Annotated in this window: 50 protein-coding genes and 1 tRNA gene (1 of these 51 only partly in view); 22 read left to right on the forward strand and 29 right to left on the reverse strand. The window is 62.1% G+C overall.

All coding sequences use genetic code 11. From position 1 onward, the window contains the following. The coding region (locus HMPREF9695_RS25255) for a VCBS domain-containing protein (RefSeq protein ID WP_051054974.1) at positions 1-3,764 on the reverse strand (3,764 nt) is incomplete at its 3' end. Positions 3,765-4,434: 670 nt separating this feature from the next. Here HMPREF9695_RS25255 and HMPREF9695_RS09270 point away from each other — a divergent pair. Then, positions 4,435-5,292: a transglutaminase-like cysteine peptidase gene (locus HMPREF9695_RS09270; protein WP_006020586.1), complete on the forward strand. Its 858-nt coding sequence runs from the start codon at positions 4,435-4,437 to the stop codon at positions 5,290-5,292. Between the two features lie 65 nt (positions 5,293-5,357). Here HMPREF9695_RS09270 and HMPREF9695_RS09275 read toward each other — a convergent pair whose 3' ends face one another. Continuing rightward, positions 5,358-5,555, reverse strand: a complete 198-nt coding sequence (locus tag HMPREF9695_RS09275) for a hypothetical protein (protein WP_006020587.1) — start codon at positions 5,553-5,555, stop codon at positions 5,358-5,360. 48 nt (positions 5,556-5,603) lie between these two features. Between HMPREF9695_RS09275 and HMPREF9695_RS26335 the strand changes: the two genes are divergently transcribed. Both HMPREF9695_RS26335 and HMPREF9695_RS09280 read left to right on the forward strand, forming a co-directional pair. Next, entirely contained in the window at positions 5,604-5,798 is a 195-nt protein-coding gene (locus tag HMPREF9695_RS26335) for a hypothetical protein (protein WP_157223921.1), read from the forward strand. A 126-nt stretch (positions 5,799-5,924) separates the two neighbouring features. After that, positions 5,925-6,140 (forward strand): hypothetical protein, encoded by a 216-nt coding sequence (locus tag HMPREF9695_RS09280; RefSeq protein WP_024578158.1) that lies wholly within the window; start codon positions 5,925-5,927, stop codon positions 6,138-6,140. A 70-nt stretch (positions 6,141-6,210) separates the two neighbouring features. Here the strand turns inward: HMPREF9695_RS09280 and HMPREF9695_RS09285 are convergent, their stop codons facing one another. After that, a complete protein-coding gene (locus HMPREF9695_RS09285) occupies positions 6,211-6,915 on the reverse strand; it encodes a ribonuclease activity regulator RraA (protein WP_006020588.1) in 705 nt (234 codons plus the stop codon). A gap of 177 nt (positions 6,916-7,092) precedes the next feature. Here HMPREF9695_RS09285 and pxpB point away from each other — a divergent pair, with 177 nt between their 5' ends. From pxpB to HMPREF9695_RS09300, 3 genes are read left to right on the forward strand one after another with little or no spacing between them, the layout of a single operon-like run. Next, positions 7,093-7,815, forward strand: coding sequence for a 5-oxoprolinase subunit PxpB (gene pxpB, locus HMPREF9695_RS09290; protein WP_041711578.1), 723 nt, complete (start codon positions 7,093-7,095; stop codon positions 7,813-7,815). Then, positions 7,812-8,825 carry a 5-oxoprolinase subunit C family protein gene (locus tag HMPREF9695_RS09295; RefSeq protein ID WP_006020590.1) on the forward strand — a complete coding sequence of 338 codons (1,014 nt, stop codon included), beginning with the start codon at positions 7,812-7,814 and terminating at the stop codon, positions 8,823-8,825. Before pxpB ends, HMPREF9695_RS09295 begins: the two co-directional genes overlap by 4 nt. Positions 8,826-8,844: 19 nt before the next feature. After that, positions 8,845-9,612, forward strand: a complete 768-nt coding sequence (locus HMPREF9695_RS09300; RefSeq protein WP_006020591.1) for a LamB/YcsF family protein — start codon at positions 8,845-8,847, stop codon at positions 9,610-9,612. Here HMPREF9695_RS09300 and HMPREF9695_RS09305 read toward each other — a convergent pair. From HMPREF9695_RS09305 to HMPREF9695_RS09345, 10 genes are all read right to left on the reverse strand, one after another. Continuing rightward, complete coding sequence (locus HMPREF9695_RS09305; protein WP_006020592.1) at positions 9,596-12,301, reverse strand: nitrate reductase; 2,706 nt, start codon at positions 12,299-12,301, stop codon at positions 9,596-9,598. The two genes, HMPREF9695_RS09300 and HMPREF9695_RS09305, sit on opposite strands and share 17 nt — an antisense overlap. Before the next feature lie 31 nt (positions 12,302-12,332). Then, a complete protein-coding gene (locus tag HMPREF9695_RS26645) occupies positions 12,333-12,473 on the reverse strand; it encodes a hypothetical protein (protein ID WP_006020593.1) in 141 nt (46 codons plus the stop codon). A gap of 183 nt (positions 12,474-12,656) precedes the next feature. Further along, positions 12,657-14,270, reverse strand: coding sequence for a sulfite reductase subunit alpha (locus tag HMPREF9695_RS09310; protein ID WP_006020594.1), 1,614 nt, complete (start codon positions 14,268-14,270; stop codon positions 12,657-12,659). Then, entirely contained in the window at positions 14,270-16,024 is a 1,755-nt protein-coding gene (locus tag HMPREF9695_RS09315; protein WP_006020595.1) for a NirA family protein, read from the reverse strand. The genes HMPREF9695_RS09310 and HMPREF9695_RS09315 overlap by 1 nt, the downstream gene beginning before the upstream one ends. A 3-nt stretch (positions 16,025-16,027) precedes the next feature. Further along, positions 16,028-17,242 carry an NAD(P)/FAD-dependent oxidoreductase gene (locus tag HMPREF9695_RS09320; RefSeq protein WP_006020596.1) on the reverse strand — a complete coding sequence of 405 codons (1,215 nt, stop codon included), beginning with the start codon at positions 17,240-17,242 and terminating at the stop codon, positions 16,028-16,030. Positions 17,243-17,268: 26 nt separating this feature from the next. Further along, entirely contained in the window at positions 17,269-18,060 is a 792-nt protein-coding gene (locus HMPREF9695_RS09325) for an ABC transporter ATP-binding protein (RefSeq protein ID WP_006020597.1), read from the reverse strand. Positions 18,061-18,074: 14 nt separating this feature from the next. After that, positions 18,075-18,983 (reverse strand): nitrate ABC transporter permease, encoded by a 909-nt coding sequence (ntrB, locus tag HMPREF9695_RS09330; protein ID WP_006020598.1) that lies wholly within the window; start codon positions 18,981-18,983, stop codon positions 18,075-18,077. 60 nt (positions 18,984-19,043) lie between these two features. Continuing rightward, complete coding sequence (locus tag HMPREF9695_RS09335) at positions 19,044-20,363, reverse strand: CmpA/NrtA family ABC transporter substrate-binding protein (protein WP_006020599.1); 1,320 nt, start codon at positions 20,361-20,363, stop codon at positions 19,044-19,046. A gap of 362 nt (positions 20,364-20,725) precedes the next feature. Next, positions 20,726-21,898, reverse strand: a complete 1,173-nt coding sequence (locus tag HMPREF9695_RS09340) for a CmpA/NrtA family ABC transporter substrate-binding protein (protein ID WP_006020600.1) — start codon at positions 21,896-21,898, stop codon at positions 20,726-20,728. Further along, positions 21,895-22,485, reverse strand: coding sequence for an ANTAR domain-containing response regulator (locus HMPREF9695_RS09345; protein WP_006020601.1), 591 nt, complete (start codon positions 22,483-22,485; stop codon positions 21,895-21,897). The genes HMPREF9695_RS09340 and HMPREF9695_RS09345 overlap by 4 nt, the downstream gene beginning before the upstream one ends. A gap of 114 nt (positions 22,486-22,599) precedes the next feature. On the opposite strand from HMPREF9695_RS09345, the gene rimO reads away from it, so the two are divergent. Continuing rightward, entirely contained in the window at positions 22,600-23,925 is a 1,326-nt protein-coding gene (gene rimO / locus HMPREF9695_RS09350; RefSeq protein ID WP_006020602.1) for a 30S ribosomal protein S12 methylthiotransferase RimO, read from the forward strand. A gap of 101 nt (positions 23,926-24,026) precedes the next feature. On the opposite strand, the gene HMPREF9695_RS09355 is transcribed toward rimO, so the two are convergent. The 3 genes from HMPREF9695_RS09355 to pcsA all read right to left on the reverse strand — a co-directional run bounded on the left by HMPREF9695_RS09355 (position 24,027) and on the right by pcsA (position 26,559). Beyond that, positions 24,027-25,001: a quinone oxidoreductase family protein gene (locus tag HMPREF9695_RS09355; protein WP_006020603.1), complete on the reverse strand. Its 975-nt coding sequence runs from the start codon at positions 24,999-25,001 to the stop codon at positions 24,027-24,029. Positions 25,002-25,090: 89 nt separating this feature from the next. Further along, complete coding sequence (locus HMPREF9695_RS09360) at positions 25,091-25,828, reverse strand: TerC family protein (protein WP_006020604.1); 738 nt, start codon at positions 25,826-25,828, stop codon at positions 25,091-25,093. After that, positions 25,825-26,559: a phosphatidylcholine synthase gene (gene pcsA / locus HMPREF9695_RS09365; RefSeq protein ID WP_006020605.1), complete on the reverse strand. Its 735-nt coding sequence runs from the start codon at positions 26,557-26,559 to the stop codon at positions 25,825-25,827. The genes HMPREF9695_RS09360 and pcsA overlap by 4 nt, the downstream gene beginning before the upstream one ends. Before the next feature lie 156 nt (positions 26,560-26,715). Here pcsA and HMPREF9695_RS09370 point away from each other — a divergent pair, with 156 nt between their 5' ends. Next, positions 26,716-27,912, forward strand: coding sequence for a UbiH/UbiF family hydroxylase (locus tag HMPREF9695_RS09370; RefSeq protein ID WP_006020606.1), 1,197 nt, complete (start codon positions 26,716-26,718; stop codon positions 27,910-27,912). A gap of 19 nt (positions 27,913-27,931) precedes the next feature. Here HMPREF9695_RS09370 and HMPREF9695_RS09375 read toward each other — a convergent pair whose 3' ends face one another. Next, entirely contained in the window at positions 27,932-28,153 is a 222-nt protein-coding gene (locus tag HMPREF9695_RS09375) for a hypothetical protein (RefSeq protein WP_006020607.1), read from the reverse strand. Positions 28,154-28,268: 115 nt separating this feature from the next. Continuing rightward, positions 28,269-28,946 (reverse strand): nitroreductase, encoded by a 678-nt coding sequence (locus HMPREF9695_RS09380; protein ID WP_006020608.1) that lies wholly within the window; start codon positions 28,944-28,946, stop codon positions 28,269-28,271. 201 nt (positions 28,947-29,147) lie between these two features. Between HMPREF9695_RS09380 and HMPREF9695_RS26780 the strand changes: the two genes are divergently transcribed. Further along, complete coding sequence (locus HMPREF9695_RS26780) at positions 29,148-29,399, forward strand: hypothetical protein (RefSeq protein ID WP_208856381.1); 252 nt, start codon at positions 29,148-29,150, stop codon at positions 29,397-29,399. Between the two features lie 99 nt (positions 29,400-29,498). Further along, the gene (locus HMPREF9695_RS25715; RefSeq protein ID WP_006020610.1) at positions 29,499-29,672 is read left to right on the forward strand and encodes a DUF1328 domain-containing protein; all 174 of its coding nucleotides are present in this window, start codon (positions 29,499-29,501) and stop codon (positions 29,670-29,672) included. Between the two features lie 3 nt (positions 29,673-29,675). Here HMPREF9695_RS25715 and HMPREF9695_RS09395 read toward each other — a convergent pair whose 3' ends face one another. Next, positions 29,676-30,626, reverse strand: a complete 951-nt coding sequence (locus tag HMPREF9695_RS09395) for an AEC family transporter (RefSeq protein WP_006020611.1) — start codon at positions 30,624-30,626, stop codon at positions 29,676-29,678. A gap of 124 nt (positions 30,627-30,750) precedes the next feature. On the opposite strand from HMPREF9695_RS09395, the gene hspQ reads away from it, so the two are divergent. Then, positions 30,751-31,083, forward strand: a complete 333-nt coding sequence (gene hspQ, locus HMPREF9695_RS09400) for a heat shock protein HspQ (protein ID WP_006020612.1) — start codon at positions 30,751-30,753, stop codon at positions 31,081-31,083. A gap of 14 nt (positions 31,084-31,097) precedes the next feature. On the opposite strand, the gene HMPREF9695_RS09405 is transcribed toward hspQ, so the two are convergent. After that, entirely contained in the window at positions 31,098-31,298 is a 201-nt protein-coding gene (locus tag HMPREF9695_RS09405) for a hypothetical protein (RefSeq protein ID WP_006020613.1), read from the reverse strand. A gap of 128 nt (positions 31,299-31,426) precedes the next feature. After that, the gene (locus HMPREF9695_RS09410) at positions 31,427-32,227 is read right to left on the reverse strand and encodes an invasion associated locus B family protein (RefSeq protein WP_006020614.1); all 801 of its coding nucleotides are present in this window, start codon (positions 32,225-32,227) and stop codon (positions 31,427-31,429) included. A 403-nt stretch (positions 32,228-32,630) separates the two neighbouring features. Here HMPREF9695_RS09410 and HMPREF9695_RS09415 point away from each other — a divergent pair, with 403 nt between their 5' ends. The 4 genes from HMPREF9695_RS09415 (at position 32,631) to HMPREF9695_RS09430 (ending at position 37,738) form a co-directional block, all read left to right on the forward strand. Then, positions 32,631-34,346, forward strand: coding sequence for an extracellular solute-binding protein (locus tag HMPREF9695_RS09415; RefSeq protein ID WP_006020615.1), 1,716 nt, complete (start codon positions 32,631-32,633; stop codon positions 34,344-34,346). Positions 34,347-34,382: 36 nt separating this feature from the next. After that, positions 34,383-35,906, forward strand: a complete 1,524-nt coding sequence (locus HMPREF9695_RS09420) for an AMP-binding protein (RefSeq protein ID WP_006020616.1) — start codon at positions 34,383-34,385, stop codon at positions 35,904-35,906. A 118-nt stretch (positions 35,907-36,024) separates the two neighbouring features. Next, complete coding sequence (locus HMPREF9695_RS09425) at positions 36,025-37,269, forward strand: hypothetical protein (RefSeq protein WP_006020617.1); 1,245 nt, start codon at positions 36,025-36,027, stop codon at positions 37,267-37,269. Between the two features lie 79 nt (positions 37,270-37,348). After that, the gene (locus HMPREF9695_RS09430) at positions 37,349-37,738 is read left to right on the forward strand and encodes a PRC-barrel domain-containing protein (RefSeq protein WP_006020618.1); all 390 of its coding nucleotides are present in this window, start codon (positions 37,349-37,351) and stop codon (positions 37,736-37,738) included. A 143-nt stretch (positions 37,739-37,881) separates the two neighbouring features. Here HMPREF9695_RS09430 and mfd read toward each other — a convergent pair whose 3' ends face one another. Then, positions 37,882-41,397, reverse strand: coding sequence for a transcription-repair coupling factor (mfd, locus tag HMPREF9695_RS09435; RefSeq protein WP_006020619.1), 3,516 nt, complete (start codon positions 41,395-41,397; stop codon positions 37,882-37,884). Beyond that, positions 41,394-41,684, reverse strand: a complete 291-nt coding sequence (locus HMPREF9695_RS09440) for an FAD assembly factor SdhE (protein ID WP_006020620.1) — start codon at positions 41,682-41,684, stop codon at positions 41,394-41,396. Before HMPREF9695_RS09440 ends, mfd begins: the two co-directional genes overlap by 4 nt. A 273-nt stretch (positions 41,685-41,957) precedes the next feature. On the opposite strand from HMPREF9695_RS09440, the gene recG reads away from it, so the two are divergent. Further along, positions 41,958-44,066, forward strand: a complete 2,109-nt coding sequence (gene recG / locus HMPREF9695_RS09445) for an ATP-dependent DNA helicase RecG (protein ID WP_006020621.1) — start codon at positions 41,958-41,960, stop codon at positions 44,064-44,066. On the opposite strand, the gene HMPREF9695_RS09450 is transcribed toward recG, so the two are convergent. From HMPREF9695_RS09450 to glmU, 3 genes are all read right to left on the reverse strand, one after another. Continuing rightward, positions 44,063-44,818 carry a DUF502 domain-containing protein gene (locus HMPREF9695_RS09450; RefSeq protein WP_430648571.1) on the reverse strand — a complete coding sequence of 252 codons (756 nt, stop codon included), beginning with the start codon at positions 44,816-44,818 and terminating at the stop codon, positions 44,063-44,065. The genes recG and HMPREF9695_RS09450 overlap by 4 nt on opposite strands. 194 nt (positions 44,819-45,012) lie before the next feature. Continuing rightward, positions 45,013-46,839 carry a glutamine--fructose-6-phosphate transaminase (isomerizing) gene (glmS, locus tag HMPREF9695_RS09455; protein WP_041711584.1) on the reverse strand — a complete coding sequence of 609 codons (1,827 nt, stop codon included), beginning with the start codon at positions 46,837-46,839 and terminating at the stop codon, positions 45,013-45,015. 131 nt (positions 46,840-46,970) lie between these two features. Beyond that, complete coding sequence (glmU, locus tag HMPREF9695_RS09460) at positions 46,971-48,332, reverse strand: bifunctional UDP-N-acetylglucosamine diphosphorylase/glucosamine-1-phosphate N-acetyltransferase GlmU (RefSeq protein ID WP_041711586.1); 1,362 nt, start codon at positions 48,330-48,332, stop codon at positions 46,971-46,973. Between the two features lie 161 nt (positions 48,333-48,493). Between glmU and HMPREF9695_RS09465 the strand changes: the two genes are divergently transcribed. Both HMPREF9695_RS09465 and HMPREF9695_RS09470 read left to right on the forward strand, forming a co-directional pair. Next, the gene (locus tag HMPREF9695_RS09465) at positions 48,494-49,615 is read left to right on the forward strand and encodes a hypothetical protein (protein ID WP_006020625.1); all 1,122 of its coding nucleotides are present in this window, start codon (positions 48,494-48,496) and stop codon (positions 49,613-49,615) included. Between the two features lie 60 nt (positions 49,616-49,675). Then, positions 49,676-50,056, forward strand: a complete 381-nt coding sequence (locus HMPREF9695_RS09470) for a hypothetical protein (RefSeq protein WP_006020626.1) — start codon at positions 49,676-49,678, stop codon at positions 50,054-50,056. Here HMPREF9695_RS09470 and HMPREF9695_RS09475 read toward each other — a convergent pair. Further along, the gene (locus HMPREF9695_RS09475) at positions 50,016-51,551 is read right to left on the reverse strand and encodes a glycoside hydrolase family 17 protein (RefSeq protein ID WP_208856382.1); all 1,536 of its coding nucleotides are present in this window, start codon (positions 51,549-51,551) and stop codon (positions 50,016-50,018) included. The genes HMPREF9695_RS09470 and HMPREF9695_RS09475 overlap by 41 nt on opposite strands. 343 nt (positions 51,552-51,894) lie before the next feature. Here HMPREF9695_RS09475 and HMPREF9695_RS09480 point away from each other — a divergent pair, with 343 nt between their 5' ends. Then, positions 51,895-52,452, forward strand: a complete 558-nt coding sequence (locus HMPREF9695_RS09480; protein ID WP_006020628.1) for a hypothetical protein — start codon at positions 51,895-51,897, stop codon at positions 52,450-52,452. A gap of 200 nt (positions 52,453-52,652) precedes the next feature. Next, positions 52,653-55,340 (forward strand): glycosyltransferase, encoded by a 2,688-nt coding sequence (locus tag HMPREF9695_RS09485; RefSeq protein ID WP_006020629.1) that lies wholly within the window; start codon positions 52,653-52,655, stop codon positions 55,338-55,340. A 359-nt stretch (positions 55,341-55,699) separates the two neighbouring features. Here HMPREF9695_RS09485 and HMPREF9695_RS09495 read toward each other — a convergent pair. Then, a tRNA-Lys gene (locus HMPREF9695_RS09495) sits at positions 55,700-55,775 on the reverse strand. 171 nt (positions 55,776-55,946) lie between these two features. Between HMPREF9695_RS09495 and HMPREF9695_RS09500 the strand changes: the two genes are divergently transcribed. Then, entirely contained in the window at positions 55,947-56,198 is a 252-nt protein-coding gene (locus tag HMPREF9695_RS09500) for a hypothetical protein (protein WP_006020632.1), read from the forward strand. A gap of 32 nt (positions 56,199-56,230) precedes the next feature. On the opposite strand, the gene HMPREF9695_RS26650 is transcribed toward HMPREF9695_RS09500, so the two are convergent. Beyond that, positions 56,231-56,404, reverse strand: a complete 174-nt coding sequence (locus HMPREF9695_RS26650) for a hypothetical protein (RefSeq protein WP_167540050.1) — start codon at positions 56,402-56,404, stop codon at positions 56,231-56,233. Positions 56,405-56,515: 111 nt separating this feature from the next. Here HMPREF9695_RS26650 and HMPREF9695_RS09505 point away from each other — a divergent pair, with 111 nt between their 5' ends. Beyond that, positions 56,516-57,388 carry the 5' portion of a glycine/sarcosine/betaine reductase selenoprotein B family protein gene (locus tag HMPREF9695_RS09505; RefSeq protein ID WP_006020634.1) on the forward strand. It continues 57 nt past the right edge of the window, so 873 of the gene's 930 nt are visible here — the first part of the coding sequence; its start codon is at positions 56,516-56,518; its stop codon lies off the right edge, out of view.

Here is a 57,388-nt window from a genome sequence, read left to right on the forward strand (position 1 = left end):
TCCGGGCCCGACGACACATTGAAGGTGAACACCGCTGTGACATGCTCGCCGCCGGCGAGATAATCGAACGCGGCCTTGTCGTAGCTGATCTTGCCGGTGACGGGATCAATCGTGAACAGGTCTGCCAGCGAGCCACCGGCAGGCGCTGGACCGTTTGAATTGGCGGCGTCGAAGGCCAGCGTATCGGCCACATAGCGAATGTGCACGTCGCTTGCATCGACATCCGTAATCGAAACGTGGTCCGCGACCGTGACCACGTCGACGTCTGGAGTGCCGGTGTTGCCCTCGGTGTCGGCGGCCGGATCGGTCACCGCTATCACCGGCGCGTCGTTGGCGCCATCAATCGTCACCGTGATGGACTTCTGAACCGTATCCGGGCCGGACGACACATTGAAGGTGAACGTCGCGGTGACGTGCTCGCCGCCTGCGAGGTAGTCGAACGCGGCCTTGTCGTAGCTGATCTTGCCCGTGACAGGATCAATCGTGAACAGATCGCTCAGAGACCCGCCAGCAGGCGCCGGGCCACTTGAGTTGGCGGCATCGAACGACAATGCCCCCGCGTACGGCGTCTTCACGTCACTCGCATCGACATCCGAGACCGAAACATGATCCGCAATCGTGACCACGGCGAGGTCCGGAGTGCCCGTGTTGCCCTCGGTGTCGGTTGCAGGATTGGTCACGGCTATCACCGGCGCGTCATTTGCGCCATCGATGGTGACCGTGATGGATTTCTGAACCGTATCCGGGCCGGACGACACATTAAAGGTGAAGACCGCTGTGACATGCTCGCCGCCGGCGAGATAATCGAACGCGGCCCTGTCGTAGCTGATCTTGCCGGTGACGGGATCGAGGGTGAACAGGTCTGCCAGTGAGCCGCCAGCCGGTGCAGGACCGCTGGAGTTGACAGCATCGAAGGTCAGCGCGCCTGCGTACGGTGTCTTCACGTCACTCGCGTCGACGTCCGAGACCGAGACGTGATCTGCGACCGTGACCACGGCGACGTCTGGTGTGCCGGTGTTGCCCTCGGTGTCGGTTGCAGGATTGGTGATGGATATCGTTGGAAGATCGTTAGTGCCGGTGATCGTAACCGTGACGGTCTTCGCAACAGATGTATCGTTGCTGTTGTTGCTATTATCTTTGACGGTGATCGTATAGGTCGCCGTTATGGTTTCGCCTTCCGCGAGGTACTGGATCAGATTGGTATCCAGCGCGAAATCCCAGTTGAAGTCGTGATCGCCTGCAGCCAAGGCCGACGAAGGAACCGTCAGTGCGGTTGCGAGCGCCAGGGCCAATGCAGGAGATACCCCGGCACTCCCCGCCGCATCGTTGTTGTAGGTGACGTGCGCCGTATGCGTATCCGTCAGATCGGCGTCGGTGAACGTGACCGAGCCGTGGTCTTTCAGAATACCACCGACAGGGTCGACGTCTTCCTTGACCGCTGCGCCGTTGTCGATGACGGAAATAACGGGCTGGTCGTTCGCCGCGCCGATCTGAACGGTGATCTGCTTTGTTGACGACAGGCCGTTGTTGTCCGTAACCGTGACATCGTAGATCAGCGTCAGGGTCTGCCCCTTCGCCAGAAAATCGAACAGATGGTCCGGCAGCTTGAATTCCCAGCCGACCGAACCCTGATTGTTGGTATCGGTGTTGCTCTCCGATACCGAGGCTGTCACCGCTCCATTGAGGGCATCGCGGGTTGCATGCGGAATGTCGTTGTAGTCGCCGCCCGACCACACCACCGATGAGGCGCCCGGATGAAGCGCCGCGCTTGCCGTATGGGTGTCGGAGAGATCCACATCGGCGAACGCCAGCGTTCCGGTCGCAATATCGACAACCGAATTCGGCGCGCCCGTTGTGTCCGGAACTTCGTCGGCCTGATGAATCGCGGCATCGGCCGTCAGCACCGGCGCATCGTTGGTGCCGGTGATCGTGATGGTGACGGTTTGTGTCACCGGGACGCCGTTGTCGTCCTTGATCGTGATCGTATAGATCTGCGTGATCGTCTGACCTTCGGCCAGCGATTGCAGCGTGGGATCGTTGTCGTCCAGCGAGAAGTGCCAGCCAACCGAGCCCTGATTGTTGGTGTCGGTGGTGCTCTCCGAGACCGGATCAATGGTGAATGTTCCGATCTTGGTCGTCGTCGGAGCATTTCCGGCGCCGCTGACAAAACCTGGCAGAGTTGAGGACGTCGATGTCAATTCGACGGTCGCGGTGTGTGCATCGGTCAGATCGACGTCCTTGAACGTGATCGTCCCGTTCGTCTCGATGTGGCTCGACGCGACCTGTACGTCTTCCTTGACCATGCCAGTGATGGTCGTCACAGCACCCACCACGATCGTCGGCGCGTCGTTGGCGCCCGTAATCGTGATCGGGATTTCGACCACACCGGTATCCGGCCCAGATGTCGCGGTCACTTGGATCTTGAAGGTAACGGTCTGGCCGTCGTCCAGGAAATTGAACTGCTCGCGGTCAAAGGAGACCGCGCCCGTCGTCTGATTGATGTGAATCAGCGGCTTCAGAAAGCCTTCGGTGAGATATGGAATCGTGCTGACCGCGCTCGTAATGATCGCGCTGCCGGCGACGAACGGAATGCCGATATCGTAGAACGGCGCATTGCCGATATCCGGATCGTCGATCTTGACGACGTCCTTGAAGCTGAAAATTTTGATCGTCGGGGAGAACGCCTGATCCGCGAAGACAGGGAGTGCCGAAAACTGCGCCTTGGTATTGTAGAAAGTCCTCGGAGGATTTGGCTGCCCGGTAACGGGATCGTAGCCGACACCCGGGATTGTAATGACCTTGGGCGGCCCGAGGTCCTGTAGCGGCTTGTAGAATGCGAAGGGATTTAAGTTGTCGCCGGGAGAGCCAAATCCGTTTTTCTGCGACTTCGGATTGGCGTTGTCCGGATTGTAGTTCGGGAAGTAAAGCTTGAAGACTTCCTGAATCAGTGTCTTCGCGGATTCCTGATCCGCGAGCGTCTTGAGCTGTTCAATCGCTGTCGGAGGCTGGCCAACGCCGCTGACCGACACGTAGGTCACCTGCCCGGCCTGCGATACCGTTCCGATCAACTGGCCGGTTGTCTTGTCGTAGAGATTGTATGAGCCGGTATGCCCGTCCGGCTCGACCAGCACCGAGAACTTGGTTGGTCCGTCGTTCGCGCCGATTTCCACCAGTACGGCAGTGCCGCGAATACCCATCGTGGCAACCGGCGTCTCGACGCGCATGTTGCCGTTCTTGGCGGTCTGTCCCGCAACGAATGTAATGGTGCCCTGAACCAGGCTGATCAGCGATGAATTCGACGATCCGTTCGGATCGAAGATCATTTCGTTGAGCACCATGCGCGCATTCGCGCTCATGCCGAACGCGCTGCCGTCGATGAACGTCATGCCGACCGACGAGTTAGATCCGGTCTGGACCACGTCGCCCTTTTGCACGGGATCGCCGATATTCAGCTCAACCGACACTCCGTTCCGGATCACGGATGCGCTTCCGGACATCTTCAGGACGTGTCCGATCACTTCTCCGGCCTGTGCCGGCGCGGTAGCCTGCGCGTAGTGGACGTGACCGGTCAGCGCATCCACGATGTGACCGGAAAGGGTTGCCCCGTCCTTGGTGGTAAGAACTGGCCTTGCTTCGCCCTTGAAGTAATTGCCGATCACAAATTTCTGGCCATTACCCGAAATGATCAGGTCGCTGCCGATCCGCATGTAGTCGCCGGAAAACAGCAGATGCGCGTCAGGTACGACGACTTGGTTGTCCGACATATGATGCTGGACGAAATTCGGCTTCGAATCGAAAGAGAAACGCTCCCCACCCAGTGAAACTGGGGAGTCGTGCATCAGCCCGGCATCAAATGGTCCGGAAAAATTCAAACCCCTGCCCGCCCGTCAAAAGTTATTATTAAGAAATTCAGAATTCGCAATTCATAGCATCAAAGACCGTGGGCCCATAGTGAATTGAACCACACAGCGTGGTTTTACATGCCCTCGTTAAGTACAATTGGACGGTGATGACTTGGTTATTCCGCTACTGCTTCCTAAGACTATGGGACAAAATCGATAATCCGTGCTGCTCCGCAAAATGATCGGCCGATTAACGGAAGCGAATTGAGCCTAAAAGCCGCCGAAAGGGCGCATTCGAAATCGATCAATAACCAATCTGTACAGTCTATTCATCCAACTAGACTTGATAATCCATCACCTGGTTTCACCGAATACTGAAATCTTAACATTTTATACATCAGCGCCTGCGCGTTAGCCCTATCTACAATTTTAGACAATGTGGTCAGCGCTAGTTCCGCATATTTGAATCCAAATGGCTGATTAGCCGCCGCTTTAAGCGGTCGAAAAGGGGACGCGCCTAATCCTTGTGGCCAGATGATCTGGTCACGAGCCTGCATACGTTGCGAGCCGATGTCCGGACAAGGGGCGTCAGATGTCGGCTTTCAGTGTTCTGCGCGCAGGCGCAGTGTCATTTATGTTCACGATCAATGTCTTGGGCGGAGTGGCTCATGGGGCAGCTCACTCGCCGAGCGATCCAGCCATCGGGGCAACCGAGGGCCCGCAAAGTCCGGCTTCCGAGCCGTTCGGGCTTGCGACCTCGATGCTGGCCGACGGCCCTCTTCGCGCCAAATGGCAGACCGTAGAGCGCGCCATTACGGCCGAATCCGAGATCATCGCCGCCTGCGCCAGCGATCCCGGACATTGCACGTCCCAGCCAGCCCAGCGTTTCCTGGAAATCGTGAAGACGGCCTCCGCCCGCGAGGGCCTTGCCCGATTCGGCGAAATCAACCGCGCTTTCAATCTTGCCATACGGCCGGTCAGCGACCGTGCGCAATACGGTGTCGAAGATTACTGGTCGTCACCGCTGGCCACGCTGGCGGCAGGCGCCGGCGACTGTGAAGATTATGCGATTGCCAAGCTCGTTGCGCTGCGCGCCGCCGGCGTTGCGCCAGCCGATCTTCGCCTCCTGATCATTCGCGAAACCGCGACCGGAGATGACCACGCCGTGGTCGCAGCCCGGTTCGAGGGCCATTGGCGGGTGCTCGATAACCGCACCTTCCTGATGCTCGAGGACAACGGGTTCGACAAGTACCGCCCCCTCTTCGCGATCGATGCGGAAGGCGCGAAACGCTTTGAACAGCCGATGTTCGCGAACACCGCGCAGATCACACAGGCCCGCCCTGCCGAGATCACTCCGCGTGAGGCCGGCGCCGGCGCCGGAACATCGGCGGCCACGTTGGGCATGGACAGTTCTGCGTTCGACGAGTTCTGTCAGACCCTCGCGATGTAACCCGACATCTGACAAGGTTCGGCCGGATTGGTTCACGGTCCGACGAACTGATCTGTATCCACCGCTTAGATCTTGGCGATGGTTTGAATGGTCGCGACGAATAACAAAGCCGCGATCGTAACGAGCACCCAGCCGGGGTTGTCGCACAGCACCGTTCCCTGGCGGCATACTTCATCGGCCAGGGACCAGCCGTGGTTCCGGGTGGCGCCGGCGAGCAGGAATATCCCGCCCGCGCCCGTGATTGCGAGAATAAGCTGACGCATGGGTCCACTCCTTTCCACTGCCGATGTTCGGCGCGAAGGAGTGAATCAATGCTTGTCCCGATTGCTGAAACCCGGGTGCTTCGTGCGAAAATCACCCCACATCCATGGGCCGTCGCCTTGTCCATGGCCGCCCCGATGGCAGCAAACCGCTCCTCAGCACGCTCGCCGCTGGCAGCGTCGGTGACGTCGCAATCGCGTCGACGAACGATCATTGCAAGCAACCGATTCAAACGTGAAATGTGAATTTGCGAATGTCTTAAAATGGACACGCGCGAGCGTCTTAATTTGATTGTTATCCGTCGCGTCCGGATGGAACCGCTGAACACGCGTTGCAGCCGGAACATTTTTATCGCGGAAGGATTTTTGCCGATGGCAACACGTCTCCAAAGACTTGCAGAATTTGACGGCAATGGCGAACCGTCCCCCGATGAGGCGGTTCAGGTTTTATGCGAGGACAAGAGCGGGACCTATCAGCTTCCCTTTGCATGCCGCCGGGTCAACGGTGAATGGCGCAACAGCGAATCCGGAAGTCTCGTTGAAGCAATGGTGGTCGGCTGGCGGCGGCCCAGAGAAGCACGATCCTGATCCGAAGAGCCGCATTTGCATAAAGCGCAAACCGGTCTCCAGATCAGATCATGCCTGACAGAGTTGGTGCTTACTTCTTCGTCTTGGATGCGGCGTAACGTGCCTTGGTCTCGGCATTCATCGGATAGAGGCCGGGCAGTTCCGCGCCGTTGTTGACCTCGTTGACGATCCAGCCCTCCATTGCCTCCTGCTCCGGACCTTCAGTCAGGATCAGTTCAAGGAATGCCCGCGGGATCAGCACCGCGCCGTCCTGATCGGCTACGATCACGTCATCGGGAAACACGGCAACGCCGCCGCAGCCAATCGGCTCGCCCCAATTGACGAACGTCAGCCCGGCGACTGACGGAGGGGCAGCCGCGCCGTTGCACCACACCGGAAGTCCGGTGCCGAGCACGCCCTCGAGATCGCGCACCACGCCATCCGTCACCAGCGCGGTGACGCCGCGCTTTGCCATGCGCGCGCACAGAATGTCGCCGAAGATACCTGCGTCGGTGATGCCCATCGCATCGACCACGGCGATACAGCCTGCCGGCATCGCCTCGATAGCAGTACGGGTCGAAATCGGCTTCGACCACGATTCCGGCGTCGCAAGATCTTCCCGTGCGGGAACGAAGCGCAGGGTGAACGCCGGACCGACAAGACGCTCCTGCCCCGGACGCAACGGGCGTGACCCGCGCAGCCAGACGTTGCGAAGCCCCTTCTTTAGAAGGATGGTCGTGATGGTGGCGGTCGTGATCTTTTTGAGCGTTGCGATGGCTTCGGGCGAGAGCGACATAAGGGAAACTCCGGGTGTGGTGTGCCAGCCTTTTTGCGAAAGCGCGGGATCGCGTCAAGGCGGCAATCGCGTGACCGGTAATGTCCGCTTATGCGTTGCGATAACACCAACTTATTTGCCATTTTAGCGGGAGTGTCGGACAAAGGGAGGGTCCATCCTGAGATCTCCGGCCTGCCGATGAGCACCCCGCCCCGCATCCTCCCGTCCGGAGACACTGCCCTGGCGGTCGAATTCGGCCGCAGCATCGATCCGGCGGTCAACCGGCAGGTCCTGGCGCTCGATCGCGAAGTCGCGAGCGCAGCCATTGTGGGAATCCTGGAAACCGTTCCGACCTATCGCTCGCTGCTGGTTCACTACGATCCCTTGCTGATCGACTTCGCGACATTGTCGCAAAAGCTGCTGGCGCTCGCGGAGCGGCCTGTTCCAGCACAAACCAACATCCGGCGCTGGCGCGTGCCGGTGGTCTATGGCGGCGAATACGGCATCGACCTCGACGACGTGGCGCGCGCGCACAGTATCTCGACGGCTGATGTCATCGCAAAGCACACCGGCAGCGAGTATCGCGTCGCGATGATTGGCTTCACACCCGGCTTCGCTTATCTGAGCGGCCTCGATCCCGCCATCGCCACGCCGCGGCGCGAGAACCCGCGAACCGAAACACCGGCCGGCACCATTTCGATCGGTGGTGTGCAGGCGTGCGTGCAGTGTCTTGCCGCGCCGAGCGGCTGGCATCTGCTCGGGCGAACGCCAGTCCGCACCTTCCATCCGCATCGCGATCCGGTGTTTCTGATGGAACCCGGCGATGCCGTCACCTTCCATGCCATTGCGGCCAGCGAGTTTGCTTCGCTTGATCGCGCCGCTGAACGCGGCGAAGCTGTCGCAGAGTTGATCGCGTCATGAGCAAGCTTGTTGTCGTCACAACCGGGCCCGCGACATCAATTCAGGATGCCGGCCGGTTCGGCGCGCAACGCTATGGTCTCACCACCAGTGGTGCGATGGATCGCACGTCGCTGGCGATGGCTAACACCCTCGCGGGCAATTCTCCACTCGCCGCCGCGATTGAAATCGGGCCATTCGCGACCGCGTTTACGGTACGCAACGGGGCCGTGCGCGTTGCCCTTTCGGGCGCAGCACGTGTTGCTGATGTTGCAGGCTCGCCGCTGCTGATGAGCGAAACGGCGTTGATTGCGGACGGCGAAACGCTCAGGCTCGGCGCGGCCCGCAGCGGCGTATTCACTTATCTCGCCATCGAAGGCGGCATCGCGGGAGAACCCGTGTTTGGAAGCCTGTCGGTCAATGCGCGCGCCGATCTCGGCAGTCCCTTCCCCCGGCCGCTGCAAGCCGGCGATGTACTCGACGTGGGAACCGCACAAGTCACTTCGCATGAGCGCGCGCTGGACACCTTCGATCAGCCGCAGTCCCCGATCCGCGTCGTCATGGGACCGCAGGACGACGAGTTCGGCGCGGCCTGCGATGTATTCCTTAACAGCGAGTGGCGCATCTCGGCGACCAGCGACCGGATGGGCTATCGCCTGGAAGGCCCGAAGGTTGTTCACCCCGGCGGCCATAACATTGTTTCTGACGGCGCGGTCCACGGCAGCATTCAGGTGCCGGGCAATGGCCAGCCCATCGTGCTGATGGCGGATCATGGCACGACCGGCGGCTATCCGAAGATTGCGACCGTCATCAGCGCCGATCTGGGACGGTTCGCGCAGATGCAATCAGGTGCGATGGTCCGCTTCAAGGCAGTCACCGTCGAAGAAGCCCAGAACGAGGCGCGCAAGCTGGCCCAATTCATTCAGGCGCTGCCGGGCCGCATTCACATCGCGGGCGGCTCGAGCCTCAATCTCGTCGAACTGCAAAAGGCCAATGTCGCGGGCGTCGCGGTAAACGCCATCGACGACCCCTGAATCTTCACGAGGCGCATCCATGACCATCGATCTCAACAGTGATCTCGGCGAAGGTTTCGGTGCGTGGGACATGGGCAACGACGATGCGATGCTTGGCCTCGCCAGCAGTGTCAACGTCGCGTGCGGCTTTCATGCGGGCGATTCCGACATCATGCTGAAGACCGCGAGGCTCGCGAAAGAGCGCGGTGTCAGCATCGGTGCGCATCCCGGCTATCGCGATCTGCACGGGTTCGGACGGCGGCCGGTCCCCGGACTGAAATCATCCGAGATCGAGACCATGGTCGCCTACCAGATCGGAGCGTTGCAGGCGGTCGCGTCTTTGGCCGGTCACAAGGTGACCCACGTCAAGGCGCACGGCGCGCTTTCAAATGTTGCATGTGCCGACGACATGACCGCACGCGCCATCGCTGCCGCGATCAAAGCCGTCGATCCCAATCTGTATTTCGTGGTGCTGCCGAACACGGCGCTGGTGCGTGCCGGTGAAGCTGCTGGCCTCAAGTTGATCTACGAAGTGTTCGCCGACCGAGCCTACGAGGATGATGCGCAACTGGTAGCGCGCAGCAAACCCGGGTCGGTGCTTCATGACGGCGACCAGATCGCGCAGCGTGTGGTCCGTATGGTTCAGGACAACGCTATCACTGCCGCTTCCGGGAAGATCATCCCGGTGAAGATCGACACTGTCTGTATTCACGGCGACACGCCCGGCGCGGTCGAGATCGCGCGCAAGGTGCGGGCGGGGCTTGAGAGCAGCGGCATTACCGTCGCGCCGTTCAGCTCGCGGCGCTAGCTTCCATCGGTTGCGCGACGCCGGTCTGCGCGATCAGCCGCTTCAACTCCGGAATGCAGGAGCCGCAGTTGGTGCCGGCCTTGAGCTTCGCGCCGATCTCGGCAGCGGTTCGCGACCCCTCCGCTATCGCGCCGCAGATCGCGTTGCGTCCGACGCCGAAGCACGCGCAGACCACGGGGCCGTCGTTCGCTACGCCATCGGCGGACTTGCCCGACAGCAACAGCCGGCGCTGCTCGTCGCTGATCGTCTCTGCAGCGAACGCCGTCTTCACCGCGTCCCAGCTGGGTATGTCCTTCGCAGGCCCGATGAACACGCAGGCTTCGAGCCTGTCGCCGGAGAACTGCGCTGCGCGATACACGCCGTGGGCGGCGTCTTCGTACTCTGCGATGTGTCCTGCTTCTCCTTGCGGCGACAGGAAGGTTCTCCAGGCCGCAACGTCCAGATTGCTGGCGATGAGATAGCCATAGCCGCCCGTAACAGCGACGCGCGACCACCCCACATCCTTCGGAAACGACATCAGCCTGCGCGAGAGAACGAACCCACGCTGCCCGAACGTAACCGACTCAATGGCAACAGGCGTGGCCTTGTTTTCCGGCTGCCCGGAGAACGGATCGGTGAATGGCGCGACCAGCGCTCCTACCCGCCCCGATGCCGAGTTTTCCTGGCTCCAGTGGATCGGCGCGAACAGCATGCCGCGCTGCTGGCGCTCGCTGACGACAACTTTGAGAATGCACTGGCCGAGATCGGTCGCAAGCCGCGCATAACCGCCATCGACAACGTCCGCCTGGGCGGCGTCGGCCGGATGAATCTCCACATAAGGTTCAGGCAGATGCTGGCCGAGGCGCGGGCTGAGACCGGTGCGTGTCATGGTGTGCCACTGATCGCGGATGCGCCCGGTATTGAGCCGCAGCGGACGTGCCTCCGAAATTGCGCCGCGCAGCATCGGAACGTCAGGCGCAATGAAATGGCCCTTGCGGTCCGATGTATAGTAGCGGCCCTCGGCGAAGAAACGCGGCGCCGCTTCGCTCCCACCCTTCGGCATAGGCCACATGAACGGCGGCATTAAATCGAATTCGTCGTCGGCTACTGATGCCATCGCGCCGATATCAAAATCCCGGCTACCGCCGTTCTCGAACGCAGACAGTTCGGCATGCTCGCGGAAGATGTCGGCGGCAGAATGATAGGCGAATGCCGCGCCGTAGCCGAGGCGCTCGGCGACTTCGCTCATAATCCACCAATCCGGCTTCGCCTGACCGGGTGGCGTCAGGAATGCACGCTGCCGGGAGATGCGCCGCTCGGAATTGGTCACGGTACCGGACTTCTCGCCCCACGCGTGCGCAGGCAGCAGCACGTGCGCGCCTGAATTGATGCTGTCGTTCGACTGCACATTTTCCGAGATCACCAGCAGATCAAGCTTGCGCATTGCGGCGCGCACGGCATCCGCGTTCGGCAGAGACACGGCGGGATTGGTGCCCATCACCCACAGGGCCTTGATCTCGCCGCGGCCGATCGCCTGGAACATCTGAACGGCCTTGAGGCCCTCATGGGTGGCGATGTGCGGCGCCTTCCAGAACCGGCGAACGCGGTCGATGTCCGGCGGTGTGAAGCTCATATGCGCCGCAAGCTGGTTGGCCAGGCCGCCGACCTCGCGTCCGCCCATCGCATTCGGCTGACCGGTGAGAGAGAACGGCGAAGCCCCCGGCTTGCCGATGCGACCGGTCGCGAGATGACAGTTGATGATCGCGTTGACCTTGTCGGTGCCCTGCGCAGACTGGTTCACGCCCTGCGAATAGAGCGTCACCACGCGCGGCGTTTTCGCGAACATCTGGAAGAACGTCGCAACATCCGTTTCCGCAAGACCTGTGGCGAGCGCCGTCGCGGCAACGCTGCCCGCAATGCTGCGCGCTTTCGCCAAACCTTCGGCGAAGCCGCTGGTATGTTCATCGATATAGGAGTGATCGAGCGCACCGCTGTCTGCGAGGTAGGTCAACAGCCCGCTGAACAGCGCCGTGTCGGTTCCGGGTTTAAGGCCGAGAAATAGATCGGCGTCGCCCGATGTCTCGGTCTGTCGCGGATCGATCACCACGATGCGCGCGCCGCGCTGCTGCTTGTTGGCTATCATCCGCTGGAACAGGACCGGATGACACCATGCCGCGTTCGATCCGACCAGCACCAGCAGGTCGGCCTGATCGAGATCCTCATAGCAGCCCGGCACCGTGTCGGAGCCGAAAGCGCGGCGATGCCCCGCGACCGACGACGACATGCAGAGCCGCGAGTTGGTGTCGACATTCGCCGTGCCGATGAAGCCCTTCATCAGCTTGTTGGCGACATAGTAGTCCTCGGTGAGCAATTGCCCCGAAAGATAGAAGCCGACTGAATCGGGTCCATACTTTGCAATAATGTGTTGAAGCCGGTTGGCAACGTGATCGAGCGCATCGGTCCACGCGACCTCTTCGAACTTGCCGTTCGAGCAGCGGATCATGGGATGCAACAATCGTTCGCCCAGACCCAGCGTCTCGCCGAGCGCCGACCCCTTCGAGCACAGCCGCCCGAAATTGGCCGGATGCTCGGGATCGCCCGCGATGGTCGCGCCGCCCTTGCCGTCCGGCGTCGCGATGACGCCGCAGCCGACGCCGCAATAGGGACAGGTGGTCTTTGTGGGAGCGACGGATGGATCGACGTTCGTCATGCGGTCCCCCGCACGACGAACGGATCAGAGATCAGAACGGATGGTAGGAGAGCGTGCCGAACACGATGGCGGCGATCAGCGCGAAGGCGCCGTAAACGGCGAGCGTGTGAATGCGATCTTCCGCTTGGGCGGAAGTCACCCGGGCATGGGCTTCTGACACAATATCGCTCATCGCCGATCTCCAATCGATCACGTGATGGGATATTGAAGTGCTTCGTCAGTGACTTACAAGGCACCCCGGAAAAAGACGATAAAGTTGCCCCCGTCCGCACCGGGGGAGAGAAATATCCTCCCCGGGACACCTGCGGAGAACGAACAGCCTCCGGCGAAACCGGCGATTTGCGCCCTTCCCGCATCAATAGACGTCCTGCTGGTAGCGGCCCTTCTTCTTCAGATCGGCTACGAACGCGATCGCCTCATCCGTCGACCGCGCGCCGAACTGGGCGGTAATATCCACGAGCGCACGCTCGACATCCTTCGCCATCCGCTTGGCATCGCCGCAGACATAGACGTGCGCGCCGTCGGCGAGCCAGTTCCACAACTCGCGGCCGACCTCGCGCATGCGGTCCTGCACGTAGAACTTCTCCGTGCCGTCGCGTGACCATGCCAGCGACAAACGCGTCAGCAGGCCGGACGTCTTCATCGCGTTCAGTTCGTCCGAGTAGAAGAAGTCATACGCGCTGCGCTGATGACCGAAGAACAGCCAGTTGCGGCCCGGCGCCTTGGTGGCCTGGCGGTCGTGCAGGAACGCGCGGAACGGCGCGATGCCGGTGCCCGGGCCGATCATGATGATCGGCGTGTTCGGATCCTGCGGCAGCCCAAAGCCGTGCGCCTTCTGCACATAGACGGAGAGCTGTTCGCCGGGTTTGATCCGTTCCGCGAGAAAAGTCGACGCAAGACCGAGCCGCTTGCGCTTGCCGATCACGTAGCGCACCGCATCGACGGTGAGCGACAGCTTGCCCGGCGTGGCGTTGTGCGAAGATGAAATCGAATACAGGCGCGGCTGCAATGGTTCAAGCGCCTCGATGAAAGCTTCCGGATGCGGGCGCACGCCGGAGAACTTCTGCAGCGCCGCCAGAACGTCAAGGTTGGCGGCATCGCCATCCGGATCGTCGCCCGACGCCAAGGCCCGTGCTTTCTCGCGCTGCGCGCCGCCAGTGACGAACGAGATCAGTTCGAACAGCGTGTCCGGCGCGGGCGACAGAGAAACATCATTGAGCAGCACTTCACGCAGCGTCTTTCCATTGACTTCGGTCGTGTGCGACGCGCCGAGCATGGCGATGATCTGATCGACAAGGCCGAGATCGTTGGCGGCAAACACCCCGAATGAATCACCGACGACGTAATCGAGACCAGCCTGCTCCAGATCGAACTCGATATGCCAGGTCTCCTTCTCCGAGCCGGGCTTGGTGACCTGACGGCGCGAGAGGAACAAGGCTTTCGCGGGATTGTCGCGCGAGCGGCCGGGCTCTGTTGCCGGAGCCGCAGCAACAGGCGCGGTCGGCGCGATGGCGGGTGATGAGACAGCAGCAGGTGCTCTTTCAAGGTCCTCATAAAGAGCCTTCAGCATCCGTGCGGTTTCCTTGCCGCCCGGAACGCAGAGATTGAGCCGCGCCTCGGACTTGTTGGCAATCGCCTCGGAATAGTCGTGGCAGTTGTAGCCGCACTGGCCGCAGTCCTGCTGCGCCATCGCCGCCATCATCTTGCGGCGGATCGGGCGGCCTTCGGCCAGTTTCATGCGTTCCGCGATCGGCATGGTCTGGTCATGCCACGGCGCTTCGTCGTCATCCCCGTCGCCGGCAGCGCCCTTCATCACGGCAGCGCCCTGCTCTGGCGACAACGGCGTCACGGCATTGTCGAGCGAGACGAGACCGGCGAAGAAGCCGTTGAGCCACGAGCGCTGCTCCTGCGAGAACGGCGCGGTTTCCGGGATGATCTCAATCTGTCCGGGCGGAGTTCTCTGGTTCATCACACAGACTCCATTTCGGTCATGCGCTTGAGGGCATCGATCTCGGTTCGCCTGGCGAAAGCGATGAAGGTCTCATCCTCTGATGAGCGATGATTGACATAGGCCTTCAGGACGCGCTCGACGATGCGCGGCGCATCTTCGGCCTTCACGTTCTGGAACAGTTCGCGTCCCATGGTCGCTTCGGTGCCGAAGCCGCCGCCGACCAGCAGGTGGTAGCCATCGACGGTGTCGCCATCCTCGTTGATCGGAACGCGCGCGCCGATGAGGCCGATGTCGCCGATGTAATGCTGGGCGCAGGAATGATGGCATCCGGTGAGATGAATGTTCACCGGTGTCTCAAGCGGCACACGCTCCTCGCACCAGGCAGCGATCTCGTCGGCATTCTCCTTGGTGTGAGCCGCGGCGAAGCGGCATCCGGTTGCGCCTGTGCATGCGATCAGGCCGGCGCGGAGCGCTGAAGTTGTCGTTGAAAGTCCCAGCGCCTCGATGGCGGCGGTGACGGTCGCGACGTTGGCATCGGCCACGCCGGAGATCAGCAGGTTTTGCCAGACCGTGAGACGGATATCGCCGTCGCCGAAATCTGCCGCGAGCTTCGCAAGTCCACGGATCTGCTCAAGCGACAACCGGCCCAGCTTGAGCGCGACGCCGATCCAGTTCAGGCCGGCCTGTTTCTGCGGATGCACGCCGATATGGGCAAAACGGTCATAGACTGGACGTGGCGCAATGGCTTCAGCCGGCACGCGCGCCAGCTTGCGGCCAAGCTTCTCCTCGACGGCGGCGAGAAACTTGTCGAAGCCCCAGGAGTCGAGCACGTACTTGAGCCGCGCCTTGTTGCGGTTGGTCCGGTCGCCATTCTCGATGAAGACACGGATAATCCTGTCGGCGACTTCGGTTGCTTCCTGCGGCTTGAGAATGACGCCGGTATCGCGGGCGAAGTCCTTGTGGCCGGTGATGCCGCCCAGCGCCAATCGAAAGTAAATTCCCGGCTCGACGTCATGCCCGTCAAGGACCTCGACAGCCTGAAAGGCGATGTCGTTGGTTTCCTCGAGTGTGGCGATGCGCCCTGCTCCATCGAACGCGACATTGAACTTCCTCGGCAGCCCGTAGAGCGAGCGGTCGTTGAGAATATGGAAGTGCCACTCGCGGGCATAGCGCCGCGTATCCAGAATTTCCTGCGGATCGATGCCCGCGGTCGATGTGCCGGTGACGTTGCGGATGTTGTCGGCGCCGGAGCCGCGCGAACACAGTCCGAGATCCTGAAGGCCCTCGATGACGTTGATGGCGTTCTTCGGCTCGATCTCGCGAATCTGAAGATTGGCACGCGTCGTCACGTGGGCATAGGGACCGCCGAAATTCTCCGCGAGGTCAGCGACGCCTGCGAACTGCCAGTGCTTGAGGATACCGTTCGGAATCCGCAGGCGGCACATATAGGACGTCTGCGTCGGCGCCACGTAGAAGATGCCGTAATAGCGCCAGCGGAAATTGTCCGGCGGCTTCGGCGCCTCGTTGTTCTCCGCCTGCTTGACCAGCCGCGGATAGGCATCGAACGGATGCTCGTCGCGCTTGAACTTCTCCTGATCGTTGAGCTTGCCGCCCGCAGCAACCGTTCGATCCTGCGCTTTCAGGTGAATGGCATCAGGTCCAACGGGCTCCGACTTCGAAGGCGCGTTGGTGCGTGCGACACGCGAGGCCGAAAGCCCCGACACGAATCCTTCGAGATATCGCTTCTGGTCCGGAGAAAAATCGCTGGACATGTCTCATGCGGCCTTCGGTTGTGCGAGAGCGCGGCCGAACATCATGTCGCCGCGGATCGCTTCGATGGACGCCGTTGTCCTGATCAGTTCGAGGTACCAGAGCGCATCCTGCGTATCGCCGACCAGGACCGCTCCCTTGAGGCGGCCGTCGGCCACCACAAGTTTCTTGTAAGTGCCACGCCGTTCATCATTGAACACAAGCGTGTCGGTGTCGGTTTCACCGAGAAAATCGCCAGCCGAAAACACGCTGACGCCCGAGACCTTGAGATTGGTGGAAACGACACTGCCGTCGTAAAGCGCCGGACGCCCTGCGAGATGATCCGCCAGCACCCGGGCCTGCTCATAGGCGGGCTCGACGAGCCCGTAGCACGTGCCACGATGTTCGGCGCATTCGCCAAGCGCAAACACATCGGCGCTGCCCGTCCGCAATTGATCATCAACGACGATGCCGCGATTGACCGGAACGCCGGCATCCTTCGCCAGCGCGACATTCGGCCGGATACCTGCGGCGAAGACCACGGCATCGGCGGCAATCACCCGCCCATCCGACAGTTCGACACCCTGTGGCGTGTCTTCGCCGAGAATCTGTTTGGTATTGGCGCCCAGCAAAACCTCAATGCCTTTGCTCTCGACCAGCCGCTTCAACAGCGACGCTGCCGGTGCATCGAGCTGCCGCTCCATCAGGCGGTCCATCAAATGCAGCAGCGTCACCTTGGAGCCGGCCTTGGCGAGGCCGTAAGCGGCCTCGAGACCCAGCAATCCCCCGCCGACCACAACGACACGTTTTTTCTCGCGGGCGAGTTTCAACAGCAGGTCGACATCGCGGCTGTCGCGAAACGTGTGGACACCCGGCAGGTTCGCGCCGGGAACATTCAGCCGGATGGCCGTCGAACCGGTGGCAATAACCACCTTCGAGAATGGAACGTCGGTGCCGTTCGCGAGATGGATCGTACGGCCGTTGAGGTCGATCGAATTGGCGGCACAGCCGTAGGTCAGCGTTACGCCGCGGTCGCGCCACCACGACGCCGACCGCAGCTCGATATCCTGTGAGGTGGTCTCACCCGCCAGGACCGAGGACAACAGCACGCGGTTATAGGCGAGCCGCGGTTCGTCACCGATCACGGCGATGGCGTAGCGGCCCAGAGCCCGCGTCGCCATCTCCTCGACAAAGCGAGCGGCGGCCATTCCGTTTCCGATGATGACAAGAGGTTCGCTCACGTCACGTCCTCATCCCAATGCCTCGATTAAGCCGCCTCGACGAAACGATGACGCTCATAGAGGAACTCAAGCACGCGCTGCCGGCACTTGAGGTAAATCGGGTTGGACGCCAGTTCGAGCCGCTTGCGCGGGTGCGGCAATGGCACCTCCAGCACTTCGCCGATCCGTGCGCTGGGGCCATTGGTCATCATCACGATGCGATTGGAGAGCAGCACAGCCTCATCGACGTCGTGCGTGATCATCATCACCGTGTTGTTGAGCTTCTGGTGCAGCGCCATCACCGAGTCCTGGAGATGGGCGCGGGTCAGTGCGTCGAGTGCGCCGAACGGCTCGTCGAGCAGCAGCACCTTCGGCTCCATCGCCAGCGCGCGGGCGATGCCGACGCGCTGCTTCATGCCGCCGGAAATTTCGGACGGGCGCTTGTCCTTGGCGTGGGTCATCTGCACGAGGTTGAGGTTGTGCAGCACCCATTCATCGCGCTCGGCGCGGGTTTTGGTCGATCCGAACACCTTGTCGACGCCAAGACGCACGTTGTCATAGACCGTCAGCCAGGGCAGCAGGCTGTGGTTCTGAAACACCACGGCGCGATCTGGGCCCGGCGAATTCACTTCGCGGCCTTCGAGCAGAACGCCGCCCTGGGTCGCATTGGTCAGCCCGGCGACGATGTTGAGCAGTGTGGACTTGCCGCAACCGGAGTGACCGATAATCGAGACGTAATCGCCCTGCTCCACAGTAAGATTGATGTCTTTCAACACCTCGCTCTGAGTAGAGCCGCGGGTGAAGACCTTATCGACATGATCGAGCTTGAGATAAGCCATTGTCACTCTCTCCGTTAGCTTGCCTGAACGCCGCGGGTCGCGATGTTGCCGACGAAGGCAACCATGCGATCGAGCACAAATCCGACGATGCCTATGTAGGCAAGCGCCACGAAGATGTCGGACAGCCGTGATGAATTCCACGCGTCCCAGATGAAGAAGCCGATGCCGACGCCGCCGGTGAGCATTTCAGCCGCGACGATCGCGAGCCATGAGAGGCCGATGCCGATGCGCAGACCGGTGAAGATGTAAGGCGCCGCCGACGGGATCATGATCTTCCAGAAGATTTCGAGCGGATTCAGCCGGACCACAGCGGCGACGTTGCGGTAATCCTGCGGAATGTTGCGGATGCCGACCGCCGTGTTGATGATGATCGGCCAGATCGAGGTGATGAAGATCACGAAGATCGCCGATGGATTGCTGTCACGGAAGGCCGCGAGCGAAATCGGCAACCACGCCAGCGGCGGAACCGTGCGCATCACCTGGAAGATCGGATCGAGGCCGCGCATCGCCCAAACTGATTGGCCGATGATTGCGCCGACCAGCACTCCAACCACGCTCGCAAGACCGAAGCCGACAGCGACGCGCTGAAGTGATGTGAGGACGCGCAGGCCGAGCCCGATGTCCTGCGGTCCGGTGACAAAGAACGGATCGAGGATGAGGTCCTTGGCATCGGCCCAGATGCGGGACGGCGACGGCAGCGTCGCGCCCGGCTTCATGCAGAGGATCTGCCAGACGCCGAAGATCAGGACGAGCATGATGAACGGCGGGACCACACGGGCCGCCAGCGCACGTAAATTCGGAAACAGCTTGTCCGTCAGAAAACTGCGTGATGACTTCGGCAGCGCGACGACCGCTGCGGTCGCAGCCGGCGACGGCGCCGGTGCCGGGAGAGTGCTGGTTGTTTTTGCGAGCGGCATGTTCATGAGATCGCCTCGGTTATGTTAGGTGCGGGGCCGCCCCTGCGTGGGGCGGCCCGCAGGGTCTCAGGCATCGATACGCTTGATCGACAAACTCTTGAGGTACGCCGACGGATTTTCAGGATCGAAGACCTTGCCGTCGAAGAAGGTTTCCTTGCCGCGCGACGTGCTGGCCGGAATGTCGGCAGCGGCGACGCCGAGCGCCTTGGCTGCCGACTTCCAGATGTCTTCGCGGTTGACCTTGTCGACCAGCGCCTTGACGTCCGTCGTCGGCTCGAACTTGCCCCAGCGGATGTCTTCGGTGACGAACCAGGCGTCATGACTCTTGAACGGGTAGGACGCGTGGTCCTGCCAGAACTTCATGAATTGCCTGGTGCCCTTCTCCATCCGGCCGTTGCCGTAATTGATGTCACCGTTGGCGCGGCCGATGATGTCGGCGACCGGAACGTTGAACCACTGACGGCGTCCGACGATCTCGGACATTTCGGCGCGGTTCGCGGGCTTGTCGCACCACTGCTGCGCTTCCATCACGGCCATCAGGATGGCCTGCGTCGCCTTCGGATATTTGTCCACGTAGTCGGCGCGCAGGCCGAGCGCCTTTTCCGGGTGCTTCGACCAGATTTCACCGGTCGAGCAGGCAGTGTAACCGATGCCCTGGTTCACGAGCTGTTCGCCCCACGGCTCGCCGACGCAGAACGCGTCCATGTTGCCGACCTTCATGTTCGCCACCATCTGCGGCGGCGGAACGACGATGGTCGAAACGTCCTTGTCGGGATCGATGCCGCCGGCGGCGAGCCAGTAGCGGATCCACAGGTCATGGGTGCCGCCGGGGAAGGTCATGGCGATCTTCACTTCCTTGCCTTCGGCCTTCTTCTTGGCAAAGGCTTCCTTCAGCGCGGATGCGTCTGCGGTGACCTTGAGATCCTTGTAGTCGTTGGAGACCGAGATCGCCTGCGCATCGAGATTGAGGCGCGACAGGATGTACATCGGCGTCGGCACGTTGTTCTGCGTCACCTTGCCCGCCGAAATCAGATACGGCATCGGCGTCAGGATGTGTGCGCCATCGATGCCGTTCTTTTCGCCGCCGAGGACAAGGTTGTCGCGCGTCGCGCCCCAGGACGCCTGCTTGGTGACTTCAACGTCCGGCACGCCGTGCTTCGCGAAAATTCCCTTTTCCTTGGCGATCACCAGCGGCGACGCGTCCATCAGCGCGATGTAGCCGAAGATAGCCTTGGTCACTTCCGGTCCGGCGGTCTGCGCGAATGCGCCGCCGGGAAAATTCAGTCGCGCCGCAGCCAGCAGCGCCGCCGTTCCCGCACCGGCCTTGAGCAGCGCGCGGCGGCTCATCTTGCGGCCCGCCAGTCCCTGTTTGGTGGTCTTGGTCATCGTGTCTGTCGTCCTTTCGACCGTGTCGCTGTTTGACTGCCGTTCAATCGCCCTACGCACAGGTTTCCTGCTGCCCAAAAACAAAAAAGCCGCCAGCTCGAGACCCACCCATGAGGCTCTCGAGACAGCGGCATTGCTGTTTGGGCCATCGGTGGACCCGGCAGGCCTTCGTTCGGCCTGCCCTAGATATTCAAGGATCGTGCCAGCCGCGTGCGAGGCAGCAAGTTCATATTTTTCAATGAGTTGGAGAGGTGCCTTGATATGAAGCAGGCTGCAGTCGCGGCCTCTCCAAACGGCAAATGCACACTTCTTGCGCGGCGCACAAAAATTAGGCGGACGTCAAAATGAACCGGGAATCGCTATTAGAGCTGACGCCGTTTGATGGTCACGGAAGCAAGATGCGCCGGGATGTCATTAGGATCGAACAAGGGGCCGTCAAAGGCGCCCACGCTGTCCTGCATCGCCCGTACGGGCGTCTTCGGTGCGCCGAGCGCCGCGTCATAGAGATCGGGCCGGAAGACCTTCCTGGCTGTCTCCAGCGCCTCCCGTGAATAAGCCGCCTGCCCCCAGCGAACCATCTGGGCGTAAAGCCAGGCCGCCTGCACGGGATCGGGCCGCGCGGCACCTTCCCGGCCGATCAGCAGATAGCGCCCGCTTTCGCGGATTGTCCCGCCAGGAGAGATTTTCAGGCGACCGTCGAGGGTTCGCCGGATCACCTCGGGATCGACCCCGATCCGTTCCGGGGCCCCGAGGATGCGGGACACTTCGGTCCGATTGTCCGGGTTCTCGATAAAGTCTGCAGCGTGGCCATGCGCGCGCGTCAGCCGGGCAAGGACTCCCGAATTCTTCAGCGCCCACGTCTCGCGCACCGCGAGCACCTTTTCAGCCGCGCGCTCGAGAATGTCCGAGACGTAATGCAGAATGTGTCCGACGCCGAGATCGACCGCGACCGAGTTCCACGGCGCACCGACGCAGAAGGCATCGACATGGCCGTTGGCGAGGCTGTCCACCATGTAAGGCGGCGGCAGCACAACCAGCCGCACGTCCTCGTCGGGATCGACGCCGCCGGCGGCCATCCAGAACCGGAGCTGGTAGTTGTGGGTCGAGAACGGAAACGTCATGCCGAAGGTCAGCGGTTCGCTGCCGCTCTTGCGCCTCGCCGCCACGACCCGCGCCAGCGCCTTCGCCGTCACCATCGGATTGGCCGGATCGCCGTCAGCCTCTCCTGTGATTGCCGCGTACAGAGCGGGCGAGACCGTGATCGCGTTGCCGTTCAGCCCGAGATTAAAAGGCGCGATGATCGGCACCTTGACCTGAGACAAGCCGAGTGTCGATGCGATGGCGACCGGCGCCAGCAGATGTGCGGCATCGAACAGGCCGATATTGAGCTTGTCGCGAACGTTCGACCACGACACCTCGCGCACGAGTGTCACATCCAGCCCTTCAGCGGCGGTGAAGCCCTTGTCTACGGCGACGAGCAGCGCGGCCGCGTCCACCAGCGGAATAAATCCGATCCTGAGCGGTGTACCTGTCATTTCAACAACTCCGCCGCAGTAATGATCGATTGGGCGATTTCGCCGATCTTCTTCTTCTCGCGCATCGCGGTGGATCGGATCAGCACATAGGCCTCTTCTTCGGTCAGCCCCTTTGCCTTCATCAGCAGACCCTTGGCGCGATCGAGGATCTTGCGGTCTTCCAGCGCCGACCTGGTGCGGTCCAGTTCGTCCTGCAGTTTGGAGAAGGCGTTGAACCGCGAAATGCACAGGTCGAGGATCGGCTTGATCCGTTCCTTCTTCAGGCCATCGACGATGTAGGCTGAGACCCCGGCCTCGACCGATTGCTGGATCGAGGCAGCATCGCTCTGATCCACGAACATGGCGATCGGCCGCCTTACCGCGCGGCTGACCTGGAACATCTGCTCCAGAATGTCGCGGCTGGGGTTCTCAAGGTCGATCAGGATGACGTCGGGATCGATACGGTAAATGCGCGCGAGGAGATTGTGCATCTCCGTAATGTGCTCAACGCTGGTAAAACCCGCGTCGCGCAGTCCCTCCTTGAGGATTGCCGCTCTGATCGGGCTTTCGTCGACGATAACTATCTTGAACGACGAATCCGCAGCCATTCAGTACTCGCATTCCGGCAAATCAGTCCTAGCATAACCGCCAGCGCTGCTTAAAGCCTTGTAATTGGGGCTGATCAGGGATAGCTCCTGCATTCTCCCAACAGGTGTGGTCGTATGGAACAGGGCGTCGCCCCAAAAGTCAGTTTTGTGTCGCTTGGATGCCCCAAGGCTTTGGTGGATTCCGAGCGGATCATCACGCGCCTGCGCGCCGAGGGTTATGAACTGGCGCGCAAGCATGACGGCGCCGATCTGGTCATCGTCAACACCTGTGGCTTCCTCGACAGCGCCAAGCAGGAGTCGCTCGGCGCCATCGGCGAGGCCATGGCCGAGAACGGCAAGGTGATCGTCACCGGTTGCATGGGCGCGGAGCCCGAGCAGATCGAGAAAGCCTATCCGAACGTGCTCTCGATCACAGGGCCGCAGCAGTATGAAAGCGTGCTTGACGCCGTGCACCGCGCACTGCCGCCGCTGCACAATCCGCACATCGATCTGGTGCCGCCGCAGGGCATCAAGCTGACGCCCCGCCACTACGCATATCTGAAAATTTCAGAAGGCTGCAACAACCGCTGCACCTTCTGCATCATTCCTAAGCTGCGCGGCGATCTGGTCTCACGCCCCGCCAGGGAGGTTCTGCTCGAAGCCGAGAAGCTCGTCGCGGCCGGCGTCAAGGAATTGCTGGTGGTGTCGCAGGACACCTCCGCCTACGGTGTCGACATCAAGTATGCGACCAGCATGTGGAAGGACCGCGAGGTCCGCGCGAAGTTCTTCGACCTGTCGCGTGAGCTTGGCGAACTCGGCGCGTGGGTGCGGCTGCAATACGTCTACCCCTACCCGCATGTCGACGAAGTCATCAGCCTGATGACCGAGGGCAAGGTACTGCCCTATCTCGACATCCCCTTCCAGCACGCCTCACCTGAAGTGCTCAAGCAGATGCGCCGCCCGGCGTCGCAGGACAAGACACTCGGCCGCATCAAGAAGTGGCGTGAGGAATGTCCGGATCTCACGCTGCGCTCGACCTTCATAGTCGGCTTCCCCGGCGAGACCGATTCCGATTTCCAGTATCTGCTCGACTGGCTCGATGAAGCGCAGATCGATCGCGTCGGCTGCTTCAAGTACGAGCCGGTCGCGGGCGCGACCTCGAACACCATCGAGAACCCGGTGCCGGAAGAGATCAAGACCGCGCGCTGGAATGCGCTGATGGCACGGCAGCAGAAGATTTCCGCGCAGCGCCTCAAGCGCAAGGTCGGCACCCGCCAGCAGGTCATTATCGATGAAGTCGGACCGACCGTGTCGAAGGGACGCTCGAAGGCCGACGCACCTCAGATCGACGGCGCGGTTTACGTCTCAAGCCGCCGGCCGCTGAAAGTCGGCGAGATCGTCACCGCGAAGATCGACCGCGCGGATCAATACGACCTGCACGGGACCGTGGCGGGGTTCTGATTTCTCTGTCATTCCGGGGCGCGAGCCAGCAGTTATTTCCGATGAACTCTTGGGGATTCCGGGTTCGCGCGAAGAGCGCGCCCCGGAATGACCGCGATAATTTACGGCTTCAAAATCCCCGATCCCGTCGTCACGCGGCTCTCGAGATCGCGATGCGCCTTCTGCGCATCCTTCAGCGCGTAGGCATGATTGATCGGCACATGCAGCGTGCCGCTGATGACGGCCGCAAACAGCGTATCCGCCCCCTCCATCAGTTCCTTGCGCGTCCCGACATAATCGTTCAGCTTCGGCCGTGTCGCGAACAGCGAGCCATGATTGTTCAACTCGGCGATGGAAAACGGCGGCACCGGCCCCGAGGCATTGCCGAACGACACGAACAGGCCTCGCTTCCTGAGTGACTTCAGCGATCCCGCGAACGTGTCCTTGCCGACGCCGTCGTAGACCACGTCGCACAATTCGCCGCGGCTGATCTGCTTCACGCGCTCCGCAAAATCTTCCTGCTTGTAGAGAATGACGTGGTCGCAACCATTGGACAGCGCGAGCTTCGCCTTCTCCTCGGTGCCGACAGTGCCGATGACATTCGCGCCCAGCGCCTTGGCCCACTGGCACGCGAGCAGACCGATACCGCCGGCGGCGGCGTGGATCAGCACGCGATGGCCGGGCTCGACCTTGAAGGTTTTGTGCAGCAGGTACCAGACCGTCAGCCCCTTGAGCATCAGCACCGCCGCCTGCTCGTGAGAGATGTGGTCCGGCAGCTTCACCAGCTTGTCGGCGGGAATGTTGCGCTCGGTCGCGTAGCCGCCGAGATTGAAGTAGTACGCCACGCGGTCGCCGGGGTGAAAATTGGTCACGCCCGGCCCTGCGGAAATCACTTCGCCGGAGGCCTCGTTGCCGACAACGAACGGCAGGCCCGGCGCTTTATAGAGACCGGTACGGTAATACGTGTCGATGAAGTTCAGGCCGATGGCGTGCTGGCGGATGCGGACCTCGCCAGGACCGGGCGGAGGCACCTCGACGTCCTCGTAGATCATCACTTCCGGACCGCCCACCTGGTGGACGCGCACAGCCTTGGTCATGGTTTCTCCCGGCCTTTTCTCAAGCAATCTCAACCGGGAGCCAAGTCCATCGGCAGCAAATTGTCAACGCGGACCAAAGCCGCGTCCGATCAGCCCTTTTGCAGGCTCGTCCGCTTCTTGCGGTTGCGCTTGGCGAGAATGTTGAAGAACTCGACTGCCGCCGAGAAACAGATTGCCACATAGATGAACGCGCGCGGAATGTGGAAGTGGAATCCGTCCGCGACCAGCGCAACGCCGATCAGCACGAGGAATGCAAGCGCCAGCATCTTTGTAGTCGGGTGCTCCTTCACGAACGCGGCAACAGGCCCGGACGAGACGTACATCACGCCGACGGCGATGATGACAGCGGCGACCATGATCTTGATATCGTCCACCATGCCGATCGCGGTGATGATGGAATCGATCGAGAACACCAGATCGATAATGATGATCTGGATGATGACCCAGAAAAACGCGCTGGGTGTAGCCTTGGCGGTTTCCTCGACCTCCTTGGCTTCAACCTCGGCATGAATTTCATGGGTCGCCTTGGCGATCAGGAACAGGCCGCCGACGATGAGGATAATGTCGCGCCACGACAGAGCAAACTTGCCGACAGTGATGACCGGCTGGGTAAGACCGATCAGCCAGACCAGGATGCTCAGCAGCGCGATCCGGAAGATCAGCGCCAGCGCGAGACCGATCTTGCGGGCGCGCTCTGCCTGTTCGGGCGGAATGCGCGACACGATCACCGACAGGAAGATCACGTTGTCGATGCCGAGCACGATTTCAAGCGCAGTGAGTGTCAGCAGCGCGGCCCAGGCTTCGGGGCTCGTCAATAATTCCATCATGTGCGGTTTCCACCAAACAGTCTGATCAACACGTCACTCAGAAGAATGTATGCGCCAATGGCGCACAGCCCGGCTGTGACCCACCACGACACCTCGAAATTTGCGGCGATCGCGATCACTGCCAGTACCGCCCAGATGACCAGCAGCGCGATGTTTAGCTCGCGGAACCGGGTGGTCCGCAGCGGATGCATCACATTGAACGGCACGAAGGTCAGCGCGACCAGAATGGCGAGCGCGATGCTGCCGACTGCCGCCGGAGGCTTGAGCAGGAACAGGTAAAACGCTGCTGCATTCCACAGCGCCGGGAAACCGCGGAAGTGATTGTCGTCGGTCTTCATCCGCCGGTCGGAAAAATACAGCGCACCGGAAATGACGATGGCCGCGCCAAGCACATATGTCGCCAGCGGTATCAGCAAGCCGCTGGCGGTGATCGCATAGGCGGGAACGAACACGTAGGTCAGAAAATCCACGACCAGATCGAGCGTGTCACCGGACCAGTTCGGTAGCACGTCGCCGACATTAAGCCGCCGCGCCAGCGGCCCGTCGAGACCGTCGATCAGCAGCGCCAGCCCCAGCCAGCCGAACATCCCGGCCCAGTGTTCCCTCACCGCCTCCAGCATGGCGATCAGCGCGACCGCGCCGCCCAGCGCGGTGAATATATGAACCCCGAACGCGCGCATGCGCATTTTGGCGGGAAACGGGGGCTGGTCCTGCGGGCTGGGCGCGCTCATGTGCTCACGTGACTAACAGGATTCCCGGCATTTTGCATATCCGCTGTTGCCTCCTTACTTTGTGACAAAGCGCGAACCGGATTTGCCTAAAATGCCCCTCAGGATGACAACCCGAAATCCATTGTGACGCCGGAAAATTCCGGCGATAGATACCCAATGACCGAAACCCGACCTGCATCGCAAAACTATCACACCGCCGTTGTGGGCGGCGGACCTGCCGGGCTCGCCGCAGCCATCGCGCTGGCCCAGGCCGGCGTCGACACAGCCCTGATCGCGCGGCGCTCGCCCTATGCCGACAACCGAACGACCGCCCTGCTCGGCGGCTCGGTGGATTTCCTGCAATCGCTGGACGTCTGGCGGCGCTGCTGCGATGACGCGGCCGCGCTGCGCACCATGCGTCTGGTTGACGACACGCGACGCCTGATCCGCTCGCCGGAGGTGAAGTTCTCGTCGGATGAGATCGGCATGGAGGCGTTCGGCTACAACATCGAGAATCGTTTGCTGATGGTCGCGATGGAAGCGTGCGCGGCCGAATTGCCGAACCTCGTTCGTATCGATGACGAAGCGGAGACCATCGCTACCGGCGAATCGTCAATCGCGATCACGACGAAACAAGGCCAGACGCTCACCGCGGCTCTGGTGGCCGGTGCGGACGGCCGGCATTCGCTCTGCCGGGAGGCCGCGGGCATCGGCGTCAAGCGCCGCGACCTTGGCCAGTCGGCGCTGACCCTGAACGTGACCCACACACGTCCGCACGGAAACTGCTCGACTGAATTTCACACCGAGTCCGGCCCGTGCGTTTTCGTCCCCCTGCCCGGCGAGAGATCCAGTATCGTCTGGGTGCTGAAGCCGGACGAGGCCGAGCGGCTGAAGAGCCTCGATGACCAGGCGCTCGCGATCGCCGCCGAGAAGCAATCGCACTCGATCCTTGGAAAACTCACCGTCGCGCCGGGCCGTCATGTGTTTCCCCTCGCGATCGAGAACCCCGATCATCTCGCAGCGAAACGCATCGCGCTGGTCGGCGAAGCCGCGCATGTGCTGCCGCCGATCGGCGCACAGGGTCTCAATATGGGACTTCGCGATGCTGCCGATCTGGCGGAGATCGCGCGGGATGCACTCCTGACGGGTACCGATCCCGGCGATGACGCAGTGCTGCAACGCTACGCCCGCGCACGGCGCGCCGATGTCTTCAGCCGGACCTTCGCGGTGGACATGGCGAACCGCACGCTGCTCAGCGATTTCCTGCCGGCGCAATCGCTTCGCGCCGCCGGCATGCATATGCTGAATTCGGTCGGCCCGCTCCGCCGGCTCGCAATGCGCGAGGGCTTATCGCCGTCGTGGCGCGGACGGTAGTGGCCGCGAGGTATCGGCCTTACCGGACCGGCACCAGATGAACGCGATCGATCGTTCCGCCGCTGGCGGCGAAACTCTTCATCGCGGCTTCGATCAACGCATCGACCTTGGCAACATCAAAAGCCGGAGCCGCAGCATTCAGTTCGAGATCGGTTTCGACAACCAGCACCGTCTCCACACCGTCCTTGTCGATTTCAATCGTCGTCCGGATGCTTTTGGCATTGGGATGATTAATCGTCATTGGAGCGCTCCTGCGTTCCGCCGCAGCATATCACAGCCGCGGCGGTTACGGGGCGTCGATGTCTTCGGCCGTACGCGCCGCGACGGACTATCGCCGTCACGGCGGAGCGTCGGGGTTAGCTGTCGAAGCCCACGAACACGGTGGCTTCTTCCACTGACTTTCGCTCAGACACCACCGCATTTGCCGGGAAAGTTTCATCCGGCCATCCCAATGCGATGCTTTTCATGATGATTTGATCGTCGGCTATACCGGCATGCTCACGGACCACCGGTGACTGCATGATGCCCTGGCTATTGATCACAGCTCCCAGTCCGCGAGACCAGGCGGCATTGACCAGGGCGGTCGCCACCGCGCCGCAATCGAACGGCGTATCGTCGCTGCCGTCCAGCACGCGATCGTAAGTCACGATGATGCAGACAGGCGCGTCGAACTGACGGAATCCGCGCAGAACCCAGTCCTGGCGCATATCCTTGTCATCGCGTGCGATCCCCATTGCGGAGAACAATTGCTTGGCGACGCCAACCTGCCGGTCGCGGTGCGCGCCTGAGAATGCTTGACCTGTCCGGAATTCGCGCGACTGCGGTACGCCCGCCAGCATTCTCTCGGTATTTCCGGCCCGGATTCGATTGAGCGGCTCGCCGGTAACGACGTAGAAATTCCAGGGCTGGGTATTCATCGACGACGGAGCGCGCATCGCCAGATTGATGATTTCCTCAATCAGTTTTCTCGGCACGGGATCCGGTTTGTAGCCACGAATGCTCCGCCTGCCGAGGATAACGTCATCGAACTGCATTGGCCTGAAATTCCCTGGTGATGATTGAAGGAACTTCATTACTTGCGGTTCAGCAGCCGTCAAGCAAGACGCAGGATGCGGCACATAGGCGGTATGCCCGGGGCGGAAACCGCCTGCGCAACCTGACCTCAACATCCCTTGCAGATGCTTTTCACCTTATTGTCGACGTCCCTGTCTTTCTTGTCGACCCGAGGATCGCCCGTGCCCGTCGCGGCCGAACCTGTCGTGCCAGATCCTGACGGCGCCGCCGTGCCCAGCGAGTTTGTGCCGGGCGAACCTGCGCTGGTGCCGAGCGATCCGCCGCTTGCTGCGCCGGGCGACGATGCACCGGTTGATCCGCCGGAACTACCACCAGTCCCGCCTGATGCTTGCGCGAGAACAGCGGTCGCGCCGCCTATTTGCGCCAGCACCAATACGATTGCGATCAATCTCATTACGACCTCCGATGTCTGAACTGAGCAGTCAATCGGCGGATCGCAAAGATGTTCCGAGATCATGGAACCTGAAGTTTCGTTGCCGGTTGTCGGAACGTAAAGCTTCAAGGACCTCGTCATGTCGATTCTGAAATGGGCTTTGATCTTCTTCCTGATCTCCGTCGTCGCCGGTGTCTTCGGTTTCACCGGCATTTCAGCCGCGTCGGCCGACATCGCACGCGTGCTGTTCTACATCTTCGGCGTGATCTTCCTGATCCTGCTGATACTCGGTTTCACGATCTTTCGAGCGTGACGTTCACGGAAATATCACGCCGTTCTTGATCATCCACATTACGCTGGTGAGTGTCACCACGGACACGAACGTGCCGATCAGGACCAGCGTCGAGGCCGGTTCGATCCAGGTGTCGTACTGGCGCGCGATCACGAACACGTTGAGCGCCGGCGGCAATGAGGCCAGCAACAGCGCGGTCGCCGCCCACTCCATCGGGAACGGACCGAGCAGCAGCAGAAGCCCGAGCACGATCAGCGGGTGCAGGATCAGCTTGACCGCGATGACGCCCGGCACTTCCCATGGCACCCGCTCGAACGGCCGCAGCGCCACGGTTACGCCAAGCGCGAACAGCGCGACGGGCGCCGCGGAGCTTTGCAGAAACTGAAACGTGTTGTCCAGCGCCACGGGTACCGGAACATGGAATGCCGCGACCAGCACGCCGAAATAGGATGCAATAATGAGCGGATGCAGCAGGATTTGTTTGACCACGAGGGCGATGGTCGGCAGTACGGGCCGGCGCTCGCCGTCGGTCAGCACCATCAGGAGCGGCACCGTGGTGAACAGAAAAATGGTGTCGAAGCAGAAGATCAGCGCCACGGGTGCTGCGGCCTTTGCGCCGAGCGTCGCGAGCGCCAGTCCCGGTCCCATATAGCCGATGTTGCCATAGCCGCCGCCGAGGCCCGCCATCGCAGCCTCGCGCGTCGACAGCTTTGCGATGAATTTCGCGCCGAACATCGACAGAAAGAAAGCGCTCGCGGTCGCCAGCGTGGTGGCGATCACGAACGGCGGATTGTTCAGTTGCTCGAACGGGGTCCTTGCAAGCGTTCTAAAGAACAGCGCCGGCAGCGACACGTAGAGCAGGAAAAAATTCATCCACTCCAGGCCGGCTTCCGGCAGGCGTTTGTACTTCCCGCAGGCGTAGCCGATGAAGATCAGCCCGAAATACGGAAGGGCGAGATTCAGAATATCGATCATTGGGATACGCTTATTATGCCGCGCGGCACCAGAGAACCGACTGCGGCGCAGAGGAGACCCTCACCCGCCCGATTCAGGCGTAAACCCCTAGCATCGGCCACAATCATGGTCTATTCGACGGAGGATGATTAAAGCACGCACCGCCAAGTTTCAGATCGGCCAGATCGTCCGCCACCGGATTTTTTCGTTCCGGGGCGTGATTTACGATATCGATCCGGAATTCAACAACACGGAAGAATGGTGGCTGTCGATTCCGGAAGAGATGCGGCCCCACAAGGACCAGCCGTTTTACCACTTGCTGGCCGAGAATTCGGAATCCGAGTACGTCGCGTACGTGTCGGAACAGAACCTGCTGCCTGACGAGTCAGGTGAGCCGATCCGGCATTCGCAGGTCGCCGAGATCTTCGTCAAGGACAAGTCCGGCAGCTATCGTCCCCGCAATCCGTCACTGAACTGACGGTTGGCTTCGGCCTAGCCCCGCTTCCGCCCATCCCTCTCCTTCACCAGCGCTTCAAGCTCCTCGGTCTGCTGCGCGATGCGATCGGCATTTCGCTCCTCGTTCTGACCGCCGGACACCGCCGCCGCCTGCTCGATCAGTTGCCGGATATTGTCCCGCACGATGGCGATGCGGTCTTCGAGTTCGGAAAGCGAGAGTGCACTGTAGTCGGACATGAAGTTCTCCTGTGGCGGTGCGCAATGCATCGCTCATTCTGCAACGCGCAGCGAACTATGCCCGTTCCGTAGCCAACAAAAAAGGCGCGCATTGCTGCGCGCCCTTTGTTCGTCTGCGAAAGACCGCGTTACTTCGCGGCGGGATTGGCGGGCGGAGCCGCGTTTTCCAGCTTCTGGCGGGCTTCCGCCGCGCGCTTCTGAAGCTCTTCCTGCAACTTCTTCTGGGTCTCTTCGAAGACCTTCGGATCGGTCGGCGGACCGTCGTAAGCCTTGGGGAATTCGGCAAGCGGAAGCGCCAGCGTTAGCGGCGCGCCGTTGGCATTGATCGCCTGCACGACCAGATTCTGGCCCTTCTTCATCTGGCCGAGAAGATCCGGGGTCACTTCGTAGTCCGACATACAGCCGTTGGCGAAGCAGATCACGTACGGGCTCTGCAGCGGCGCGTTGGCGTCGACGATGATGCGGGTGCCGTGCACGAGCTGCATGCCGAGCGGCAGGGTGACACGAAGCAGCTTCTTCGGCTCGCCTTCCGGCTCGATGATCACGGCGGCGACGACAGGCTGGCCGGACTCGATGCGGCCGTCCTTGCCGGTGAAACACACCTGCTTGGCGTTGGCGTCCTGACCCTTCATGCAGAACTTGGTCCAGGGCTGATAGATCAACTGGACCTGCTGGTCGGCAGGAGGCTGCTGCGGAGCACCGTTGGCGGCGGGAGCCTGCTGCTGGGCAGCGGGAGCCGGGGCTTTCGGCGCAGCCTTCGGAGCAGCCTTGGGCGCAGCGGCCTTCGGAGCCGGAGCGCCGGGCGCTGGCGCGGGTGTCTGAGCCTGGGTGCCGGTAATGGTAGCAGCAGCCAAAAAGGCGCCGGCGGTCAAAGCGGCGAACACCCGGCCGCGCGGCGAGGCCTGCGCGGCCAAGATACGGAAATTCATTGTGGAAAACCCTTTCTGAACCTTAACGCCCGCTCCCGATCGGGGCCCGGACGCCTGTTTGTTCGGCGGCTGTCTCGGAGCCAATTGAGGCGGATACGTGACAGTGCCCGCAGCCTCCCTCGAATAGCCCGCCTTCAATACAACGGCGGACGAAAAGATCAATGCCAACAGTGATATTTGCGGGTTGCAACCCGCATTATCGTGGCCAGACGTGGTAAATTTTCGCGTGAAGTCAGCCGAATCAAACCGGGTGCCATCCGCGGTGCGCCGCAGCGGTCAAAGCTGGGCGCGGAAACTCCGCTGCGTGGCCTTGGTCTGGACGGGACTGACGGCAACGCAGGTCCAGGCTCAGCCAAGTGCTCAACCGGAACGCCAAGCGCCGGTTCCGCTCCACGGTATCGCCATGCACGGGACCCCCGCCCTGCCTGCGAACTTCGCGCAGATGCCGTACGTCAATCCCGACGCCCCTAAAGGCGGCCGGATCATCTTCGGCCTGCTCGGCGCGTTCGACAGCCTCAATCCATTTATCGTGAAAGGGATCGCGGTTCAGCAAGTCCGCGGCTACGTGACCGAAAGCCTGTTGGCGCGCGGCCACGACGAGCCGTTCACGCTGTACGGCCTGCTCGCACAGACAGTCGAGACCGACAACGACCGAACCTACGTCACGTTCCGGCTCAATCCGCTGGCGCGGTTCTCGGACGGCAAGCCGGTGCTGGCGGCTGACGTGCTGTTCTCGTGGCAATTGATGCGCGACAAGGGCCGCCCCAATCACCGGCTGTACTACGCAAAGGTCGAAAAGGCCGAAGCGCTGGATGAGCGCACCGTGCGGTTCGATTTCGGCGGCGCGAAAGACCGCGAATTGCCGCTGATCCTCGGTCTGATGCCGGTCTTCCCCAAGCATGCCATCGATACCGCGACCTTCGAGGAGACGTCCCTCACCGGCCTGATCGGCTCGGGGCCCTACCGGGTCACCGGCGTCCGCGCCGGTCAGAGCGTAACGTTGACGCGCAACCCGGACTATTGGGGCCGCGACCTGCCGATCAACCGCGGTGTGTGGAATTTCGACGAGGTCCGTCTGGACTATTACCGCGAAGCCAACGGCGCGTTTGAAGCGTTCAAGCGCGGCCTCTACGATTTCCGGATCGAGAACGAGCCGCTGCGCTGGCACGAGGGTTACGATTTCGCGGCGGCCCGCAACGGCGAAGTGGTGCGGGATACGGTCAAGCCCGGCACACCTCAGCCGTCGGAGTATCTGATCTTCAACACGCGCCGCCCCGTGTTCGCGGACATCCGCGTGCGGCAGGCGCTTACACTGCTGTTCGACTTTGAGTGGATCAACCGCAACTACTTCTTCGACCTGTACGGGCGCTCTGCGGGCTTCTTCGCAGGCTCCGAACTCTCCGCTTACACCCGTCCGGCGGACGCACGCGAAAAGACACTGCTTGCGCCTTACGCCGCCAGCATCCGCCCCGACATCATGGACGGCAGCTATCGCCTGCCGGTCACCGATGCGTCCGGCCGCGACCGGGTGTCGCTGCGCGCGGCACTCACATTGCTGGCGCAAGCCGGATACCAGCTCGATGGAACAGTGCTGCGGCAGAAAGCCAGCCGCAAGCCGCTGACATTCGAGATCCTGGTCACCACCCGCGATCAGGAGCGCATCGCGCTGGCCTATTCCCGCGATCTCAAGCGCGCCGGTATCGATGTGTCGGTGCGCGCGGTGGACGGCGTGCAGTTCGACCAGCGCCGGCTCGCTTTCGATTTCGACATGATCCAGAACCGCTGGGACCAGTCGCTCTCGCCGGGCAACGAACAGGCTTTCTACTGGGGCAGCGCCGCTGCCGACAATCAGGGCACCCGCAACTACATGGGCGCGAAATCCCCAGCCGTCGACGCCATGATCGCCGCGCTACTCGAGGAGCGCGAGCAAACCGCCTTCGTGTCCGCCGTCCGCGCCCTCGACCGGGCGCTGATCTCGGGCTTCTACGCTATCCCGCTTTATAACGTTCAGCAGCAATGGCTCGCACGGTGGAATCGGATAGAACGGCCCAAGGTGACCGCGGTCTCGGGCTTTCTGCCGGAGACGTGGTGGTCCAAACCGGGCACGAAAGCGCCGTAAGCCCAAGATTGATGCAGTAACGCAGTGAGCGAGACCTTGCAGACCGCACCGACCTCAGCAGCGACCTCGTCCGGCGCGCCGCTGACGCTCGACGATCTGTTCCGGCGCACGGTGCTGCGTCAGCCCGATGCCATTGCGCTGATCGATCCGCCGAACAAGCATCGCGTCACCGGCACCCAGCCGCAGAAATTGACCTTCGCGCAGGCTGATCAGGCGGTCTCAGCCATCGCCGCACGTTTTGTCGAGGCAGGGTTGCCGCCGGGCTCGATCATCGCCTTGCAGATGCCGAACACCGTCGAGTTCGCGCTGACGGTACTGGCGGCGCTTCGTGCCGGTCTGGTGGCGGCATTGCTGCCGCAGCTCTGGCGGCAATCGGAACTGACCGGGGCGCTGAACCGGATCGGTGCGCGTGCCATTGTCGGCGTCAGCCGCATCGAGATCGTCGATCACGCCGAACTGGCATTGAACGCAGCCGTTGAAGCCTTTTCGATCCGCCATGTGTTCGGCTTCGGCAACGATCTGCCCGAAGGCATGTCGCCGCTTGAAATCACAACGAGCGGCATGAACGGCTGGCTGCCGCCCACGGCGCCGGATGCGCGCAGACCGGCGATCATTACGTTCGACGTCACGGCGGACGGACTTCGCGCGATCCCGCGCAACCATCTGCAGTTGATTTCCGGCGGTCTTGCGATTTTCCTCGAAGCGGGCCTCCCGCAGGGCGCGCGACTGTTGTCCGCCATTGCGCCGGCCTCGTTCGCCGGTTGCGTCTCGTCCGTGGTGACCTGGCTCCTGAGCGGTGGATCGCTCGCGCTGCATCACCCGGCTGATTTGCAGGTTCTCGAACAACAGATCGTCGACGAGCATCATGACACCCTAATCGCGCCTGCCCTGCTTGCGATCCGTCTGGCGGAGAGCGGCACGCTCGCGCGGCCCCAGGTCGCGATCAGGAATGTCGTCGGCCTGTGGCGCACGCCGGACCGCGTGATGGCGAGCGAGGACTGGCAAGACACCGGCACGACGCTCACAGACGTCTACCTGTTCGGCGAGGCCGGATTGTTCGCCGCGCGCCGTCTCAGCGATGGCTCGCCCGTGCCCATCAAGCCCGGATCGTTCAGCGCACCACGTGGTGCGGCAAGTTCGAAAGCCATCGGCGAGATCATCGTCACGCCGAAGGCGACGCTCGCGCTGCGCGGAACGATGGTGCCGGTCGCAGCCTATCGTCCAGCGCCGGGAGAGTCTCTTGTGGAGACGGCCGCTCCCGACTACGTCGACACAGGATACGCTGCGCATCTTGATCGCACGACAGGCGCTATCGGCATCACCGCACCGCCTGTCGGTCTCGTCGGCGTCGGCGGCTATCGCTTTCTCGCGCAGGATCTTGAGTCATGGGCGAAGCGGCTCGCGGCTGGTGCGATGCTGACCGCATTGCCTGATCAACTCAACGGCTTTCGCCTCGCCGGACGCGCCGGCGACAACCGCCGCGCGCGCGAAGCGCTTGGCCAGCTTGGACTTAATCCGCTCATGGTCGATGCGTTTCGCGACCGGTCCAGCGGAACCTGAGTCCGCCATTTCATCGGTCGTATTGACCTGCCATTAACAGCCACGGCCTACGGTGACGGTTCGCGAGTCCGCTTCAGTTTTGCGGCGCTGTTCCACGGTTTCTGTGAGTCACTACGCTATGTCACAGCAAGGCCCGATCGTCACTGTCTCAAATCGGGAAGGCCGGACCCTCGCCGACGCGATCGCGCAGGTGAAGACGTTTCCGCTGGTGGATGTCGGGTGGGCGGATGCCGCTGACGCCGTCGCGCGGCTACGGCCGGCGGCCGTGCTTGCCGCGGATACCGGCGGTCACGAGGCCGCATTGGCGCATTTGGCAAAACAGGCCGCGCAGGCTGATCCCTACGTACCAGTCATCGCCGTCGATCCCGGCAACGTGTTGCCGCAAAATGTTCTCCCGTTCACGCAAACTGGCCACAACGCCGAGCGGCTGGTCAGCCGTCTCAACGCTGCGTTGCGCGTGCGCGCCCTGCACGTCACGCTGCTGCGCCGCATGGCCAATGACCGTTCCACGTCCACCCGTATGCCGACGAGCGATCCGATCAACGATGCGACGGTCCTGCTGATCGGACGCGGCGCGGGGTATCCCGCCCTGTCGGTCGCGCTCGGCGAACAGATGGGCGTCGTCGGCGCGCTCAGCATCGAGGCTGCCGCCAAGCATCTCAATGCACGCGAGCTCGACGGCATCATCATCGGTGACGGTTTCACGCTGCGCGTGCTCGACGCCTTTCTGACTGTGCTGTCGGAAGATTCCCGGTTCCGGAATCTTCCGGTTCTGGTCGGAAGCGGATCGGGGCTGACCACGGGCTACGACCTGCCCAATCTTGAAATCTCCCACGGCGATCCGCAAACGGTCGCGGCCCACGCCGTTCCGCTGATCCGGCAACAGGCGTTCGAGTCCCGCATCGGGCGCGCGCTGAAATCGATCGATGTCGGCGGCTTGCTCGATCCGCGCACCGGATTGCTCAACGAAGACGCCTTCAGCCGCGATTTCGAGACCGCCGTGACCGACACCCAGACGCGCGGCGCAGGATTGTCCGTCGCCCGCATCACCTTCGCGCACGGTTCGATCTCCGAACGCATGCGCCTCGACGCCGCGCGGATACTCAGCCGGCTGATGCGGCGGATGGATTTCGCGACGCTGGACGAAGAAGGCGCAATCGTTGTCGTCTTCGCCGAAACCGACCTGCGCAACGCACACGCCATCGCGCGGCGGCTGACCAGCGTTCTGAAGCACACCATGTACAGCACCAAACGCGACCAGCGGCTCGATCCGCAGGTGACGCTGGCGACACTGATGCCCGGTGACACGGCGGCAGCGATTCTCCGCCGGCTTCGGGCCGAGGCACAACGGGTCGCGTCCTAAAGAATTTTACTTTCGATATCGTCAGGAACAATCGCACCGGCTTTGCATTGGTGAGCCTCTATTCCCTTTGGAGGATACCATGAAGAAGATTGCACTCGTCGCCGCGTCGCTGGCCGTTCTCGCCGGTCCGGCACTCGCCCAGACCAGCGGAACTGCTCCCGCTGAAGCCAAATTCTCGACCGTCGCGAAGGACGAGATGTTCAGCTCGAAGCTCAAGGGCCTGAACGTCTACAACCAGAAGGATGAAAAGGTCGGCGAAATCACCGATCTTGCCATCGGCAAGGGCGAGCAGATTCAGGCCATGATCCTGTCCGTCGGCGGGTTCCTCGGCGTCGGCGAGCATTACGTCGCTGTGTCGCCCTCGTCCGTGCGTGTGAGCTACAACAAGGACAAGGACACCTGGACTGCGAAGATGAACACCACCAAGGAGGCGCTGAAGGCCGCGCCTGAGTTCAAGTATCCGAAGTAACGGTTCCTGCCAGATAGTCTTCGTCATTGCGAGGAGCATTTGCGACGAAGCAATCCATTCCTTTGTTATGCAAAGATGGATTGCTTCGCTTCGCTCGCATGACGGTATGACGCTGTCGTTCAAATCGCTCTGTCTTTTGCCACCTAGGCCGCCTTCTTGCCCTCGGCCAGATTGGCGAGATCGCGCAGGATCGTGGTCGTGCCTTCGACGCGCTCTTCCGCCGTCTCCCATTCCTGGAAGAACACCACCTTCATGTCCGGGCGGACCTTGGCGGCCTTGCCGTGGCGGCTGATGAAGAACATGAGCCGGTCCGGATGCGCGAATGAGTTGTCGCGGAACGTAATGACCGCGCCCTTCGGCCCGGCATCGACCTTCTCGATGTTGGCGCGGCGGCAATAGGCCTTGATCGCTGCAATCTTGAACAGCCAGCGCACCTCGTCCGGCAGCGGACCAAAGCGATCGCGCAGCTCCGCGCCGAAATTCTCGATCGCGTCGTCTGTGTCCAGATCCGCAAGGCGGCGATACAGCGACAGCCGGATCGACAAATCCGCAACGTAGTCCTCGGGAATGAGCACCGGCATACCGAGCGTGATCTGGGGCGACCAGCGATCCGCCACCGGCTCGGAGATGCCGGCCTTGAGCGACAGGATCGCCTCCTCCAGCATCGATTGATACAGCTCGAAGCCAACTTCCTTGATGTGACCCGACTGTTCCTCGCCGAGCAGGTTGCCTGCGCCGCGAATGTCCAGATCGTGCGACGCAAGCTGGAAGCCCGCGCCGAGGTTGTCCAGCGACTGAAGCACCTTGAGGCGGCGTTCGGCCTGCGCGGTGATCTTGTGCGTGGACGGCAGTGTGAACAGCGCATAGGCGCGCAGCTTGGAGCGTCCGACGCGGCCGCGCAACTGATAGAGCTGGGCGAGGCCGAACATGTCGGCACGATGCACGATCAGCGTGTTCGCGGACGGAATGTCGAGGCCGGACTCGACGATCGTGGTCGAGAGCAGCACGTCGTACTTGCCGTCGTAGAACGCGGACATGATGTCCTCGATCACGGTGGGCGGCATCTGGCCGTGCGCAACCGCGACCTTCATTTCCGGCACATGCTTGTCGAGGAAGTCCTTCACCTCGGCGAGGTACTCGATGCGCGGGACGACATAGAACGCCTGACCGCCGCGATACCGCTCACGGAGCAAGGCCTCGCGGATCATCAGCGGATCGTGCGGCGCGACGAAGGTGCGCACCGCAAGGCGATCAACCGGCGGGGATGCGATGATCGACAATTCGCGGACACCGGTCAGCGCCAGTTGCAGCGTGCGCGGGATCGGCGTTGCGGAAAGCGTCAGCACGTGAACTTCCGCGCGGAGCTGCTTCAGCCGTTCCTTGTGCGACACGCCGAAATGCTGCTCCTCGTCCACGATCAGGAGGCCGAGGTCCTTGAACTTGATGCTCTTGCCGAGCAGCGCATGGGTGCCGACGATGATGTCGATCTTGCCGTCGGCGAGGTCCTTCTTGACCTGAGTCATCTGCTTCGGCGCGACGAGGCGCGACGCCTGTGCCACGTTCACAGGGAAACCCTTGAAGCGCTCGGTGAAGGTTTTGGTGTGCTGCCGCGCCAGCAGCGTGGTCGGCACCACGACCGCGACCTGCTTGCCGTCCAGCGCCACGGCGAACGCTGCACGCAGCGCTACTTCCGTCTTGCCGAAACCGACGTCGCCGCAAATCAGGCGGTCCATCGGACGTCCGAGGTCGAGGTCATGCAGCGCGGAATTGATTGCGCCAAGCTGATCCTCGGTCTCCTCGTAGGGGAACCGCGCACAGAATTCGTCGTAGGTGCCCTGATGCACCGGGAATTTCGGCGCCTCGTGGACATGCCGCTCGGCCGCGATCTTGATCAGTTCGCCCGCGATTTCGCGGATGCGGTTCTTGAGCTTGGCCTTGCGCGCCTGCCATCCGCCGCCGCCGAGCTTGTCCAGTTCGACATTTGTCTGGTCGGAGCCGTAGCGCGACAGCAGTTCGATGTTCTCGACCGGGAGAAACAGCTTGGTCTCGTTGGCGTAGTGCAGTTCGAGGCAGTCATGCGGTGCACCGCCCACCTGCAGCGTCTGCAAGCCGACGAATCGCCCGATGCCGTGCTCGACGTGAACGACGATGTCGCCGGTCGCCAGCGACGTCACTTCGGAAATGAAGTTGTCGAGTTTGCGGCTCGCCTTGCGCGGACGCACCAGCCTGTCGCCGAGAATGTCCTGCTCGGTGATGAGCGCGATGTTCTCGGTCTCGAAGCCGGATTCGAGGCCGATCACCGCCAGCATGGTCTCGTTGCGTGGCGTCGCCTGCACCGCGCGCCATGAGTTGACGCTGGTGGTGTTGAGCAGCTTGTGGTCCTTGAGCATGCTCGCCATGCGGTCGCGCGAGCCCTCCGACCACAGCGCGACGACGACTTTCTTGCGCGCAGCCTGCAGGCCGTTGATGTGCGCCACCACGCCTTCGAACACGTTGACCTTGCTGTCCCCGCGCTCCGGCGCGAAGTCGCGTCCCTGCCGCGCGCCGACGTCGATCACGGCCTCCCCCTCGGGCAGCGCGAACGGTGTCAGCCGCGCCAGCGCGCTATCGGCAAGCAGCGAAGTCCATTCGGGTTCGGTGAGATAGAGCCGGTCCGGCGGCAGCGGGTTGTAGATCGCGCCGCCACCCGGCGTGTCCATCGCCTCGCGCCGCGCTTCGTAATAGTCGTTGATCTGGGTGAAGCGTTCACGCGCGGCATCCTCGGCCAGCGGCTCCATCACGATGGGCGCCGCGCCGAGATAGTCGAACAGCGTGTCCATCCGCTCCTGAAAAAGCGGCAGCCAGTGCTCCATGCCCGGATGCCTGCGGCCTTCGCTCACCGCCTCATAAAGCATGTCGTCGCGGTCCGGCGCGCCGAACTGCGCGACATAGCCCATGCGGAAACGCTTGATGGTTTCCGTCACCAACTGGAATTCCGACACCGGCACGAGATCCAGTCCGCGCATGTCGAGCAGCGTGCGCTGGGATTCCGCGTCGAAGGTGCGGATCGATTCCAGCGTGTCGCCGAAGAAGTCGAACCGCACCGGCTGGTCGAGCCCAGCCGGAAACAGATCGAGGATACCGCCACGCACGGCGTATTCACCCGGCTCGCGCACCGTCGACGTGCGGTTGTAGCCATTGTGCTCGAGCCAACCCGCGATGTTGTCCATCGGGACCCGATGCCCCGGCGCGACCGACAGCGCCTGCGCTGCGACCACCTCCCGCGCCGGCACGCGCTGAACGATGGCGTTGACCGTGGTCAGCACGATCAGCGGCTTCTCGCTGCCCTGAAGGCGTGAAAGTTTGGCCAGCGTGGTCAGCCGCTGCGCCAGAATGCCGCCGTGAGGCGAGACGCGGTCGTAGGGCTGGCAATCCCATGCCGGAAACTGCATCACCGACAGGTCGGGGGCGAAAAACTCAAGCGCGCGTGCCAGTCGCGCCATGCGCGGGCCGTCGCGGCAAACCACGGCAAGACTGATCGCGGGCGGATTCGGCTTGGCCGCGACCGCGCGCGCCATATCCGAGACCACCAGACCTTCCGCGCCCTCGGCGACGTTCGACAGTGTCAGCGCATGACCGGCGCGAAGCAATTGCGCGGGCGATCGCGTCGGCGACTTCATGGGCGTTGGCCTGCGTCGAGGAACTGCTTGATGCGCACAAAGATGCCGTTGGCATAGTCCCCCGGCAGCGACTGGCTGCCGCTGAACGCCGCATACAGATCGGGATCGGGCAGTTCGATCAGACGTTCGAGATCGGCAATGTCCCCGTCGCTCAGATCGGCAATCCGGGCATCGGCGAAGCCGCCGAGGATCATATCCATCTCGCGCGTGCCGCGATGCCAGCAGCGAAACAGCAGCCGCTTGCGCCGATCATCGAGGCCATCGCTCGATCGTGTCGTTCCCGTCATGTCCGTCACTTTCTCCAACGCAAAAAGCCCGGACGGTGCCGGGGAGGCTGATATAGCTGTCAGAATTGATGCTGTCAGTAATTTCCTGCGCGTGCGTGTTGCGCTTGGACGTCATAGCGGGGTGGCGAGCCCTCGTGGCCGTCATTGCGAGGAGCTCTTGCGACGAAGCAATCCAGTTCTTCATGTATGATACAAGGGAATCTGGATTGCTTCGCTTCGCTCGCAATGACGTGGGGCGGCGATTCGGACTGAAATTCCGCCTTAGGTTCTTTAATGCGCCCGTCCCTGCTCAATCCCCTGTTCGCGCCGGTCACGAGCCTTACAGGCGTGGGGCCGAAGCAGGACAAGCTGTTTCGCTATCTGCTTGACCGCAGCGAGACACCGCGGCTGGTGGATCTGCTGCTGCATCTGCCGACCAATGTGATCGACCGCCGCACGCGGCCGACCATCGCCGAAGCTGTTCCGGGAACCGTGGTGACGCTGGAAGTCACCATCGATCGTCACCGCCCCGCGCCGCCCGGCCGCTCGCGCGCGCCGCATCTGGTCTACGCCAGCGACGAGACCGGCGACGTGGTGCTGACCTACTTCCGCGCAAAGCCCGAATACATCGAGAAGCTGCTGCCGAAGGGCGAGAAGCGTTTCGTGTCCGGCACCGCGCAGATGTTCGACGGCACCTTGCAGATCGTGCATCCCGACCGGGTGGTGGACGAGGAAGGCCTCGCCAAACTACCGCAGATCGACACGGTGTATCCGCTGACCGAAGGCCTCGCCATCGGCTCGATCCGCCGCGCCATGGCGCAGGCGCTGCAAAAACTGCCCGACCTGCCGGAGTGGATCAGTCCCGAAGTGCTCCGCCGCTGCAAGTTTCCGCCGATCGCAGAAGCGCTGCACCGTGTTCACGAGCCTGTCGAACTTACCGACATCCTGCCGCAGAACCAGTTCTGGTCACGGCTGGCATTCGACGAACTGCTCGCGGGACAACTCGCGCTGGCGCTCGTTCGTGCGCAGCTTCGCCGTCCTGCCGGCGTGCGCAATGCCGGCGACGGACACCTGCGCCACAAGATCATCGATGCCCTGCCCTACGCGCTGACCAGCTCGCAGCAGGAAGCGGCGAAAGCCATTGCCAGCGATCTCAACCAGCCGGTCCGCATGTTGCGTCTGCTGCAAGGCGATGTCGGCTCCGGCAAAACCGTCGTCGCGCTGCTTGCTGCCGCTGCCGTGGCGGAAACCGGCAAGCAGGCGGCGCTGATGGCGCCGACGGAAATCCTTGCGCGGCAACACATCAAGACCATTGCTCCGTTGGCGGAGCGGGCCGGACTACGCGTCGCCATCCTCACGGGGCGCGAGAAAGGCAAGGAGCGGCGCGAGATTATCGCCGGACTTGCGGACGGCGAGATCGATCTGCTGGTCGGCACCCATGCGCTGATCCAGGACGACGTGATATTCAAGGATCTTGCGCTCGCCGTGGTCGATGAACAGCATCGTTTCGGTGTGCGCGAGCGTCTAGCGCTGACCGAGAAAGGCGATGCCGTCGACGTGCTGGTGCTGAGCGCCACGCCGATCCCGCGCACGCTGGTGCTCACCTACTTCGGCGATATGGATATTTCGGAACTACGCGAGAAGCCCGCAGGCCGCCAGCCGATCGACACCCGCGCGGTCGCCAAAAGCCGCATTCGCGAAGTCGTCGATGGCCTCGACCGCGCCCTGGAGTCGGGCAAACGCGCCTACTGGATCTGTCCGCTGGTCGAGGAATCCGAGGCGGAAGGCCACGATCACCTCACCAACGCAACGCAACGGTTCGAGAGTTTGCAAAAGCGGTTCGGCGATCGCGTCGGGCTGGTGCACGGCCAGATGAAAGGCACCGAGAAGGATCGCGTCATGGCGCAGTTCGCAGCCGGTGAAATCCAGCTTCTGGTGGCGACAACGGTGGTCGAAGTCGGCGTCGATGTCCCGCAGGCAACCATCATGGTGATCGAGAACGCCGAGCGCTTCGGGCTGGCGCAACTTCATCAGTTGCGCGGGCGCATCGGGCGCGGCTCGGAAGCCTCGACCTGCATCCTGCTCTATCATGAACCGCTGACGGAAATGTCCGGCGCCCGGCTCAAGGTGATCCGCGAAACCACGGACGGCTTCCGCATCGCCGAGGAAGATCTGCGCCTGCGCGGTGAAGGCGAAGTGCTCGGCACGCGCCAGAGCGGCCTGCCCGGCTATCGCATCGCGCGGCCCGAAGTCCACGCGCAATTGATCGCACAGGCGCGCGACGAGGCGGTACGGATCATGCAGGATAATCCGAAGCTCAAGGGCGAGCGCGGTGAAGCGCTGCGATGCCTGCTGTACCTCTATGAACGCGACGAAGCATTGCCGTTGATCGGCGCGGGTTAGTCGACCTTCGCAGGGTCCTGTGTTTGCGATGCCGTTGCCACGCGCGCGGCATTGGCCATCTCCGCCAGCGCGTTGACTTTCTTCTGGGCGTCGCTGCCCGGCTGGACCACGCCCGCCGACATGATCAAGGTCGCTGCGGCGTCGGTGCTCATATCGACTTCGATAAGTTTGGACTTCGGAACGTAGAAGAAGAAGCCGGTGGTCGGGTTCGGCGCACACGGCAGAAACACCGAGATGAACTCGTCGTTTTGCGGAAGCTTCGTGGCGATCTCAGTGCTCGGCGGCTGGGAGATCAGCACGATCGACCACATGCCCGGCGACGGGAACTCTACCAGACCGACCTTGCGGAAGCTCGATCCGTTGCCCGAGAACAGCGTCTCGAACACCTGCTTGAGGCCGCGATAGATCGCCCGTACGACCGGCATACGGCCGAGCAGCCCCTCGCCGAATTCGACCAGCGTTCGCCCGATCAGGTTGGCCGCGAGGAAGCCGAGGAACGTCAACGCGAACACGGCGACGATCAGACCCGACCCCGGCAGACCGAACGGCAGATAGGTCTCGGGACGATAGGCGACCGGCACGAACGGCCGAACGATGCCATCGACCCATGTGACGAACCACCAGACCAGGTAGATCGTGATCGCGATGGGACCGGCAATGATCAGGCCGGTGAGGAAATAGTTGCGGAGCCGCGCCATGGCACCGCGCGGCGCGCCGGCCGGTGGTAGGGGCGGCAGGCCTCCCGGAATCATGTTGGGGCTAGTCTCATTCATTGGCGAGCCAAATCATCCTCAAGCGAAACACTTGTGCGTATTCTGATCGCAAAACCGGTGCCCACTTTTGCGGAACACGCGCGGGAACACCATCGCAAATCATTGCGACACCACTGTATCAGACTTTTCCGGGCCAAAACCGCCCGCGCTGCGACCGTTTGTCTGCCCGCGTCTTACTCGACCGTCACAGATTTGGCGAGGTTCCGCGGCTGGTCGACGTCGGTGCCCATCACAACGGCCGTATGATAGGCCAGCAACTGCACCGGGACCGCGTACACCATCGGCGTCACCGTAGCCGGCATGTCAGGCAGGATGATGGTGACCAGCGAGTCGACGGTAGCCTCCCTGGCCCCCCGCGCGTCGGTCATCAGGATGATCCGGCCGCCCCGCGCCGCGACCTCCTGCATGTTCGAGACCGTCTTCTCGAACACCCGGTCATAAGGCGCGATCACGACCACGGGCATCTTCTCGTCGATCAGCGCGATCGGGCCGTGCTTGAGTTCGCCGGCGGCGTAGCCTTCGGCGTGAATGTAGGAGATTTCCTTGAGCTTGAGCGCGCCTTCCAGCGCCAGCGGGTAGTTGGTGCCGCGGCCGAGATAGAGCACGTCCTGGCTCTTGGCGATGTCGCGGGCGAGCTTTTCGATCTGCGGCTCGAGGGCGAGCGCCTGCGTCATCAGGCGCGGCACTTCGATCAGCGCGTGGACGAGTTTGGTTTCATCGGTCTCGGACAGTTCGCCGCGCGCCTTGCCCGCTGCAATCACCAGCGCCGCAAGCGCGGCAAGCTGACACGTAAAGGCTTTGGTCGAGGCGACACCGATTTCAGGTCCGGCCAGCGTCGGCAGCGCGGTTTCGCTTTCGCGCGCGATGGTCGATGTCGGCACGTTGACGATCGAGATGGTGTGAAGGCCTTGCGACTTGGCGTAACGCAGCGCAGCCAGCGTGTCGGCGGTTTCGCCGGACTGCGAAATGAAGATCGCAAGATCGCCCTTGCGCAGCGGCGCTTCGCGGTAACGAAACTCGGAAGCGACATCGAGTTCGACCGGCAGCCGCGCAAGGCGCTCGAACCAGTACTTGGCAACGAAGCCCGCATAGCTTGCCGTGCCGCAGGCCGTGATCGACACCCGCTGAATGTCCTTGAAATCGAACGGCAGTTTGACCGGCATCGACACCTTCTCGGTGGCCATGTCGACATAGTGCGCCAGCGTGTGGCCGACGACTTCGGGCTGCTCGTGAATTTCCTTCGCCATGAAGTGGCGGTAGTTCGCCTTGTCCACCAGCGCGGATGCGGTGTTGTGCTTGACGATCTCGCGTTCGACCACGGCGTTCTTGTCGTCATACACGGTCGCATCGGCACGGGAGAGAACGACCCAGTCGCCGTCATCGAGATAGCTGATGGTGTCGGTGAACGGTCCGAGCGCGATGGCGTCCGAGCCAAGGTACATCTCGCCGTCGCCGTAGCCAACCGCGAGCGGCGAGCCCTTGCGGGCACCGATCATCAGATTTTCTTCGCCCTTGAAGATGAAAGCCAGCGCGAATGCGCCGTGCAACTGCGGAAGCGTCGCCTTCACGGCATCCACCGGAGACAAACCCTTGGCGAGGTACGAACTGACCAGATGCGCGACGACCTCGGTATCGGTCTCGCTGGAAAACTTCGCACCCTGCGCTTCGAGTTGCGTGCGCAGGTCGCGGAAATTCTCGATGATGCCGTTGTGAACCACGGCGACGTTGTCGGTCGCATGCGGATGCGCGTTATTCTCGGTCGGCTTGCCGTGCGTGGCCCAGCGCGTATGTCCGATGCCGATGTGCCCCGCCAGTGGCGAGGTCTTCAGCACCGCTTCCAGATTCTTCAGCTTGCCCTTCGCACGGCGGCGATCGAGCTGGATGCCTTCCAGCGTCGCGACGCCCGCGGAGTCGTATCCGCGATATTCAAGCCGCTTGAGGGAATCGACCAGTTGCTCCGCAACCGGCCCACGTCCAAGAATTCCGACAATTCCGCACATGCGGTTTGTGATCTCCAGCCGCCCCAATGCGGCCTTATGTACCGAGGAATAACACGGTTCTGCCTCAACAATTGTTGCGGATTGAGACAGGGTAAACCGTTAACGAAATCAGTCCGGTAAACGGAATCGCCCTACTTCGGGCTTTTCGGCTTCCGATTGAGCATTTTCATGTCCCGGAAGCGCTTAGCCCAGCCTTCACGAACGGTCTGATCGCTGCGTTCGATGGCCAGCGAATCGTCCGGCACATCCTTGGTGATGACCGAACCCGATCCGATAAAGGCGCCCGCGCCGATCTTCACCGGCGCCACCAGCGACGAGTTTGAGCCGACAAAAGCCCCCGCGCCGATCTCGGTGCGGTGCTTGTCGAACCCGTCGTAGTTGCAGGTGATCGTGCCCGCGCCGATGTTAGCATTCTGGCCGATATGGGTATCGCCGATATAGGTCAGGTGATTAACCTTCACCCCGGCCTCAAGATCCGCGGCCTTGGTCTCGACGAAGTTGCCGATGCGAACACCTTCGCCCAGCACCGTGCCTGGCCGCAGCCGCGCGTAAGGACCGACAGATGCGCCCTTGCCGATGCGCGCGCCGACGATGTTCGAGAACGAATGGATGACCGCGCCGTCGTCGATCGCAACGCCGGGGCCAATGACAACGAACGGTTCGATGATGACATCCTTGCCGAACGTTGTATCCGCCGACAGGAACACCGTCTCAGGTGCGATGAGGGTAACGCCGGCATCCAGTGCCGCCCGCCGCAGCCGCTGCTGCATCACCTGTTCCGCTTCGGCAAGCTGGGCCTTGGTGTTGATTCCGCGCACTTCGTCCTCACCAGTTTCGATCACGGCGGCGCGCAGACCAAGCTCCCGCACGATCGTCACCGCATCGGTTAGATAATACTCGCCCTTGCTATTGCCATTGCCGATGCGATCCAGAATCTTCAGTGCAGTGCTGCCCGCAAAGGCCATGACGCCTGCGTTACAAAGGGTGACGGCGCGTTCGGCTTCGCTGGCATCGGCCTGCTCGCGGATCGCAACCAGTTGTCCATCCTCTACCAGCAATCGTCCATAACCAGTCGGATCGGCGGCACGAAAGCCGAGTACCGCCAGCGCCGCGCCGTCCTTCAACGCGGTCCGCAAGCGCTCGAATGTCACTGCATCGATCAGCGGTGTGTCGCCGAAAGCGACCAGGATGTCGTCCGCTCCATAGGCAATGGCTTCGCGCGCCGCGAGCACCGCGTGGGCGGTACCGAGCCGCTCCCGCTGCACAAAGGTTTTGGCCTCCGGGCGTGACCGCTTGATCTCATCCACCACCGCCTGGTGATCAGGGCCGACCACGACCGCAATCGTATCGTTCTTGCCGCCCGGCGCGGCCGCAAGCACATGCGCGATCAGCGGCTGTCCCGCGATCGGATGCAGCACCTTCGGCAGGCTGGAACGCATTCGCGTGCCCTCGCCGGCTGCAAGTACGATCGTAAGGGTTGTTCTGCCGGACATGCGCTTTTCCTGTACCGCACGCGAAGTCGCGCCGGCGTCGTCTTACCCGAGAGCGCCGAGGGACAAAAGTGTTTTGGACACGCCCACCGCGCGCACAAACCCCAGCTTCTGTTAATCTTTACACAATGATTCGCAGGGCCGCGGGAGGGCCCGACAGTCCCATGGCCAAGGATCGCAACCAATTCCGCGATGATCTGACGGACGATGACGGTGCCGGCTGGATCAATCGCTTTCTCGCGGAAGAGGACGAATTCGGCGGACCTTCCATGTGGCGTCTGGCGTCCTGGGGCGTCGGCACGGTCGGAGCGCTGATCGTTGCGATCCTCGCGACGCGGTCACCGGCAGCGATGAACCGCGATCAATTGGCATCCGCCGAACTCGCCCGGCAATCCCAGCAGGTTCAGTGGATCGCAAAGGAAAGCCAGAACAAAGCGCGCGAACTTGCAGCGGCGGTCGATACGCTCAACGGCGATCGGGATCGCCTGTATGCGCGCTTGACGATGCTCGAACAGGGGCTGGACTCGGTGACTGGCGCGCTGGCACGGCCCGCGGCTTCCTTACCACCTGCAACGCAACCGGCACCACCTGCGGCCTCGGCTCCCGCACAGACGTCCCTCCCACAGGCGACCGAGGCTGATCCCATCGGTCCGGTCAAACCAACGGAGGCGAAAGCCGAATCCGTCACCCAGCTTCCCAAGATCGCGCCGGTCGCGACCGCCCCGGCAGCAACCTCTCCGCCCGCCAAACCGGTTGAGCAGAAAGCCGAAACGTCCACGGCCGATCAATCTCCCGCTCCGACCGTGACGGCGGCTATCGCCCCGCAGAACCCGGCGGCGGTTGAAACGCCACCAGCAGCTATCGTGCGGAAGACGGAGTTTGGCGTAGACCTCGGCGGCGCGAATTCGATCGAAGGTCTGCGCGCTCTTTGGCGCGGTGTGATCAAGGGCAATCTGCAACAGCTCGCATCGCTGCAACCGATCATCGTGGTGAAAGAACGCCACGACGGTTTGGGAATGCAACTGCGGCTTGTTGCCGGACCGCTGTCAGATGCCGCGGAAGCTGCGAAAGTCTGTGCGGGCGTGCTCACCGAGAGCAACCGTGCCTGCGAGACCACCGTGTACGAAGGTCAACGCCTCAGCATGTTCAGCGAAAAGCAGCCGGAGGCAAAGAAGCCTGAAGGCCAGGGTTATCGTTCGAAGCGGCGAAGCAGGCAGCGCAGCGAGCCTGTTGTTGAAGAACGGCCCAAGACGTCGGCCTTCAGCTCCTTCTTCGGTAACAAATAACCGATCAACTTTTGTGCCATTCGGGTTGTGTCGCAATCCGTTCCGAACCATATTCGGCGCATGAAAAAAGAGCCGTTCAGACTGACCCCCTACCAGGTGCAATGGATCCTGATCGTGGGATTTCTCACCATCGGATACGCACTCTATCTGCGTTACATGGCCATCGAGTTTGCGCAGGTTCGGCTCGAATGCGAGGCCGGTCTGCAGACCATGTTGTGCAAGACCCGACTGACGATGACCTATCTGTTCAAGAACTATGTGTTCGGAATAGCCGCGCTGGTGATCGCCACCTTGCACTTCATCCGGCCGTCGATCGTCACCCTTACCGCCGGGCTGATCGCCGCGTGTTTCGGCATCGTGCTCTACAATATCGGTTTGTCGGGCGTCGCGATCGCGCTGCTTATTCTTGGATTTGCGCGACCCGCGCCCGCGACAGCGTAAGCGCCAGAAGCAGATACAATCCGCAGGTCCATAGCGACTGCCAGTTCGCCGGTCCTTCGTTGAACCCGATGTAGACCGCCGAGAGCGCCAGCGCGCCCGCAAAAACAGACTCGGTAATCGGGCGCGTGCCCTTTGCCGGCCTGTTAAGCGCCGTCAGCAGCACAAACGGCACAACGGCCATGGTCAGTGCCGCGAACTGAAAATCGCGATAGCGCGGGTCGAACACGAATCCGAGCGCGGTCTGAGTGGCGAGCACCGTCGTGATCAGCAGCACGATTCCGAGAATGGTCTGCATGCGGGAACCGGTGCGGTATTCCCGCGGCCCGACAAGCTCCATGAATGTCGGAAGGCTGCGCCCGTACATCACAGTATTGGCGACGACCAGCGGCGACAACACCGCGGCGCCGAACAGCAGGATGCCGACGGTCCATCCGCCGACACCGAGGCTTTCGACGATCAACTTGTCGTACGCCACGCCTAGGAGCGCACCGCCCGCAGTGGCACAGATCGCCACCGTGACCCACGAACTCAAATGCGGTGACCAGGGCCGGCGGCGCAGCGTCAGCAGCGCCACGCCAAACACGAGCGCCGAGAAAATCATGCCTGCGCCGGCATAGATCTTTGCCCGCGGGAAGTTGGTGATCGGCTCGCCCGCTGGATATTTCAGATCTCGGCTGCCGGTAGCGTCGAACAGACCCCAGTGACCTCCGACAGTGCCCTCCCACATCCGCTTCCAAGGCTGGTCATAGGCCTCGATCAGGTTGACCCGGAACTTTTCCTGGCGAGCAAGCTGGAGGATTTCAGAGACCACCCGGGCTTGATTGGCCCGCGACGGCAGCGCGCCTTCGCGCATGCGGCCCGCGCTTGGCCAGCCAGTTTCGCCAATCAGGATTTCCTTGTTCGGAAATGCGACCGCCATCCGCTTGCGGATTACGTCCACGTGGTTCGCCGCATGACGCGCGCGAATCGGGAAGTCCTCCCAGTACGGCAGGATGTGAATCGTGACGAAATCGACGGCGTCATAGACGTCGCGGTTCTTGAGCCAGAACTCCCAGACGTCGGCATAGGTGACCTGGATCGCGCCGACTTTCGATTTTACGTAGCGGATATTCGCTGTCAGGTCGGCTGCGGTCATTTCGCCGCGAAGGAGCACCTCGTTACCGACAATGACCGCGCTGATCACGCCTGGATATTTCTTGGCGAGCGCGATGGCTGTTTCTATCTGCGCGCGATTGTCGATTCGGTTGGTGCCGATCCAGATCCCGAGCATCACCTTGAGCCCGGCCTTTTCGGCGAGCTCCGGGACCCTGTCGAGGCCGTTGCCGACCGAATAGGTGCGGACGCAATCGGTAACCTTGGCCAGTTGCGCGAGGTCCTGCGTCATCTGCTCCGGCGAGATCACCAACCCCGGCTGCAAAGGATTCTGACCATCCCGGAATGGTGCATAGGAGACGCATTCCAGCTTGGCAGCAGGGTCGATCGGCGCGCGCGCCAAAACGATTGGCGTGGCTAACCACCACCAAATTGCAGCAATAGCGCTCAGGGATATGACCAGAAGGGCCAGGGGCGTACGAAGCGAAATGGGTTCCGTCCTCCAGGAGGCACGTCGATAACCGGTCCGCGCCGGTCTGCCAAGACCCCAGCGCGCGGCTACCCCCGGTCTTCTCGTCGCACGCCTTTACCACAAGGCCATCAAACTTCCGCCTTGCTGGACAAAAACGTAAATGTCCTTCATGTGAATCAGGCAGTTGCGGTAGAGGCAATCTTCTGCCGCATTAGCAGGGCACCTGTGCAGGCGCGGCGCGCGGCCGGCTGGCACGCCATCAATCGGGGATTTCATGCTTCGGGTTCGTACCGGGTTTCGAGTTGCGGTTTTTCAGCGAGTGGCCGTTCCGGCCCTCGCTTTGTTTGTGGGTATCGGAGCCGCAATCGCTCAAAGCGGCGACCTCCGGGCTCAGGACACGGCCCCTAAACAGGCGGCTCCCGCTGACGCAGCCAAGGAAAGCAAGCGCAAGGCCGACGAGTTCGTCGAGGCGGCCCAGGCAATCAACGGCCCCGCCGGCAATCCCGAATGCGTCTGGCTGGGACGGCGGGTGGTCGGGCTGATGTGGCGCGACGATCTCGATACGGCCTTCCGCCATCTTGACCTGTACGAACGCTTCGGCTGCCCCGGCGGGCACATCCAGGCGACTTTCCGCTGTGTCGTGCGGTTCGGCGCCACGATCGATCCCAAGGTGGCCGAGACCCTCAACGGCCGCGTGCACGCCTGCTGGATCAATCCGGCGTCCCAGCCGCAAGCAGCAGCCGCGCCACCGCCGCCAGCGGCCCCTGCGGCAGCGACACCGCCAGCACCCGCTCCGGCGGCGCCGACACCTGCAACAACACCTGCCAAGTAAGTGCCAAAGCGCTGGCGGAACAGGAACGAACCGATCCCGCATTCATTGGGTATTCATTCGGTCTCGGCTACGCCCTCAAAAGGCCATGTCGCCGTATGAGTTGTTAAGCCGCGCAGCATAGATAAGCTGCCATTAACGCTGACGAACCGAGGGGACAGGTTCGCGATCCTGCCACGTTTGGCCCCGTATGGTTTTCCTTGATGCGCGCCATCGTTGCTGTCCTCTTCTGCGTTACTGCTGTCCACGCGGCCATCTGGGGCATCCTGAGGGATGAGCAGAAGGCACCCGACTTCAACGGAATGTTGCCCAGCCTGTCCTACGCCCCGTTCGAAGGCGCGGGGCACCCGGACGTCGACAACATTCCGAACAAGGAAAAAATCCGCGCAGACCTCAAGAAACTCGCGACGATGACCAAGGCCATCCGCCTGTACTCGTCGACGGGCGGCGTTGAGCTGGTTCCCCCGATTGCCGCCGAATTCGGCCTCAAGGTCACGGTCGGCGCCTGGATCGACAAGAACGCGGAGCGAAACGAACGCGAAATCGCAGCCGCCCTGGATCTCGCCAAACGAAACAGCAACGTCATCGGCATTGTTGTCGGCAACGAAACGATCTACCGCGGCGAACAAAAGGCCGCTGACCTGATCGAGCTAATCCAGCGCGTTAAGAGACAGACTAATGTTCCAGTTACGACTGGTGAAATCTGGAACATCTGGCGAGACGATCTCGAACTGGCAGCCCAAGAGGGCCGCCCGTCGCTCGCGTCGTCCGTCGATTTCATCGCCGCACATATCCTGCCGTACTGGGAAAATTTCACCGACAGGCAGGCTGTCGATCAGGCCATGTATATCTATGGCCTGCTGCGGGATACGTTCCCTGGCAAGCGTATCGTGATCGCCGAATTCGGCTGGCCGAGCGCCGGCTACAACCTCAAGAATGCCAACCCTGGCCCATTTGAACAGGCATCCGTGCTGCGGAACTTCGTCACCCGCGCCGATGCGATCGGCATGGACTACAACATCGTCGAAGCGATCGACCAGCCGTGGAAGTTTTTCGAAGGCGGCGTTGGGCCCTACTGGGGCGTTCTTAATGCTTCACGCGAACCGAAGTTCGCCTGGACCGGTCCCATTGTCGATCCGGACTACTGGAAAATAGCAGGCATTGCCCTGCTGATCGGCGTGCTGCTGTCACTGCCGATTCTGCGTCTGGCACATCCGACGGTGATGCAATCCATCATGCTGGCCGCTGCGGCCAATGGCGTCGGCGCGTGGTTCGCAACCGTGTTCGCCTACTGGAACACGCACTACTTCGTCTTCGGGTCGGCCTTTGCGCTGACGCTGGGTCTTATCCTGCTGGTGCCGCTGGTCCTGATCGCGATGGCCCGGATCGAGGAGATTGCGACCATCGCGTTCGGACGCAAGCCGGTGCGCCTTATCTCTGAAGCCGTACCCTCGCCCTCTGAAGGCTACGCGCCAAAGGTCTCCATTCACATCCCGGCGTATTTCGAGCCGCCGGAGATGCTGAAGCTGACGCTCGATGCGGTCTCCCGCCTCGATTACCCGAATTTCGAATGCGTGGTGATCATCAATAACACGCCTGACCCGGCCTTCTGGCAGCCGATCCAGGACCATTGCCGCGCACTCGGCGAACGCTTCATCTTTATCAACGCCGAGAAGGTCGAGGGCTTCAAGGCTGGCGCGCTGAAGATCGCGATGGCGCGCACCGCCGCCGACGCCGAAATTATCGGCATCATCGACGCCGACTATGTGGTCACGCCGGATTGGCTCAAGGATCTCGTTCCGGCTTTCGCCGACCCCCGCGTGGGCCTCGTGCAGGCCCCGCAGGACCATCGCGACGGCGACCGCTCGCTGATGCACTACATCATGAATGGCGAATACGCCGGTTTCTTCGACATTGGCATGGTGCAGCGGAACGAAGCCAACGCCATCATTGTCCATGGCACGATGTGTCTGATCCGCCGCGCGGCGATGGACATGGCGGGCGGTTGGGCCGGCGATACGATCTGCGAGGATACCGATCTGGGCCTCGCCGTGATCGAACACGGCTGGATCACCCACTACACCAACAGGCGGTATGGATACGGCCTGCTGCCGGACACCTACGAGGCCTTCAAGAAACAACGCCACCGCTGGGCCTATGGCGGCTTCCAGATCGTCAAAAAGCACTGGCGCCGGTTTCTTCCCAATGCGAGCCGGCTTTCACCCGATCAGAAGCGCGAGTTCGCACTCGGCTGGCTGAACTGGCTCGGCGCGGAAAGTCTCGGCGTGGTCGTTGCGATCCTCAATCTGATCTGGGTACCGATCGTTTCGTTCGCCGACATCGCCATTCCCGACAAGATCCTGACCCTGCCGATCATTGCAGCGTTCATCGTGTCGCTAGCCCACTTCCTGACACTCTACAGGCTGCGCGTACCCGTAAAGGTAGGCCAGATGCTGGGTGCAATGGTTGCGGCGATGTCGGTGCAATGGACAGTGTCGCGCGCCGTCGCCAACGGCCTGATAACCGACCATCTCCCCTTCGCCCGCACCTCGAAGGGCGGCCTGTCGCGGATGTCGGTGGAATTCCAGGCCTTCTGGGAGGCCGTGATCGGCATCCTCCTCATCATCGGCGCTATCGTGCTGGTTGCTTTCAACCAGAAGGAAGTTCGCGAGATCAACATCTTCGCCGGCGTGCTTGTGCTCCAGAGCCTGCCGTTCCTGTCGGCTGTCGCGATCGCGATCCTTGAGAACTCGCGGATCAACGCCTTTGGCTTCTGGAGTTCGTCAACGGTGCGCGCCGCCGAGCTGATCGGTCTTCGCCGGGAAACAACGCCGACGAACATGACGGTTCAACAGCCGGTCACATCGGACGTCCGCTCGGATATCAAGTGATCGCTGGCACGGGGTTCGTTGGCTTCAGGCGGGCGACCGAGGGCAACAGAAACAGATGGCGTCGGCTTACTTGATGCTGACGAATGTGCCCCATGCCGCGGCTATTCCCGCCCCGACCAAAACGTAGACGGGATGCCGGCAAAACGTTTCCCCGTAGTTGCACATGGTTTTTCCGAGGCTACCGATCTGACCCTGATCGGCTGCGTAGAAGAGCCCGGACAGGGCAACCAGGATACCGGCGACGACATACATTCTCGTTTGCCCCTTTTCGCTGCCCGCGACCCAAAAGGTTCGCGACCCGCAACAATGCGAATCTTCGCGGATTGTAACCGCAGGGATGCGGTTTGCCATGGATGTCATGGTGAGCGCGGAGGGACTCGAACCCTCGACCCCATGATTAAAAGTCACGTGCTCTACCGCCTGAGCTACGCGCTCACGTGTCGCGGTGTGTAGGTGGCGGGTGGATGTGGGTCAAGTGCGCCCCGGCATCCTTGTTCAGGCTGTGGAATTCGCCGACCTTGGGTTCGAGATTCCAGCCCGAGGACAGCCATTGACAGTAGAACAAATAGAGAACATAGTCTCCACCCATCACAGCCGGAAAATCCGATGGCCGATATCTCCTACTATGTTGCCCTTCCGTTCAGTGAAGACGATGAAGGCTCTGTCGTGACGGGAACCGCCGAGGAATTCCAGAGCGCATCCACAGCGATTCGGCGTGCCGAAACGTTGTCTCGCACCTCCGGCATTATCGGCGCAGTCGCCTTCACCCGCTCGGGCGATCCGATGACGGGTGATTTCAAGGATGCCATGGTGCTGAAGACCTTTGGCAACGTCCCGACGGATCTGAGCAGCCTGTAACCCGGGCCCTACGCTTTCACAGCCCGTATCCGTCAGGATCTGCGGTCTTCCTGCTCTTTCAGTTCGTCCTCGCTGAGATCGATCCTCGGGGTCGCGAAGTCGTCGCTTTCGGGATCGACCTTGAACGGCGCATTCTTGGTGGGGTCCGGGCGTTTTTTCACCTTGCCCGCATCGGCGGCATCTCGCTTTTTCTGCTTTCCGGCCATCGCTGGTTTCCTTACCCGCATTGCCGGTATGACCGGCATGGTTCCCTTGAATATGGCTGAGGCGAGTCGCATCTGCTACGCCTACTTCGTCACATTTCGAGGACATGCGCCATGACGGATTCGCCTGCGGCCCCCGAGGACGTCGTCCAGGAGTTCGATGTGCCCGTGCCGTACATGCAGCGGACGCGCGACTACTACCTCGCCATCGGGTACGACACGCCCTATCGCTGGGCGCACAATCTCGCCGCTCCCTTTCAGCCGCTGACAAAACCGCTGGCACAGTCGCGGGTGGCCATCGTCACCACGGCGGCCCGCTTCGACCCCACGAAAGGCGATCAGGGACCGGGCGCGGCCTACAACGGCAGCGCGAAATTCTATCAGGTCTACGATGGCGACAGCGCGAAGCAGCACGACCTGCGGATCTCTCACATCGCCTACGACCGCGCACACACGTCCGCGACCGACATGAACTCATGGTTTCCGCTGGCACAGATGCATCGGCTTGCCCGCGAAGGCCGGATTGGCGCGATCGCCCCCCGCTTCTTCGGCGCGCCGACCAATCGCAGCCACCGGGTGACGATCGAGACCGACGCCCCGGAAATCCTGGCGCGGTGCAAGGCCGACGACGTCGATGCCGTCGTGCTGGTCCCCAATTGTCCCGTGTGTCACCAGACCACGGCGCTGGTGGCTCGTCACCTCGAGGCCAATGGAATTGCAACCGTGGTGATGGGCTGCGCCAAGGACATCGTCGAGCACGCAGCTGTACCGCGGTTCCTGTTCAGCGATTTTCCGCTCGGCAATTCCGCCGGCAAGCCGCACGATGTGCCGTCGCAGGCATTTACGCTGGAACTGGCGCTGAAGGTGCTTAAAAGCGCACCAGGTCCGCAGACGACGGTTCAGTCACCGCTGCGCTGGAGGGCAGATGCTTCGTGGAAGCTCGACTACAACAATGTCGAGCGGATGTCGCCGGAAGAGCTTGCCCGG

Origin of the sequence: Afipia broomeae ATCC 49717 (assembly GCF_000314675.2) — a bacterium.
GTDB classification, from domain to species: Bacteria; Pseudomonadota; Alphaproteobacteria; order Rhizobiales; family Xanthobacteraceae; genus Afipia; species Afipia broomeae.

Coding starts and splice junctions, on each gene's coding strand:
- HMPREF9695_RS09360 (WP_006020604.1), bottom strand. CDS start 25,828: ATGATGGAATTATTGACGAGCCCCGAAGCCTGGGCCGCGCTGCTGACA.
- hspQ (WP_006020612.1), top strand. CDS start 30,751: ATGATTAAAGCACGCACCGCCAAGTTTCAGATCGGCCAGATCGTCCGC.
- HMPREF9695_RS09355 (WP_006020603.1), bottom strand. CDS start 25,001: ATGACCAAGGCTGTGCGCGTCCACCAGGTGGGCGGTCCGGAAGTGATG.
- HMPREF9695_RS09485 (WP_006020629.1), top strand. CDS start 52,653: ATGCGCGCCATCGTTGCTGTCCTCTTCTGCGTTACTGCTGTCCACGCG.
- HMPREF9695_RS25715 (WP_006020610.1), top strand. CDS start 29,499: ATGTCGATTCTGAAATGGGCTTTGATCTTCTTCCTGATCTCCGTCGTC.
- HMPREF9695_RS09340 (WP_006020600.1), bottom strand. CDS start 21,898: ATGACAGGTACACCGCTCAGGATCGGATTTATTCCGCTGGTGGACGCG.
- HMPREF9695_RS09315 (WP_006020595.1), bottom strand. CDS start 16,024: ATGTCCAGCGATTTTTCTCCGGACCAGAAGCGATATCTCGAAGGATTC.
- HMPREF9695_RS09465 (WP_006020625.1), top strand. CDS start 48,494: ATGGCCAAGGATCGCAACCAATTCCGCGATGATCTGACGGACGATGAC.
- HMPREF9695_RS09300 (WP_006020591.1), top strand. CDS start 8,845: ATGACCATCGATCTCAACAGTGATCTCGGCGAAGGTTTCGGTGCGTGG.
- HMPREF9695_RS26645 (WP_006020593.1), bottom strand. CDS start 12,473: ATGAGCGATATTGTGTCAGAAGCCCATGCCCGGGTGACTTCCGCCCAA.
- HMPREF9695_RS26650 (WP_167540050.1), bottom strand. CDS start 56,404: ATGGCCGGAAAGCAGAAAAAGCGAGATGCCGCCGATGCGGGCAAGGTG.
- pcsA (WP_006020605.1), bottom strand. CDS start 26,559: ATGAGCGCGCCCAGCCCGCAGGACCAGCCCCCGTTTCCCGCCAAAATG.
- HMPREF9695_RS09375 (WP_006020607.1), bottom strand. CDS start 28,153: ATGACGATTAATCATCCCAATGCCAAAAGCATCCGGACGACGATTGAA.
- HMPREF9695_RS26335 (WP_157223921.1), top strand. CDS start 5,604: ATGCTTGTCCCGATTGCTGAAACCCGGGTGCTTCGTGCGAAAATCACC.
- HMPREF9695_RS09370 (WP_006020606.1), top strand. CDS start 26,716: ATGACCGAAACCCGACCTGCATCGCAAAACTATCACACCGCCGTTGTG.
- HMPREF9695_RS09405 (WP_006020613.1), bottom strand. CDS start 31,298: ATGTCCGACTACAGTGCACTCTCGCTTTCCGAACTCGAAGACCGCATC.
- HMPREF9695_RS09325 (WP_006020597.1), bottom strand. CDS start 18,060: ATGGCTTATCTCAAGCTCGATCATGTCGATAAGGTCTTCACCCGCGGC.
- HMPREF9695_RS09415 (WP_006020615.1), top strand. CDS start 32,631: ATGCACGGGACCCCCGCCCTGCCTGCGAACTTCGCGCAGATGCCGTAC.
- HMPREF9695_RS09345 (WP_006020601.1), bottom strand. CDS start 22,485: ATGGCTGCGGATTCGTCGTTCAAGATAGTTATCGTCGACGAAAGCCCG.
- HMPREF9695_RS09280 (WP_024578158.1), top strand. CDS start 5,925: ATGGCAACACGTCTCCAAAGACTTGCAGAATTTGACGGCAATGGCGAA.
- HMPREF9695_RS09470 (WP_006020626.1), top strand. CDS start 49,676: ATGAAAAAAGAGCCGTTCAGACTGACCCCCTACCAGGTGCAATGGATC.
- glmU (WP_041711586.1), bottom strand. CDS start 48,332: ATGTCCGGCAGAACAACCCTTACGATCGTACTTGCAGCCGGCGAGGGC.
- glmS (WP_041711584.1), bottom strand. CDS start 46,839: ATGTGCGGAATTGTCGGAATTCTTGGACGTGGGCCGGTTGCGGAGCAA.
- HMPREF9695_RS09425 (WP_006020617.1), top strand. CDS start 36,025: ATGTCACAGCAAGGCCCGATCGTCACTGTCTCAAATCGGGAAGGCCGG.
- HMPREF9695_RS09410 (WP_006020614.1), bottom strand. CDS start 32,227: ATGAATTTCCGTATCTTGGCCGCGCAGGCCTCGCCGCGCGGCCGGGTG.
- pxpB (WP_041711578.1), top strand. CDS start 7,093: ATGAGCACCCCGCCCCGCATCCTCCCGTCCGGAGACACTGCCCTGGCG.
- HMPREF9695_RS09270 (WP_006020586.1), top strand. CDS start 4,435: ATGTCGGCTTTCAGTGTTCTGCGCGCAGGCGCAGTGTCATTTATGTTC.
- ntrB (WP_006020598.1), bottom strand. CDS start 18,983: ATGAACATGCCGCTCGCAAAAACAACCAGCACTCTCCCGGCACCGGCG.
- HMPREF9695_RS09305 (WP_006020592.1), bottom strand. CDS start 12,301: ATGACGAACGTCGATCCATCCGTCGCTCCCACAAAGACCACCTGTCCC.
- HMPREF9695_RS09335 (WP_006020599.1), bottom strand. CDS start 20,363: ATGACCAAGACCACCAAACAGGGACTGGCGGGCCGCAAGATGAGCCGC.
- rimO (WP_006020602.1), top strand. CDS start 22,600: ATGGAACAGGGCGTCGCCCCAAAAGTCAGTTTTGTGTCGCTTGGATGC.
- HMPREF9695_RS09395 (WP_006020611.1), bottom strand. CDS start 30,626: ATGATCGATATTCTGAATCTCGCCCTTCCGTATTTCGGGCTGATCTTC.
- HMPREF9695_RS09440 (WP_006020620.1), bottom strand. CDS start 41,684: ATGACGGGAACGACACGATCGAGCGATGGCCTCGATGATCGGCGCAAG.
- HMPREF9695_RS09500 (WP_006020632.1), top strand. CDS start 55,947: ATGGCCGATATCTCCTACTATGTTGCCCTTCCGTTCAGTGAAGACGAT.
- HMPREF9695_RS09450 (WP_430648571.1), bottom strand. CDS start 44,818: ATGATTCCGGGAGGCCTGCCGCCCCTACCACCGGCCGGCGCGCCGCGC.
- HMPREF9695_RS09480 (WP_006020628.1), top strand. CDS start 51,895: ATGCTTCGGGTTCGTACCGGGTTTCGAGTTGCGGTTTTTCAGCGAGTG.
- HMPREF9695_RS09430 (WP_006020618.1), top strand. CDS start 37,349: ATGAAGAAGATTGCACTCGTCGCCGCGTCGCTGGCCGTTCTCGCCGGT.
- HMPREF9695_RS09275 (WP_006020587.1), bottom strand. CDS start 5,555: ATGCGTCAGCTTATTCTCGCAATCACGGGCGCGGGCGGGATATTCCTG.
- recG (WP_006020621.1), top strand. CDS start 41,958: ATGCGCCCGTCCCTGCTCAATCCCCTGTTCGCGCCGGTCACGAGCCTT.
- HMPREF9695_RS09295 (WP_006020590.1), top strand. CDS start 7,812: ATGAGCAAGCTTGTTGTCGTCACAACCGGGCCCGCGACATCAATTCAG.
- HMPREF9695_RS09310 (WP_006020594.1), bottom strand. CDS start 14,270: ATGAACCAGAGAACTCCGCCCGGACAGATTGAGATCATCCCGGAAACC.
- mfd (WP_006020619.1), bottom strand. CDS start 41,397: ATGAAGTCGCCGACGCGATCGCCCGCGCAATTGCTTCGCGCCGGTCAT.
- HMPREF9695_RS09285 (WP_006020588.1), bottom strand. CDS start 6,915: ATGTCGCTCTCGCCCGAAGCCATCGCAACGCTCAAAAAGATCACGACC.
- HMPREF9695_RS09380 (WP_006020608.1), bottom strand. CDS start 28,946: ATGCAGTTCGATGACGTTATCCTCGGCAGGCGGAGCATTCGTGGCTAC.